The organism is Actinomyces provencensis (assembly GCF_900155435.1).
GTDB classification, from domain to species: Bacteria; Actinomycetota; Actinomycetes; order Actinomycetales; family Actinomycetaceae; genus Pauljensenia; species Pauljensenia provencensis.
The window spans coordinates 2,545,697-2,603,367 of record NZ_LT700212.1 but is presented as its reverse complement, the minus strand read 5'-3'; the positions used below and the strand labels follow the sequence as shown (position 1 = coordinate 2,603,367).

At 70.2% G+C, this 57,671-nt stretch carries 44 protein-coding genes, 3 pseudogenes and 2 riboswitches (1 of these 49 cut by a window edge); of the genes and pseudogenes, 34 read left to right on the top strand and 13 right to left on the bottom strand.

What is annotated here, in order from left to right:
- On the bottom strand, positions 1-559 hold the 5' portion of the coding sequence (gene rarD / locus BQ9890_RS11410; RefSeq protein WP_078062410.1) for an EamA family transporter RarD. The gene continues 488 nt to the left of window position 1, outside the view; the window shows 559 of its 1,047 coding nt (coding positions 1-559); the start codon lies at positions 557-559; its stop codon lies beyond the left edge, outside the window.
- A gap of 269 nt (positions 560-828) precedes the next feature.
- On the opposite strand from rarD, the gene BQ9890_RS11405 reads away from it, so the two are divergent.
- Complete coding sequence (locus BQ9890_RS11405; RefSeq protein ID WP_075891612.1) at positions 829-2,436, top strand: MFS transporter; 1,608 nt, start codon at positions 829-831, stop codon at positions 2,434-2,436.
- Positions 2,437-2,613: 177 nt separating this feature from the next.
- Here BQ9890_RS11405 and BQ9890_RS11400 read toward each other — a convergent pair whose 3' ends face one another.
- Together BQ9890_RS11400 and BQ9890_RS11395 are read right to left on the bottom strand one after the other, a co-directional pair.
- The gene (locus tag BQ9890_RS11400; protein ID WP_043534772.1) at positions 2,614-2,817 is read right to left on the bottom strand and encodes a cold-shock protein; all 204 of its coding nucleotides are present in this window, start codon (positions 2,815-2,817) and stop codon (positions 2,614-2,616) included.
- 212 nt (positions 2,818-3,029) lie between these two features.
- Positions 3,030-3,758 carry a VIT1/CCC1 transporter family protein gene (locus BQ9890_RS11395; RefSeq protein ID WP_078062409.1) on the bottom strand — a complete coding sequence of 243 codons (729 nt, stop codon included), beginning with the start codon at positions 3,756-3,758 and terminating at the stop codon, positions 3,030-3,032.
- 184 nt (positions 3,759-3,942) lie between these two features.
- Between BQ9890_RS11395 and BQ9890_RS16385 the strand changes: the two genes are divergently transcribed.
- From BQ9890_RS16385 to BQ9890_RS11360, 7 genes are all read left to right on the top strand, one after another.
- Positions 3,943-4,155, top strand: coding sequence for a hypothetical protein (locus BQ9890_RS16385; RefSeq protein WP_075891610.1), 213 nt, complete (start codon positions 3,943-3,945; stop codon positions 4,153-4,155).
- Complete coding sequence (locus BQ9890_RS17055; protein WP_075891608.1) at positions 4,156-6,363, top strand: SLC13 family permease; 2,208 nt, start codon at positions 4,156-4,158, stop codon at positions 6,361-6,363.
- Positions 6,360-8,495: a sensor histidine kinase gene (locus BQ9890_RS11380; RefSeq protein WP_078062408.1), complete on the top strand. Its 2,136-nt coding sequence runs from the start codon at positions 6,360-6,362 to the stop codon at positions 8,493-8,495. Before BQ9890_RS17055 ends, BQ9890_RS11380 begins: the two co-directional genes overlap by 4 nt.
- Positions 8,492-8,968, top strand: coding sequence for a response regulator (locus BQ9890_RS11375; protein ID WP_075891606.1), 477 nt, complete (start codon positions 8,492-8,494; stop codon positions 8,966-8,968). Before BQ9890_RS11380 ends, BQ9890_RS11375 begins: the two co-directional genes overlap by 4 nt.
- 161 nt (positions 8,969-9,129) lie before the next feature.
- The gene (locus BQ9890_RS11370) at positions 9,130-9,858 is read left to right on the top strand and encodes a DUF4956 domain-containing protein (protein ID WP_075891604.1); all 729 of its coding nucleotides are present in this window, start codon (positions 9,130-9,132) and stop codon (positions 9,856-9,858) included.
- Entirely contained in the window at positions 9,855-10,691 is an 837-nt protein-coding gene (locus tag BQ9890_RS11365; RefSeq protein ID WP_230297915.1) for a polyphosphate polymerase domain-containing protein, read from the top strand. Before BQ9890_RS11370 ends, BQ9890_RS11365 begins: the two co-directional genes overlap by 4 nt.
- Before the next feature lie 50 nt (positions 10,692-10,741).
- On the top strand, positions 10,742-12,586 hold the full coding sequence (locus BQ9890_RS11360) for a carbohydrate-binding domain-containing protein (RefSeq protein WP_075891602.1): 1,845 nt from the start codon (positions 10,742-10,744) through the stop codon (positions 12,584-12,586).
- A gap of 12 nt (positions 12,587-12,598) precedes the next feature.
- On the opposite strand, the gene BQ9890_RS11355 is transcribed toward BQ9890_RS11360, so the two are convergent.
- Positions 12,599-13,846, bottom strand: coding sequence for an ROK family transcriptional regulator (locus BQ9890_RS11355; protein WP_075891600.1), 1,248 nt, complete (start codon positions 13,844-13,846; stop codon positions 12,599-12,601).
- 116 nt (positions 13,847-13,962) lie between these two features.
- On the opposite strand from BQ9890_RS11355, the gene xylA reads away from it, so the two are divergent.
- The 5 genes from xylA to mmsB all read left to right on the top strand — a co-directional run bounded on the left by xylA (position 13,963) and on the right by mmsB (position 20,719).
- Positions 13,963-15,309 (top strand): xylose isomerase, encoded by a 1,347-nt coding sequence (gene xylA / locus BQ9890_RS11350; protein WP_075893116.1) that lies wholly within the window; start codon positions 13,963-13,965, stop codon positions 15,307-15,309.
- A gap of 46 nt (positions 15,310-15,355) precedes the next feature.
- Positions 15,356-16,735 (top strand): xylulokinase, encoded by a 1,380-nt coding sequence (locus BQ9890_RS11345; protein ID WP_075891598.1) that lies wholly within the window; start codon positions 15,356-15,358, stop codon positions 16,733-16,735.
- Between the two features lie 95 nt (positions 16,736-16,830).
- Positions 16,831-17,970 carry a multiple monosaccharide ABC transporter substrate-binding protein gene (chvE, locus tag BQ9890_RS11340; protein WP_075891596.1) on the top strand — a complete coding sequence of 380 codons (1,140 nt, stop codon included), beginning with the start codon at positions 16,831-16,833 and terminating at the stop codon, positions 17,968-17,970.
- A 32-nt stretch (positions 17,971-18,002) separates the two neighbouring features.
- Positions 18,003-19,553 (top strand): sugar ABC transporter ATP-binding protein, encoded by a 1,551-nt coding sequence (locus BQ9890_RS11335; protein WP_075891594.1) that lies wholly within the window; start codon positions 18,003-18,005, stop codon positions 19,551-19,553.
- Positions 19,550-20,719: a multiple monosaccharide ABC transporter permease gene (gene mmsB, locus BQ9890_RS11330; RefSeq protein WP_075891592.1), complete on the top strand. Its 1,170-nt coding sequence runs from the start codon at positions 19,550-19,552 to the stop codon at positions 20,717-20,719. The genes BQ9890_RS11335 and mmsB overlap by 4 nt, the downstream gene beginning before the upstream one ends.
- A 165-nt stretch (positions 20,720-20,884) precedes the next feature.
- Here mmsB and BQ9890_RS11325 read toward each other — a convergent pair whose 3' ends face one another.
- A complete protein-coding gene (locus tag BQ9890_RS11325) occupies positions 20,885-21,931 on the bottom strand; it encodes a LacI family DNA-binding transcriptional regulator (RefSeq protein ID WP_075891590.1) in 1,047 nt (348 codons plus the stop codon).
- A gap of 223 nt (positions 21,932-22,154) precedes the next feature.
- Between BQ9890_RS11325 and BQ9890_RS11320 the strand changes: the two genes are divergently transcribed.
- The 7 genes from BQ9890_RS11320 to BQ9890_RS11290 all read left to right on the top strand — a co-directional run bounded on the left by BQ9890_RS11320 (position 22,155) and on the right by BQ9890_RS11290 (position 29,584).
- Positions 22,155-23,450: an extracellular solute-binding protein gene (locus BQ9890_RS11320; protein ID WP_230297914.1), complete on the top strand. Its 1,296-nt coding sequence runs from the start codon at positions 22,155-22,157 to the stop codon at positions 23,448-23,450.
- A 7-nt stretch (positions 23,451-23,457) separates the two neighbouring features.
- A complete protein-coding gene (locus tag BQ9890_RS11315; RefSeq protein WP_052450496.1) occupies positions 23,458-24,492 on the top strand; it encodes a carbohydrate ABC transporter permease in 1,035 nt (344 codons plus the stop codon).
- Positions 24,489-25,373, top strand: a complete 885-nt coding sequence (locus tag BQ9890_RS11310) for a carbohydrate ABC transporter permease (RefSeq protein ID WP_078062407.1) — start codon at positions 24,489-24,491, stop codon at positions 25,371-25,373. Before BQ9890_RS11315 ends, BQ9890_RS11310 begins: the two co-directional genes overlap by 4 nt.
- Complete coding sequence (locus BQ9890_RS11305; RefSeq protein WP_075893114.1) at positions 25,373-27,715, top strand: glycoside hydrolase family 3 N-terminal domain-containing protein; 2,343 nt, start codon at positions 25,373-25,375, stop codon at positions 27,713-27,715. Before BQ9890_RS11310 ends, BQ9890_RS11305 begins: the two co-directional genes overlap by 1 nt.
- A gap of 329 nt (positions 27,716-28,044) precedes the next feature.
- Positions 28,045-28,533, top strand: a complete 489-nt coding sequence (locus BQ9890_RS11300) for a RidA family protein (RefSeq protein WP_075893112.1) — start codon at positions 28,045-28,047, stop codon at positions 28,531-28,533.
- A 5-nt stretch (positions 28,534-28,538) separates the two neighbouring features.
- Positions 28,539-28,880: a cupin domain-containing protein gene (locus BQ9890_RS11295; protein WP_075893110.1), complete on the top strand. Its 342-nt coding sequence runs from the start codon at positions 28,539-28,541 to the stop codon at positions 28,878-28,880.
- Between the two features lie 146 nt (positions 28,881-29,026).
- Positions 29,027-29,584, top strand: a complete 558-nt coding sequence (locus tag BQ9890_RS11290) for a DUF2249 domain-containing protein (RefSeq protein ID WP_075891586.1) — start codon at positions 29,027-29,029, stop codon at positions 29,582-29,584.
- Positions 29,585-29,988: 404 nt separating this feature from the next.
- Here BQ9890_RS11290 and pntB read toward each other — a convergent pair whose 3' ends face one another.
- Together pntB and BQ9890_RS11280 are read right to left on the bottom strand one after the other, a co-directional pair.
- On the bottom strand, positions 29,989-31,518 hold the full coding sequence (gene pntB / locus BQ9890_RS11285) for a Re/Si-specific NAD(P)(+) transhydrogenase subunit beta (RefSeq protein WP_078062406.1): 1,530 nt from the start codon (positions 31,516-31,518) through the stop codon (positions 29,989-29,991).
- Positions 31,519-31,521: 3 nt separating this feature from the next.
- A pseudogene (locus tag BQ9890_RS11280) lies at positions 31,522-31,725 on the bottom strand (proton-translocating transhydrogenase family protein); the annotation flags it as partial.
- Positions 31,726-31,769: 44 nt separating this feature from the next.
- Between BQ9890_RS11280 and BQ9890_RS11275 the strand changes: the two are divergent.
- From BQ9890_RS11275 to BQ9890_RS17050, 3 genes are all read left to right on the top strand, one after another.
- A complete protein-coding gene (locus tag BQ9890_RS11275; RefSeq protein WP_143226322.1) occupies positions 31,770-33,215 on the top strand; it encodes an ATP-binding protein in 1,446 nt (481 codons plus the stop codon).
- A 127-nt stretch (positions 33,216-33,342) separates the two neighbouring features.
- A riboswitch (TPP riboswitch) is annotated at positions 33,343-33,452 on the top strand.
- A gap of 45 nt (positions 33,453-33,497) precedes the next feature.
- Complete coding sequence (locus BQ9890_RS11270; protein ID WP_075891577.1) at positions 33,498-34,094, top strand: ECF transporter S component; 597 nt, start codon at positions 33,498-33,500, stop codon at positions 34,092-34,094.
- Positions 34,045-35,247, top strand: coding sequence for an energy-coupling factor ABC transporter ATP-binding protein (locus BQ9890_RS17050; RefSeq protein ID WP_326844926.1), 1,203 nt, complete (start codon positions 34,045-34,047; stop codon positions 35,245-35,247). Before BQ9890_RS11270 ends, BQ9890_RS17050 begins: the two co-directional genes overlap by 50 nt.
- On the opposite strand, the pseudogene BQ9890_RS16375 reads toward BQ9890_RS17050, so the two are convergent.
- Positions 35,162-36,313: pseudogene (locus BQ9890_RS16375) on the bottom strand (Re/Si-specific NAD(P)(+) transhydrogenase subunit alpha); the annotation flags it as partial. The gene BQ9890_RS17050 and the pseudogene BQ9890_RS16375 overlap by 86 nt on opposite strands.
- 374 nt (positions 36,314-36,687) lie before the next feature.
- Here BQ9890_RS16375 and BQ9890_RS11255 point away from each other — a divergent pair.
- The 6 genes from BQ9890_RS11255 (at position 36,688) to BQ9890_RS11230 (ending at position 43,296) form a co-directional block, all read left to right on the top strand.
- The gene (locus tag BQ9890_RS11255; protein ID WP_075891584.1) at positions 36,688-37,176 is read left to right on the top strand and encodes an SRPBCC family protein; all 489 of its coding nucleotides are present in this window, start codon (positions 36,688-36,690) and stop codon (positions 37,174-37,176) included.
- 142 nt (positions 37,177-37,318) lie between these two features.
- Entirely contained in the window at positions 37,319-38,731 is a 1,413-nt protein-coding gene (locus BQ9890_RS11250) for an amino acid permease (protein ID WP_075891582.1), read from the top strand.
- Positions 38,732-38,813: 82 nt separating this feature from the next.
- Positions 38,814-40,544: an ATP-binding protein gene (locus BQ9890_RS11245; protein WP_075891580.1), complete on the top strand. Its 1,731-nt coding sequence runs from the start codon at positions 38,814-38,816 to the stop codon at positions 40,542-40,544.
- Between the two features lie 127 nt (positions 40,545-40,671).
- A riboswitch (TPP riboswitch) is annotated at positions 40,672-40,781 on the top strand.
- A 45-nt stretch (positions 40,782-40,826) separates the two neighbouring features.
- Positions 40,827-41,423: an ECF transporter S component gene (locus BQ9890_RS11240; protein ID WP_075891577.1), complete on the top strand. Its 597-nt coding sequence runs from the start codon at positions 40,827-40,829 to the stop codon at positions 41,421-41,423.
- The gene (locus tag BQ9890_RS16370; protein ID WP_456047832.1) at positions 41,374-42,261 is read left to right on the top strand and encodes an ATP-binding cassette domain-containing protein; all 888 of its coding nucleotides are present in this window, start codon (positions 41,374-41,376) and stop codon (positions 42,259-42,261) included. Before BQ9890_RS11240 ends, BQ9890_RS16370 begins: the two co-directional genes overlap by 50 nt.
- A 120-nt stretch (positions 42,262-42,381) precedes the next feature.
- Positions 42,382-43,296 (top strand): TIGR01777 family oxidoreductase, encoded by a 915-nt coding sequence (locus BQ9890_RS11230; protein WP_043534798.1) that lies wholly within the window; start codon positions 42,382-42,384, stop codon positions 43,294-43,296.
- A 218-nt stretch (positions 43,297-43,514) separates the two neighbouring features.
- Here BQ9890_RS11230 and BQ9890_RS11225 read toward each other — a convergent pair whose 3' ends face one another.
- Positions 43,515-44,996 (bottom strand): mannitol dehydrogenase family protein, encoded by a 1,482-nt coding sequence (locus BQ9890_RS11225; protein WP_075891573.1) that lies wholly within the window; start codon positions 44,994-44,996, stop codon positions 43,515-43,517.
- A gap of 228 nt (positions 44,997-45,224) precedes the next feature.
- Here BQ9890_RS11225 and BQ9890_RS11220 point away from each other — a divergent pair, with 228 nt between their 5' ends.
- The 3 genes and pseudogenes from BQ9890_RS11220 to BQ9890_RS16920 form a co-directional block, all read left to right on the top strand.
- Positions 45,225-46,835, top strand: a complete 1,611-nt coding sequence (locus tag BQ9890_RS11220) for an ATP-binding cassette domain-containing protein (RefSeq protein ID WP_326844914.1) — start codon at positions 45,225-45,227, stop codon at positions 46,833-46,835.
- Between the two features lies 1 nt (position 46,836).
- On the top strand, positions 46,837-47,445 hold the full coding sequence (locus tag BQ9890_RS11215; protein ID WP_230297913.1) for a nucleoside/nucleotide kinase family protein: 609 nt from the start codon (positions 46,837-46,839) through the stop codon (positions 47,443-47,445).
- A gap of 120 nt (positions 47,446-47,565) precedes the next feature.
- Positions 47,566-47,838, top strand: a pseudogene (locus tag BQ9890_RS16920) (NAD-dependent epimerase/dehydratase family protein); the annotation flags it as partial.
- Positions 47,839-47,939: 101 nt separating this feature from the next.
- Here BQ9890_RS16920 and BQ9890_RS11210 read toward each other — a convergent pair.
- Positions 47,940-49,379 (bottom strand): RbtT/DalT/CsbX family MFS transporter, encoded by a 1,440-nt coding sequence (locus tag BQ9890_RS11210; RefSeq protein ID WP_143226321.1) that lies wholly within the window; start codon positions 49,377-49,379, stop codon positions 47,940-47,942.
- Between the two features lie 277 nt (positions 49,380-49,656).
- Complete coding sequence (locus BQ9890_RS11205; protein ID WP_075891569.1) at positions 49,657-50,442, bottom strand: DeoR/GlpR family DNA-binding transcription regulator; 786 nt, start codon at positions 50,440-50,442, stop codon at positions 49,657-49,659.
- A 283-nt stretch (positions 50,443-50,725) separates the two neighbouring features.
- Here BQ9890_RS11205 and BQ9890_RS11200 point away from each other — a divergent pair, with 283 nt between their 5' ends.
- Positions 50,726-51,553, top strand: coding sequence for a class I SAM-dependent methyltransferase (locus tag BQ9890_RS11200; protein ID WP_075891567.1), 828 nt, complete (start codon positions 50,726-50,728; stop codon positions 51,551-51,553).
- Positions 51,554-51,871: 318 nt separating this feature from the next.
- On the opposite strand, the gene BQ9890_RS11195 is transcribed toward BQ9890_RS11200, so the two are convergent.
- The gene (locus BQ9890_RS11195) at positions 51,872-52,957 is read right to left on the bottom strand and encodes a Gfo/Idh/MocA family protein (protein ID WP_230297912.1); all 1,086 of its coding nucleotides are present in this window, start codon (positions 52,955-52,957) and stop codon (positions 51,872-51,874) included.
- Positions 52,958-53,127: 170 nt separating this feature from the next.
- On the opposite strand from BQ9890_RS11195, the gene BQ9890_RS11190 reads away from it, so the two are divergent.
- Positions 53,128-54,834, top strand: coding sequence for an alpha/beta hydrolase (locus BQ9890_RS11190; protein ID WP_075891565.1), 1,707 nt, complete (start codon positions 53,128-53,130; stop codon positions 54,832-54,834).
- A gap of 135 nt (positions 54,835-54,969) precedes the next feature.
- On the opposite strand, the gene BQ9890_RS11185 is transcribed toward BQ9890_RS11190, so the two are convergent.
- Positions 54,970-57,543, bottom strand: coding sequence for a lysylphosphatidylglycerol synthase transmembrane domain-containing protein (locus BQ9890_RS11185; RefSeq protein WP_075891563.1), 2,574 nt, complete (start codon positions 57,541-57,543; stop codon positions 54,970-54,972).
- Positions 57,544-57,671: the final 128 nt, after the last annotated feature.

Below are 57,671 nucleotides of genomic sequence, written 5' to 3'. Positions count from 1 at the left end.
GGGACACCCAGGGAAGACGGCCCAGGCCGATCACCAGGACCACGACCGCGAGCACGCCCAGTCCCACGGCGACCTTCTGTGGTGTGGAGATGCGCTCGCGCAGGACGACCAGGCCGAGCGCGACGGTGACCAAGGGGTTGATGAAGTAGCCCAACGCCGCGTCCACGGTGTGCCCGCTCTGCACGGCGAAGACGTAGACCGTCCAGTTCACCACGATGAGCGCACCGGCCAGGGAGAGCCTCCACAACACCTCGCGGTCCCGCACGGCCCTCCACAGGCTGGGGAGGCGGTGGAGGAGCGCCAGCAGGACCAGGCAGAAGACCAGCCCCCACACCGCGCGGTGGACGATGACCTCCAGCGGTCCGGCAGGTGTCAGTGCGTGGAAGTAGAGGGGGAAGAATCCCCAGATCAGGTAGCAGGACAGACCCAACCCCAGGGAGGTGGGGTCGATGTCCTGCGGGTCCCGTCGAGTCGTGGGGGATGCCGAGCCCACGGCCGTCCCGGTTGCGTCGGGGGGCTCGGGTGATCCCTGGTGCGGATCGACAGGGGCATGGCTCATCGCTGCAGGTTATCCTCGCCCACCCACCCCGGGGCACGGGAGGATCGCCCATCGGACGCCACGCCCGTCCCCCTGCCGTGACGCGGGGAGCTCCGGACCTCCGCCACTGCCACATGCAGGTGTCCACCGCGGACACCGCCAGCAGACCGTCCTGTGGTCGGACCGCGGATTGGTCCGGGACGTGCGGCGTGTGTGAGACTGGCGCGCAGGTGGCCACGGGCGTGACCAGTCGGGCATTGAGGACCTCCGGGTCCGATGGAGGCATCACGATGGCATCTCCCCTCAGGGGCGCGTCACAGGGTTCGGTTCCCGACGACGAGGCCCTCCCTTCCCTGGTCGGGTCGACCCCCGCATCGGGTCCTCACCGCAGGCTCATCTTCCTGGCGCTCGCAGCCACGATGGGATCCCTCCTGTTCGGGTACGACACGGGGGTCATCGCCGGGGCCCTGCCCTACATGTACCTCCCACAGGCAGCGGGCGGTCTCGCCCTCGATGCCGTGTCCGAGGGGATCGTGACCTCGGTCCTCGCACTGGGGGCAGCGCTCGGCGCCCTCATCGGAGGACACGTCACCGACCGTATCGGGCGGCGGGGCAACCTCCTCGTGCTGGCCTTGGTCTTCGTCGTGGGGACCGTCGGGTGCGCGCTCTCCCCGAACCTGGCAATCCTGTGCGTCTTCCGCCTGGTGCTCGGCTGGGCGGTGGGTGGCGCGTCCTCGACCGTGCCGCTCTACCTGTCCGAGACCGCGCCGAAGCGTGTGCGCGGACCGCTCGTGGCGCTCGACCAGTTCATGATCGTCTTCGGCCAGCTGCTGGCGGTGTCCATGAACGCGGTCGTGGCGCGCATCCACTCCGGACCCGAGGTCGTCGTCTCCCAGGATCCCAGCGGGGCCCACGCAGCGGGGGAGGTCCTGTCCTGGGACACCGCGTCCTCGATCGTGGGACTGGTGGTGTCCGGCGGCAACGGGCAGGCGTGGCGCTGGATGCTGGTGCTGGCGACCGTTCCCGCGATCGCCCTGTGGTTGGGCATGAGGCTCATGCCGGAGTCGCCGCGGTGGCTGGGGGCCAACGAGCGCTTCCTCGAGGCCATCGGCGCACTCAAGCAGGTGCGCGAGGACGATGACGAGGTCCTCACCGAGGTCCGTGAGATGGCCGATCTCCGCAGGGGGACCACCGGGGGCGCGACCGGGGACTGGACGCTCAGGCGCGTGTGGCGTGTGCGCTGGACGCGCAGGGTCCTCCTCATCGGTATCCTGCTCGCCTCCTTCGACCAGTTCACGGGCATCAACACCGCCATGTGGTACATGCCCAAGATCCTCCACGCTGCCGGGTTCGGCACGGAGGACGCGATCACGTTGAACGTCGTCACCGGGTTGGTGGCGACCATCGGTGCAGCTGTCGGGCTCTGGGTGGTCGCGCGCTTCCAGAGGCGCCACGTCGGGATGTACCAGGCTGCTGGCATCGTGTTCTCGCTGCTGGCACTGGCAGCACTGTTCACGCAGGTCGCAGGGGCCGACGGGCGGGAGTTCGAGGGCGTCCAGGTCTGGGTCCCCTGGGCGATCCTCGTGGTGATCAGCGTCTTCGTGTTCTTCAAGCAGTCGGGCACGGTGCACTGGGTGCTCCTGTCCGAGATCTTCCCCGCCGCGATCCGGGGGGCGTCCCAAGGAGTCGCGGTCTGTGCGAACTGGCTGCTCAACGGTGTCGTCGCGCTGACGTTCCCGCTGATGCTGCAGAACCTGGGGGGCACGCGCACCTATCTGGTCTTCGCCGGACTGAACGTCCTGGCCTTCCTGTTCTACTGGAAGCTGGTCCCGGAGACGAAGGGACTCTCACTGGAAGAGGTCGAGGGTCAGCTCGAAGGGGCAGTCACCGACGCCTGAGCGGATGGCTCGGGGTCCACGACGGTGAGGACGCTCCGGCGCGGTCACGGGGGCACCCGGACGCGGGGGCCGGGTGTGCGGCGGTCATCTGCCCGAGGACAGGGGAAGGGCCCGGGACCATTGGTCCCGGGCCCTTCCCACCGAACTCACCGGCTCACGCCGGTGGACGACAGGATCTCAGATCTTGGCGATGTGCTCGGCCTGCAGGCCCTTGGGGCCCTGGGTGATCTCGAACTCGACCTTCTCGCCCTCGTCGAGGGAGCGGAAGCCCTTGGCCTCGATGTTGGAGAAGTGAGCGAAGACGTCGGCGGAACCATCATCAGGGGTGATGAATCCGTAGCCCTTGTCAGCGTTGAACCATTTGACGACACCAGTGGTCATTGAAGCGCTTTCCTTACTGGAAGCCCCGCGCAGGGGATGGGACCCGACCCCGGTCGGGATCGGTATAGTCACGCACTCTCCTGCAACCACCACGGAATCGCATGTACTGCAATGAAGCTGTGAAACTACGTCTACTAGGGTAGCTCTTCGACCGCCCTCCGCAGAGGGAGTCATGTCACAGCTCGGTATCGATTTCTCCACGCGCCCCGCGCTCAGAAGACGACCAGGCCTGCCACGTAGCTGATCAGCATGCTCGCGACGCCGATGCCCACGGTGCGCACCAGGGCCCGCACGACACTGCCCCCCGTGGACAGGGCGATGAGCACGGAGGTGACGCACAGGGACAGGATGACCGCGACGAACAGCGCCCGCGTCTCCCAGGCAGCCGGGTGGAGGAGCAGCACGGTCAGGGGCAGCGTCGAGCCCAGGGCGTGGCCGAGGGCCGAGCGTGCCCCGCTGGAGTAGGGGGCCGTGCGCGACATGGGCTCGCGGATCCCGTACTCCTGGTCCAGTTGGGCTCCCAACGGGTCGTGCTCGTGCATGTCCCCCGCGACCTCGCGCGCGAGGTCGCGGGGGACGCCGCGGTCCACGAAACGGGTCGTGAGCTCCTCGATCTCAGCTGCGGGATCCGCATCGAGGGAGGCCGCCTCCTCGGCGATGAGGCGCAGCTGTGCGTCACGTTCCGCGGACTCCTGGGCGTAGGTGGTGCCGAACTGGGCCAGCGATCCCGCAATCATGGTGGCGACGGAGGCGACGAGGAGCAGGTGGCTGGTGCCCCCGGCCCCCGAGAACCCCTGGAGGACACCCGCCGTGCCGATGATCCCGTCATTGGCGTCCGCGCACAGCTGGCGCACCCATCCACTGCGCAGACGCCCGCCGCGCAGGCGGCCGCTGCGTGGGGCCATCCGCTTCCCGTGACGCGTGCCGCGCGGAGCATCCATGTCGGCGAGTCCAGGCAGTCGCGTTCGCCGTGCGGGTCCGCTTCCGCACGGTGTGTGTCGACGGGGCGGACTCCCGCAGGGGAAGCGCCCCGCCGCCCGCAACACCCGCGGCGAGGGCCCCGGACCCGGTAGAATCGCAGGTGGGAACCACCCACGTCACCCCGAGCGAGAGGTGTGCCACTCCGTGCCACCACCACCCGCCCCACCGGCCGGGCGCATCCGGCGCCGCGACAGGGTGCGCAGGCACCTGCACTCCCGCCGCCCCCGCCCGCGCGTGGTCATCGGGCTGCTGGGCGCCGCACTCGCCCTCCTCGGCGGACTGGTCATGGACGTCCCCGGTCTGGAACCCCAGGGCGAACGCATGCTCGGGATCTTCCTGGCGGCCATCGTCCTGTAGGTGACCGAGGCGATCCCGCTGGTGGCGACCTCCATGGGCGTCATCCTGGCGGAGGTCCTCCTGATCTCCTCCGACGGACTCGTGGCCGTGCCCGAGGGGTCCGCCGCGGCCTCGGAGTACTTCGGGGCGCTGGCCAGTCCGGTCATCATCCTCTTCCTCGGCGGGTTCATGATCGCCGACGGCGCCGGCAAGTTCGACGTCGGGCGTGCCATGTCCGCGCGCCTCCTGCGTCCCCTGGCGGGGCACCCCCGGCTCACGGTGCTCGGCATCATGGGCATCACCGCCGTCCTCGGCATGATCATGTCGAACACGGCCACCACCGCCACGATGTTCGCCGTGATGATCCCCGTCATCCACGCCCTGCCCGACCCCCGTGCGCGTACGGGTGGGGCCCTGGCGATCCCCGTGGCCGCCAGCGTGGGCGGGATGGCCACACCCGTGGGCACGCCCCCCAACGCCATCGCCCTGGGGGTCCTCCAGCAGGCAGGTGTGAGCCTGACCTTCTTCGACTGGGTCCTGCTCTCCCTGCCCCTGGTGCTGCTGCTCCTCCTCATCGCGTGGGTGTACATCTGCGTGCGCTACGTGCCGAGTTCCACGGTGTTCGACATCGACACCTCCGCCCGCTTCCAGACCTCACGCACGGCCATCGCCTTCTACGTCGTGGCGTTGGGGACCATCGCCCTGTGGATGAGCGAACCCCTCCACGGCATCCCCTCCTCGACCGTCGGCCTCATCGCGGTGGTGGCCCTGTTGTCGCTGAAGGTCATGGACGGCGATGACGTGAAGTCCCTGGACTGGCCCGTGCTCTGGCTCGTCGCCGGGGGCATCGCCCTGGGCGCGGGTGTGGGCCACACCGGCCTGGACCGCTGGATCATCGCCCTGGTCGACTGGGACGCCATCCCCGTCGTACTCGTCCTGCTGGTGCTGGCGGGTCTGGCCTGGGTCATCTCGAACTTCATCTCCTCCACCGCCGCGGCGAACCTCCTGGTGCCCATGGGTGTGGGGGTCGCCGCCAATGTGCCCAACTCCGCCGGTGAGGTGGCCATGGTCCTGGCGCTCGCCTGTTCCCTCGGCATGTGCCTGCCGATCTCGACGCCCCCCAACGCCATTGCCCACGCCACGGGCGTGGTCCCCACGGCCGCCATGGTGCGCATCGGGTTCCTGGTCGGGATCGTGGGCATCCTGCTGCNCCTCCTGCGTCCCCTGGCGGGGCACCCCCGGCTCACGGTGCTCGGCATCATGGGCATCACCGCCGTCCTCGGCATGATCATGTCGAACACGGCCACCACCGCCACGATGTTCGCCGTGATGATCCCCGTCATCCACGCCCTGCCCGACCCCCGTGCGCGTACGGGTGGGGCCCTGGCGATCCCCGTGGCCGCCAGCGTGGGCGGGATGGCCACACCCGTGGGCACGCCCCCCAACGCCATCGCCCTGGGGGTCCTCCAGCAGGCAGGTGTGAGCCTGACCTTCTTCGACTGGGTCCTGCTCTCCCTGCCCCTGGTGCTGCTGCTCCTCCTCATCGCGTGGGTGTACATCTGCGTGCGCTACGTGCCGAGTTCCACGGTGTTCGACATCGACACCTCCGCCCGCTTCCAGACCTCACGCACGGCCATCGCCTTCTACGTCGTGGCGTTGGGGACCATCGCCCTGTGGATGAGCGAACCCCTCCACGGCATCCCCTCCTCGACCGTCGGCCTCATCGCGGTGGTGGCCCTGTTGTCGCTGAAGGTCATGGACGGCGATGACGTGAAGTCCCTGGACTGGCCCGTGCTCTGGCTCGTCGCCGGGGGCATCGCCCTGGGCGCGGGTGTGGGCCACACCGGCCTGGACCGCTGGATCATCGCCCTGGTCGACTGGGACGCCATCCCCGTCGTACTCGTCCTGCTGGTGCTGGCGGGTCTGGCCTGGGTCATCTCGAACTTCATCTCCTCCACCGCCGCGGCGAACCTCCTGGTGCCCATGGGTGTGGGGGTCGCCGCCAATGTGCCCAACTCCGCCGGTGAGGTGGCCATGGTCCTGGCGCTCGCCTGTTCCCTCGGCATGTGCCTGCCGATCTCGACGCCCCCCAACGCCATTGCCCACGCCACGGGCGTGGTCCCCACGGCCGCCATGGTGCGCATCGGGTTCCTGGTCGGGATCGTGGGCATCCTGCTGCTCTCCTTCGTCGTCCCGCACCTGTGGGCAGTGGTGGGGGTACTGGGATGAGCACCTGGCCCGCACTGCGCTGGGTGCGCCAGACCCTGGCCCCCGAGGATGCGGCGCCACCGCCGGGCGCGGATGCGGGGGCGGGGGCGGGAACACCGCCGGCCACCCACCCGACGGGGGGACCGGGCGCACCCGGAGGGGGAGGCTCCGACCCGGTCGTCGACCCCGTGGTGCTGGTGGTGGGGGACGGGTCGCGCGGCCTCGCGCCGCGGGTGCGCGGACAGGTCGAGGGCGGCCTGCCCCGACTGCGCGTGGAGGGTTTGGACGCGCCCCCCAGCGGCCCCGAACTCGATGCGGCCCTCGGTGCCACCGGCGTGCCCGTCTTGGTCGTGCTCACCAATGAGGTCACCGACATCGGGGCCGCCGTCGCCGCGGGAGCGCTGGACCCGCGCCTGGCGGACCTGGGGTGGATCCTCGTCACCGACCCCGAGGAGCACCGCGACCTCGCCCCCGTCATCCCCTCGATCCGCTTCCGCTCCGTCCTCTCCCTGGACCACGGTCCCCGCGTCCTGCTCGAGGAGGTCGCCGACGCCGCGGGCCCACGCCTGCGGGCGCTCGGCATCGACGAGGGCGACCTCGCGACGTTCCTGGGTCCGCGGGCCGGGGTGACCGGGGGGACACCCGTCATCCAGGGCCTGGACCGGGAGGACTCCCGGTCCGTCGAGATCCTGTTGCGGGGGATCCGGGAGGTCCTGGGGCCCTGCCCCCGCATCATCCTCCCCGCCGGCACCGTGCTCACCCGCCAGGACGAGCTGGTGGGCGCCGTGCACCTGCTGCTCTCGGGTGGGGTGGCGCTGCGGCGTGACGCGGAGCGTGCCACCGTCCTGCTCCACCGTGCCACCACCGGGCCCATCATCGGCCTCGTCTCCCTGGTGCGCGGTCAGCGCGCCTACTTCACGGCCACGACCACCGTCCCCACCGTCGTGGTGCGCCTGTCCCACGACCAGCTCGCACGGGTCGTGCGCGAGGACTCGGAGAGCGCCGAGGCCCTCACGGTCCTCACCATCCACTCCCTCACGCGCCGCCTCGTGCGCGCCGAGGAGCTCCACGTCGAGAAGGGCATGCTGGCCGCGGACCTGGAGGCGGACCGGGCAGAGCTTGCCCAGGCGCTGGAGGACCTGCGCAGCACACGTGCCGAACTCGTGGAGCGCACCCGCTTCGCCATGCTCGGCGAACTCTCCGCCGGCGTCGCCCACGAGCTCAACAACCCGCTCAGCGCCATGACGCGCTCCACGGAGCACCTGCGCCGCGACGTGGTGAGGCTCCTGGGGCAGGGGGGCATGGACACCGCGGTGCGCGCCCTGCGCCGCACCCGTGAGGCACCGCCACGTTCCACGTCCGAGGAACGTGCCCTGCTCAAGGAACTGCTCGGCGCCACGGACGGCGACCGCGCAGCGGCGAGACGCATGCTGCGCCTGGGCGTCTCGGACGTCGGCACGGCGCGGGTGCTGCTCGCCAGTCCTGACGACGCCCTCAAGGAGGCGGAGCTGGGGGCACGCATCGGTTCCTCCCTGCGGTCCATCACGGCGGCCTCCCAACGGGTGACGGGACTGGCGCAGAGCCTGCGCTCCTACGCCCGCCCCGAGGGGGAGGCACTGGGTCCGGTGGACGTGCGCGCAAGTCTGGACGACGCCCTGCGCCTGACCTCGCACCGCCTGCACGGCATCCGGGTCGAGACCCGGTTCGGCGAGGTGCCCCCCGTGCTGGCGCGCTCCGGGTCCCTGGACCAGGTGTGGATGAACCTGCTGGTCAACGCCGCGGATGCCTTCGAGGACGAGCGCGAGGACCTTGCCCGGGCGGACGGGGCACCGGAGGGGGAGGGGCGGGCCCTGCCCGCACGGGGCACGGCCGCCCCGCGCATCGTCGTCGAAGTCGCCCACGAGGACGGGGCCGTGGTGGTCGAGGTGTCCGACAACGGCCCCGGCATCCCCGAGGGCCTGCGGGAGAGGATCTTCGAACCACACTTCACCACCCGCGCCGGACGGGTGAGGTACGGGTTGGGGATGGGGTTGTCCATCGTCTCCACGATCCTCACGGATGCGGGTGGGGGCATCGAGGTGGAGTCAGGGCCCGGTGCGACACGGGTGCGTGTCACGTTGGTCGCGGTCGACGAGGGGGAGGGGGAGTCATGACGTTGGTCGTACTGGTCCTTGAGGACGAGGTGGAGGTCCGCCACGCCCTGGAGCGGGACCTGGAGGTCTTCTGGCCGAAGGTCCACCTGGAGGAGGCCGAGGACGTCCCCGATGCGTGGGACGCGGTGGAGGCCGCTCTGGAGGACGGGGACGAACTGGCCGTGGTCCTCGCCGACCACCGGCTCCCGGGGCGCAGCGGGGTCGATTTCCTGGTGGAGGTCGCCGCGGACCCCCGGACCAGGAAGGCACGCACGATCCTGGTCACCGGCCAGGCCGGGCAGGCGGACACGGTGCGCGCACTCAACCAGGCGGGTCTGGACCACTACATCGCCAAGCCCTGGGACCCTGCGGACCTGGTGCAGGTCGTGCGTGACCAACTGACCACCTACGTGCTGGAGAACCACGTGGACCCCCTGCCCTACCTCAGTGTCCTCGACGAGGTCCGGGTCATGGAGCACCTGCGCCGCTCCTGACCGGCGTTGGAGTTCGAGCCCACTGCTCGCCTCCCCGGGGGGTGAACGATCGGAGAACGTGGGATGAACGACGCCCCCAGCCGCGCCTGACCGCCACCACAGGCCTGTCACAGGTCGCTCTGGCCCAATGGGACCCTCGACGAACCGCAGAGGAGCCCACCATGAGCACCATCGTGATGATCGCCGTCGACCTCGTGGCGATCAGCATCCTGGCCTTCGGCCTGTACTTCCCCCGCCACCACCGCTCCGACCTGGTCGCGGCGTTCCTCGGGGTCAATGTCGGTGTCCTGGCCGTCTCGATCGTCCTGGTGGACTCCAGTGTCGGCATGGGGTTGGGGCTGGGACTGTTCGGGGTGCTCTCGATCATCCGGCTGCGCTCCTCGGAGATCTCCCAGCACGAGGTCGCCTACTACTTCGCCTCCCTGGCCATCGGCCTGATCTCGGGCATGGCCACGGTCCTCACCCCGCTCACGGTGGGCCTGGTCGTCCTCGTGCTCGCAGCGCTCGCGGTCGGGGACAGTCCGCGGCTCCTGGGTGCGCACCGGTCGCAGCTGGTGCAGTTGGACCGTGCGATCGCCGACGAGGGCGAACTGCGTTCCGCACTGGCGCAACTGCTCGGTGGCGAGGTCACGGACATGCAGGTGGTCAAGCTGGACCTCGTCAACGACCTGACTCTGGTCGAGGCGCGCTACCGGGTGCTGCGCCCGGGTCGGGGTGGCGACACCACCCGGGACCGCCGGGGTCCCGGCGCGCGGCAGACGGATGACGTGCCCGCGGTCCGTACCCCCTCGGCCGCGAGCGCTGCGGCGCGGGTCGCTCCGGGACGGACCGGGACGGCCCCGACGGCCGGAGGCATCACTGCGCTCCCCGTGCGGGAGGGGGCCCGGTGAACGCCCGGCAGACCACACCCCGTCCGGGGACCGCCGGGGAGCTCCGGCCCGGCCGCGCGTCCGGGGAGGAACTGGTCCCCCACGACCTCGGTGCCATCGACCTCGAGGAGCTGGTGGACCGCGCTGCCCTCCTGACCCGGGTGGACCGCAAGTACCTGCTCGAACGGGTGAACGTGCCCGGGATCCTCTCCGGGCTGGATCCGAACACGCGCGTGCTCGACATCGCCGGGCTGAGGACGCAGGACTACCGCTCGACGTACCTCGACACCCCCGACCTCGACGGCTACCACTCGGCGGCGACCAGGCGACGCAGGCGCTTCAAGGTGCGCACCCGCACCTACGTCGACTCCGGGCTGTGCTTCCTGGAGGTCAAGTCCCGTGGTCCCCGCGGCCAGACCGTCAAGGACCGGATCCCCCGGGAGGGGGTGTGCGGCCCCCGTGCGGGCCTCACCGGGGCCGAGCGTGGGTGGGTCGACTCCCGGCTGGGCGCACTGGGGAGGGCACCCGGCACCGCCGCGACCCTGGAGGCGACCCTCGACGTCCGGTACCGGCGCACCACCCTCCTCATGGGTGACGGATCCGGTCGCGCGACCGTCGACTCCGACCTGGAGTGGACGACTCCACAGGGTCGGGGACTCTCCCGCCCCGACCTCGTCATCATCGAGACCAAGTCCGGTTCCCGACCCTGCGACCTCGACCACCTCCTGTGGGCCGCCGGGCACCGTCCTGCCAGGGTCTCCAAGTACGCCACCGCTCTGGCGGCCCTCGACGACTCACTGCCCGCCAACAGGTGGGCCCGCGTCCTGAGGGACCGCTTCACCACCGCATCCTGACCGACCCCGGGGCAGGCCACCGCCGCACCCCAGGAAGGAACACCACCACCATGAAGAAGACGATCGCCCTCAGGGCGGCCGCACTGTCCCTGGCCGCCGCCCTCGCCCTCGGCGCGTGCTCGGCCCCCTCCACGGACGCCGGGACGTCGGGCACCAGCACCACGGTCGCGACGAGCACGGAGACCTCCCAGTCCTCCGGGTCGGACACCACCGAGGACGTCGCCGGGGAGGCCGGTGACACGACCGACCCACCGAGTGCGGAGGAGGTCCTCGCTGCCAATGCCAACTCCTCGAAGGTCGACGACGACGAATGGGACGCGTCCAGCGCCCAGGACATCACCCTCCAGGGGTCCACGGCGAGCAGCGACGCCGCGGACGTGACCGTGGACGGCTCGACGGTGACGATCACCGGGGCCGGCGTGTACCGCCTGTCCGGCTCGCTCGAGGGATCGGTGGTGGTCGACGCGCCGGAGGACGCCCTCGTCGTCCTGGTCCTCGACGGTGCAGAGATCTCCAACAGTGCCGGACCCGCCATCGAGGTCACCGGTGCGGACGACGTCGTGCTGTCCCTCACCGGTGACAACTCGGTCTCCGACGCGGACTCCTACGAGGACTCGGCCTCCGCCAACGCCGCGATCTACGCTGACGCCGACCTCACCATCACTGGGGAGGGGACGCTCCACGTCTCGGGCAACGGGAACGACGGCATCACCTCCACCGACGACCTGTACGTCCTCTCCGGGACCCTGGAGATCGAGGCCGTGGACGACGGTCTGCGCGGGAAGGACTCACTCACCGTCGCGGGCGGGACCCTGGAGGTCACCGCCGGCGGGGACGGACTGAAGTCCGACCAGGACGAGGACCCGACCAAGGGACTCGTCCACATCGCGGGTGGCACGGTCACCGTCACCTCCGAGGGGGACGGGATCGACGCGGAGACGGACGCCGTCCTCACCGGCGGTACGGTGACCGTCACCTCCGGTGGCGGGGCGTCCGCCGGGAAGACGGACACCTCGGCGAAGGGGGTCAAGGCCGGGGTGTTCCTGGTGGCGGACGGGGCGACCCTCGACATCGACTCCGGTGACGACGCCCTCCACTCCAAGGGCGCGCTGCGCCTGAGCTCCGGAACCCTCACCCTCGCCACGGGTGACGACGGGATCCACGCCGAGGTCGCCGCCGTGCTGGACGGCGCCGATGTCACGGTCACGACCTCGGAGGAGGGGCTCGAGGCGGGGCTCATCACGATCTCCGCCGGATCGGTGGACATCACCTCGCACGACGACGGGATCAACGGATCCGGGTCGACGACCGTCGAGGCCGGGCTGGCTGCGACCTCGGACGACTCCGGGACCTCCGACTCCTCCGCGGGCGGCGGCATGGGAGGCGGGATGGGCGACAGCGGCGAGCAGGTCGACATCACCGGCGGCACCGTCGTCGTGGACGCGGAGGGCGACGGCATCGACTCCAACGGCTCCGCCACGATCTCCGGCGGCGACGTCACCGTGTGGGGACCCACGGGCAGCGGGAACGGTGCCCTCGACGTCAACGGGACCCTGACGGTGACCGGGGGCACCCTGGTGGCCGTGGGGTCCTCCGGCATGGCGACGGCGCCTTCGTCGACCGACGGCCAGGGCTGGCTCCAGGCCACGGTCTCCGGTTCCGCGGGGTCCGAGGTGACGGTGACGGACTCCTCCGGGGCGGCACTGGCGACCTTCACCGCACGCAAGCAGTTCGGCAACGTCGTGTTCTCCTCGGCGCAGGTCACCACCGGGGACTCCTACACTGTCTCGGTCGACGGAGGGTCCTCGTCGGCCGTCACGGCCGGCCAGTCCTCGGACGGTGGCATGGGTGGTGGCCCCGGTGGGGGCAACGGGGGTCCCGGCCGCAACGGGTGACGCGGGCGTCCCTCAGGCGGTCCAGGCGAGGGGATCGTCCACCAGGCGCTGGAGGACCCGGTGGGCCGCGCCCGTGGCGGCGAGCCGCGAGCTGTCGGCGGCGAGACGCACCTCGGGTCGTGACCACGCCGACTGCAGCACGCGCACCGACATCTCCCGTCGGGCCGCGGGCAGGAGCTCCTCCCCGACCTCGGCGACGTTGCCACCCAGGACGACCAACGGGATGTCCACGGTGTTGATGACGGCCGCGAGGGCGCGTCCCAGTGCGGCCCCGCCCTCGTCGAGAGCCCGACGTGCCTCCGTGGAGCCCTCGCGCGCGGCGCGGACCACGTCGGCCGGGCCCGATTCGGCGGGCAGGCCCGCCCGCCGGATGAAGGCCCGCCGACCGAGGTAGGACTCCAGGCAGCCCGTCGCCCCGCAGGAGCAGACGGGTCCGGCGGGATCCACGCAGATGTGCCCGATCTCCCCGGACCATCCGTGCGCGCCGGTGAGCATGCGGTGGTCGATGACGATCCCGGCGCCGATGCCGACCTCTCCGGAGACGAGGACGAAGGAGGAGGGGCCGGAGGGGACCCCGGGGAGCGGGTGGGCGACGGCGAAGGCAGCGAGGTCGGCCTCGTTGGCGACGAGGACGGGATCAAGGTCCGCGATGGGAGTGAGCAGCTCGTCCAGAGGGATGTCGCGCCACCCGAGGTTCGGGGCGAGTGCCAGGGAGTCGGGGGAGACGAGGCCCGGCAGGGCCAACCCCGAGCCGAGGAAGGTCGTGCGCGAACGCATGGCGGCCTCCAGGACGCGGTGGGCGAGGGCGGAGAGTGCCCCCATGGTCGCCTCGGGTCTGGTGCCCGAGAAGTCGGCGACCACGACCTCCTCGGCGAGGACGGCACCGGTCAGGTCGATCGCCCGTGCGGAGAGCGAGCCGACATTGACCTCGAGACCGAGGGCGAGGAAGCGGCCCCGTCGGGGCGTCAGGCGGACGGCGGGGCGACCACGACCGGCATCGGGCTCGGGGGAGAGTTCCGTGACCAGCCCGGCCTGGACGAGCTCGTCCACCAGCCGGGAGCTCGTGGCCCGGGTGATCCCCGTGCTGGTGGCGATGGCGGCGCGGGAGCCGCCCCCTGGATCCGCGAGCACGCGGCGGAGCACCAGGGAGAGGTTCATGGCCCGCAGGCTCTCGGCTCTCACGCCCGTCTGCCGGCGTTCGCCGGCATGGCCCCACGGGTGGGGAGTGGTCGTCGCGTGGGTGGGGCGTGCGGTTCTCATGAGTTGACCATACGCGGAGTGTTGCGGGAAGCGGGACATTACTATAATGTTTTGGTCAGCAACAAAACAGATGACGTGGCACAGGGGCCGCGTCCATGCACATGGAGGTGCCGGTCATGAGCGACCTGTGGAACATCGAACCCATCCCCTTCGTCGGGAAGACCTCACCGCAGCAGGGCCTGGGCTTCCGCTACTACCAGCCCGACCGGGTGGTCGCTGGGAAGCCGATGAAGGACTGGCTGCGCTTCGCGGTGGCATACTGGCACACCTTCGACCAGCGCCTCGTCGACCCCTTCGGGGAGGGCACGGCCCAGCGCCCCTACGACCACTTCACCGATCCCATGGACCTGGCCCTGGCGAAGGTGGACTACACCTTCGAGTTCTACCGCAAGCTCGGCGTGGGGTACTTCTGCTTCCACGACCGTGACCTGGCCCCCGAGGGGGACACCCTCCGCGAGACCAATGCGAACCTGGACCGGGTCGTGGACCGCGTGGCGGAGCTGCAGGCGGAGACCGGCATCACCCCGCTGTGGAACACGAGCAGCCTCTTCACCAACGCCCGATTCCTCTCAGGAGCCGCGACCTCCCCCTTTGCCGAGGTCTTCGCCTACGCGGGCGGCCAGCTCAAGCACAGCCTGGAGATCGCCGAACGGCTCGGTTCGGAGAACTACGTGTTCTGGGGTGGCCGCGAGGGCTACGAGAACCTCTGGAACACAGACCTGCGCCGCGAGCAGGACCACATGGCACGCTTCCTCCACATGGCCGTGGACTACGCCCAGGAGATCGGGCTCGACGCCCAGTTCCTCATCGAGCCCAAGCCGAAGGAGCCGACCAGCCACCAGTACGACTTCGACGCCGCTACCACGATCGCCTTCCTCAAGACCTACGGGCTCGACGGGGACTTCAAGCTGAACCTCGAGGGGAACCACGCGAACCTGGCCGGTCACACCTACCAGCACGAGGTCCGCGTGGCACGCGTGGCGGGCATGCTGGGATCCCTGGACGCGAACCAGGGGGACAAGCTCATCGGCTGGGACATCGACGAGTTCCCCTCGGACCTCTACGAGACGACCTCCGTCATGTGGGAGATCCTCGACGAGGGGCGCATCGGCCCGCACGGTGGGCTGAACTTCGACGCGAAGCCCAGACGCACCTCCTTCACCGCCGAGGACCTCTTCCGCGGCCACATCGTCGGCATGGACTCCTACGCCGCGGGCCTGCTGGTGGCGGCACAGATGCACGAGGACGGTTTCATCGAGGACCTCGTCGCCGAGCGCTACGGGTCCTTCGACCAGGGTGTGGGCGCGAGCGTGGAGGACGGGACGGCCACCCTCGCGGACCTCGAGGCCCATGCACTGGACGTGCCCCAGGCCGACATCCTCGCCTCGACGCGTTCCGACCACCTGGAGTCGGTGAAGGCGACCATCAACAACTACATCGTCGACACCTTGGGTCGCGACTGACGTCGCGGCCGTGCCGGTCGGGCGGTCGCCAGGAGAAGGAGTTCCCATGGACACCCAACGCCCCTTCGTCGCCGGGGTCGACACCTCGACGCAGTCCTGCAAGGTGGTCGTGGTCGACCCGGCCACGGGCGCAGTCGTGCGCGAGGGCAGGGCCACACACCCCGACGGCACCGAGGTGGATCCCCGGTTCTGGTGGGATGCGTTCCTGGAGGCCGTCGGGGGAGCCGGTGGGCTCGGGGACGTCGCGGCCCTGTCCGTGGGTGGTCAGCAGCACGGAATGGTCTGCCTGGACCAGGACGGAGAGGTCATCCGTCCCGCTCTCCTGTGGAACGACACCCGCTCCGGTGAGGCCGCACGGGACCTCGTCCTCGAGGCCGGAGCAGGTGACGCCGGGGTGGGCGCCGCGTGGTGGGCCGAGGCCACAGGCTCGGTGCCGGTCGCCTCACTCACGGTCACCAAGCTGCGGTGGCTCGCCGACCACGAACCCGACAACGCCGCGCGCATCGCGGCGGTGTGCCTGCCCCACGACTGGCTCACCTGGCGCATCAGGGGGACCGGACGGCTGGAGGACCTGGTCACCGACCGCTCCGACGCCTCGGGGACCGGGTACACGGACCTCGAGGTCGCGGTGGCGGGGAGTGCGGAGGGGGGCAATCGCGGGGGCTACCGTCGTGACATCCTCGCGCGCGCCCTGCGGCGCCCCGAGGGCGGGGCCGACGACATCGTCCTCCCTCGCATCCTGGGACCATGGGAGTCCGCCGGGTACGCGGATGCGGCGCGCGGCTGGGGTCATGTGGAACTGGGACCCGGGTGCGGTGACAACGCGGGCGCCGCGCTGGGTGTGGGCCTGCGGCCCGGCGACGCGCTGCTCTCCCTGGGGACCTCCGGGGTGGTCGCCGCGGTGTCGGACCACCCGGTCTCGGACCCGACCGGCCTCGTCACGGGGTTCTCCGACGCGAGCGGGAACTGGCTCCCCCTGGCCTGCACCCTCAATGCCTCCCGCATCATCGACGCGATGGCCCGCGTCATCGACGCCGACTACCGGGAGTACGACGACCTCGCCCTGTCCGTGCCGGATGCGGGCGGCCTCGTCCTCGTGCCCTACTTCGAGGGCGAGCGGACCCCGAACCTGCCCGACGCTACCGCGGAGCTGCGCGGCATGACCTTGGCGAACTCCGACCGTGCCCATGTCGCACGGGCCGGGGTGGAGGGGCTGCTGGACCTCATGCGTGGTGCGCTGGACGCGGTCCGGGCACTCGCTGTGCCCATCGATCGGGTCCTCATGGTGGGTGGCGGGGCGCGGTCCACGGCCGTGCAGGCGCTGGCACCCGAGCGTCTGGGGGTCGAGGTGCTCCTGCCCGAGCCGGGTGAGTACGTCGCCCTGGGCGCCGCGCACCAGGCGGCAAGAGTTTGCGGGATGAAGTAATACCGACACGGTGCCGTGGACGCAAGTCCCGGTCATCGAACACAAGGGGACGGGGACAAGCTCTCGTTCCGACGGACGGCAAAGGAGCCGACAAGATGCACGGAATCACGAGGAAGTTCGTCGTCGCAGTGGCCACGGCCGGATTGGTCGTCGGCGCTGCGGCCTGCTCGGCAGAACGTGGAGGCACGGCGAGCGGGGTGGAGTCAGGATCCGAGTCCGGGACCGCTGCTGCAGGGGGACTCATTGGTGTCGCCATGCCGACCAAGTCACTGGAACGGTGGAGCAGGGATGGATCTCACCTGGAGGAACTACTCGAGGAGTCGGGTTACACCGTCTCCTTGCAGTACGCGGACAACAAGGTCGAACAACAGATCTCCCAGATCCAGAACATGATCAATGAGAGTCCGGATGTCCTCGTCGTCGCGTCGATCGATGGATCGGCTCTTGCCCCTGTGCTCGACCAGGCGAAGTCCAAGGGCATCCCGGTCATCGCCTATGACCGCTTGATCCGCGACACCGATGCCATCAGCTACTACGCGACCTTCGACAACTATGAGGTGGGGAAGCTCCAGGGGCAGTACATCGAGGATGCCCTCGAACTCGCAGACGGAAAGGGCCCCTTCAACTTTGAGCCCTTCTCCGGCTCGCCCGACGACAACAACGCCCGCTTCTTCTTCGAGGGTGCATGGGACGTCCTTCAGCCCTACATCGAGAGCGGGCAGTTGGTGGTTCCCTCGGGCAAGGACCCGAAGAGTGTCGATGACTGGCAGTCCATCGGCATTCAGGCATGGATGGCCCCCGCAGCGCAGTCGGAGATGGAGACCAGGCTCAACTCCTTCTACCAGGACAAGACTGTTGACGCAGTCCTGGCGCCGAATGACGCACTTGCTCTCGGAATCTCCCAAGCTCTCGAGTCCGACGGCTACTCGGCGGGTGACAACTGGCCCGTACTCACCGGGCAGGACGCCGACCAGGCGAATGTCCAGAACATCTTGAATGGAAAGCAGTCGATGACGGTGTGGAAGGACACCCGGGAGCTGGGTGATCGCGTGGCGACGATGGTGGACCAGATCGTCAAGGGTGAGACGGTCGAAGTGAACGACACGGAGTCCTATGACAACGGCAAGCTCGTCGTTCCCTCCTACCTGCTGACACCGGTGGTGATCACGAAGGACAACATTGAGTCCGAGCTTGTGGAGTCCGGGTTCTACTCTGCCTCCGACCTCGGCCTCTGATCCAGTCCGGTCTGGATGAATGGTGAGTAACGATGCAGACAGATGAAGTGGTCCTGCGCATGTCGCACATCGTCAAGGAGTTCTCCGGTGTGAAGGCGTTGGATGACGTGACCCTGGAGGTACGCCGAGGAGAGGTTCATGCCATCTGCGGTGAGAACGGCGCCGGCAAGTCGACGCTCATGAAGGTGTTGTCCGGTGTCCACCCGTACGGCTCCTACAAGGGCGACATCGACTTTGTCGGTGAGCGCTGTGAGTTCCGTTCGATCAGGGACTCCGAGCGCGTCGGTATCGTCATCATCCATCAGGAGCTCGCCCTCTCCCCGTACCTCTCCATCGCGGAGAACATCTTTCTGGGCAACGAGAGAGGACGGGGAGGGTTGGTCGACTGGCGGGAGACCCGATCACAGGCTCGCAAGCTGCTCGCCAAGGTCGGACTCGACGTCGATCCCGACGTCCGTGTCGTGGACCTCGGCGTCGGACAGCAGCAACTGGTCGAGATCGCGAAGGCGCTGTCCAAGGAAGTGAAGCTGTTGATCCTCGATGAGCCGACCGCCGCTCTCAACGACGACGACTCCGAGCACCTCCTCGGTCTGATGCGTCAGCTACGGGAAGAGGGGGTGACGATGATCATGATCTCCCACAAGCTGGGGGAGATCCGTGAGATCGCTGACTCCACGACCATCCTTCGCGATGGCCGCACGGTCGGTGGTTTCGACATGCACCGCGTGGGAGGGGTCTCCGAGGACGGGATCATCTCCCTGATGGTCGGTCGAGAGTTGTCCAGCCGGTTCCCGGAGCACGAGTCGGCCATCGGTTCGGAGATCCTCCAGATCCGTGACTGGACCGTGCACCATCCGATCGACGTCGGGCGGGTCGTGGTCGATCACGCATCGCTGACCTTGCGTCGGGGCGAGGTCGTCGGCCTGGCAGGGCTGATGGGGGCCGGACGCACCGAGCTGGCGATGAGTGTCTTCGGGCACCAGTACGGGGTCGGGATCGAAGGGGAGGTCCTCAAAGACGGGGCGCCGGTCGACACATCCACCGTCACGAAGGCCATCAGGGCTGGGCTCGCGTACGTACCTGAGGATCGCAAGTCGGCAGGACTCAACTTGGTCCAAGACATTCGCATGAACGTGTCGATCGCGGCCCTCGACAAGGTGATCTCCCATCACGTGATCCAGACGCGAAAGGAGGCCTCGGTCGTGGAGAGTTTCCGAAGGCGTCTCCGGATCAAGGCGCCCGGCATCGAGGCTCCGGTCTCATCGCTCTCGGGCGGAAACCAACAGAAGGTGGTTCTCGCCAAGTGGATGTACACCGACCCGGAGATCCTCATCCTCGATGAGCCCACCCGGGGAATCGACGTCGGAGCGAAGTACGAGATCTACCAGATCATCCAGAAGCTCGCGGACGAGGGGCGGGCTGTCCTCATGATCTCGTCGGAGCTGCCCGAACTGCTGGGCATCTGCGACCGCATCTACACGATGAGCCAGGGCCACATCACGGGAGAGGTCCCGGGAGTCGGTGCAACACAGGAGTCCCTCATGAAACTCATGACCAAGGAACCAGTGAAGGAAACACGATGAGTGAGACCACCAGACGGCTGCAGGGCAGCCTCAAGCAATACGGCATCCTGGGAGCCCTCGTCGTCATCGTCGTGCTCTTCAACATCCTCACGGGCGGGAAACTGCTCGCGCCCAACAATGTGGCGAGCCTGATCCAGCAGAACGCCTACGTGATGGTGCTGACCATCGGAATGACCATGGTGATCATTGCCAGACACATCGACCTGTCCGTCGGATCGGTCGTGGCGTTCGTCGGCGGTGTCGTGGCCCTTCTCATGTATGACCTGCACGTGTCCTGGCCGCTCGCCTGCCTCGCAGGGCTCGTCCTCGGCATCCTCATCGGGTGCTGGCAGGGCTTCTGGGTGGCCTACGTCAAGGTCCCGGCCTTCATCGTCACCCTCGGCGGGATGTTGCTCTTCAGGGGGCTCGCGATCGTCCTGGTCGAGAGGACGGTGTCGGGTCTCCCTGGCGGTTTCGTCGCCATTGCCTCCGGTTCTGTCCCCAACTTCCTGGGCTACATCGGGTACATCGACGTCGTGACCCTCGTCATCGGTGCCCTGACAGTGGTGGGAGTGGTCCTCGGGAGCGTCCGCAAACGGAGTGCCGATCTCCGAGGGGGCGGTGATGTCGAGCCGGTGGCTTCGTTCATCGTGCGAACGGCTGTGGTCTGTGCGGTGATCGCCTACATCACGTACCTCCTGTCGCTCTCCTCGGGGGGAACGCCCATCGTCCTGATCATCATCGGTGTGCTGGTGATCGTGTACTCCTTCGTCATGGCGAGGACGAAGTTCGGCCGTCAGATCTACGCAGTCGGCGGGAACCTGCGGGCTGCTGAGCTCTCCGGGATCAACACCCGTCGCGTCGACTTCATGGTCTTCGTCAACATGGGGTTCCTCGCGGCACTGGCTGGAATCATCACGACTTCACGTGCGGGTGCAGCAGTCGCGACCGCGGGGAACATGTACGAACTGGATGCGATTGCCGCAGCATTCATCGGCGGGACTGCCGTCTCCGGCGGTATCGGCAAGATCTCCGGTGCCATCATCGGTGCCCTCATCATGGGCGTCCTCAACATGGGACTGTCGATCATGTCGGTGGACTCTGCCTGGCAGCAGGCGATCAAGGGGCTCGTGGTCATTGTCGCGGTCGCTGTCGATCTGCTCACCTCCAGACGGGGCAGTCACTGACGGCGCCCCTCCTTCCCCTCCCCGTCCTCCGGAGCGGCCCTGCGACTGAGGGAACCCGTGCGGCGATCGGTCGGCCGCACGGAGACCGGGGAACGAGATCCACCAGACTGACGCCCCCCACGGACAGGGTTCCCCGTGGGGGGCGTCATCTCGCGCTCCGCCTGGTCAGGAGGGCGCCGGACCCGTCGAGTCGCGGAGAACGAGTGTCGTGGCCAGGCGGACCGGCCCGCTCATCGAGGGCTCACTGCCGCGGGCGAGGTCGACGACGAGGCGCACCCCGGCGGCCCCCATGTCGTGGAGGGGTTGGTGCACCGTCGTCAGCCGTGGGGTCGCCCAGGCGGCCATGTCGGTGTCGTCGAAGCCGACCACGCTGATGTCGCCGGGGATCGACAGCCCTGCCTCTCGCGCCGCCTCGTAGAGACCGAGTGCGATGGCGTCGGCCCCCGCGAAGACCGCCGTGGGCCGCTGCGAGGGGGGCAGCGCCAACAGCTCCCGTCCGACCTCGAGCCCCGTCTCGTAGGTGAAGTCGTCGCCCCTGATGAGCTCCGGCAGGACGGGGAGGTCGTTCATCTGCAGGGCTGAGAGGTACCCCTGGAGGCGTTCACCCGAGGGGACCGACTCCGCCGGTCCGCGGACGAAGGCGATGCGACGGTGGCCGAGGTCGATGAGGTGCTGCGTGGCCTCCACGCCCCCGTTCCAGTTCGTCGCCCCGATGCTGCGGGCGCCGTGGGGGAGCGCGTTGGCGGGATCGATGGCGACCAGGGGCAGATCGAGGGAACGGGCCTTGGCCAGCTGTGAGTCCGACAGCGGCGTGGTCACGACGATGACCCCCAGGTACCGGTTGGCGTGGATCAGGTCGAACCAGGACTCCTCGAGGGGGACGGGGGTGGTCCCGGGAGGGGGGCCGGGGGTGTAGGAGACCGTGAGTGAGACCCCCTCGCGCAGGGCCGCGGAGACAGCCCCCTTGAGGATCTCCAGTGTGTAGAAGGTGGCGAGGTTGTCGGCCACCAGGGCCACGGACGGGTAGGGGAGCGGGGCAGGGACGAGGGCGGGCCGGTACCCCAGGGCCTCGGAAGCGGCGAGCACCCGCGTCCGGGTCGACGCCGCCACGTCGCTGCGGTTGTTGAGGGCCTTCGAGGCGGTCGCCCGCGACACACCCGCCCCCCGGGCGACGTCGTCGAGTGTGACGCGTCCCTGGTCGACAGTACCCATGGGCACCTCCTCGGAGTCCTCGGCACGAGCCTATCGAAATGATTTCGACATGTCGAACCGGTTGAGACACATTCGTTATCGTTGAAGACCCCGTTACTGTTGACTTGCTTAGTCATTCTACTAAACTAAAAGTGCTCTGGTTGGTTCGCGAAAAGTTTCGACTGTGTTGTCGACGCGGACCACTGACGACGGGGAGGTTTCAACGATGAGACACGGACGAAGGATGACAGCCCTCGCGGCGGTGTCGGCAGTCGCCGCACTCGCCCTTGCCGGGTGCGGCAGCGGGGACAGTATGGAGAGCGGGACCAGCGGCGCCGCAAGTGGCGACGCCAGCAGCATCACAATCACGTGGTGGCACAACTCCAACTCGGATCCCGGCAAGGCCTACTACGAGCAGGTGGCGAAGGACTTCGAGGCCGAGAACCCCGGGGTGACGATCGAGATCTCGGCCATGCAGCACGAGGACATGCTCACCAAGCTCGAGGCCGCCTTCCAGAGCGGTGATATGCCAGACGTGTACATGGAACGCGGGGGAGGCGAACTCGCCGACCACGTCGCGGCCGGTCTGACCAAGGACCTGACGGACTCCGCAGCCGACGTCATCAGCACCCTGGGGGGCAACGTCTCCGGCTTCCAGGTCGACGGGCACACCTACGCGCTGCCCTTCTCGATGGGCGTCGCCGGCTTCTGGTACAACAAGTCGCTCTTCGAGCAGGCCAGGATCACCACACCCCCGACCACGATGGCGGAGTTCGACTCCGCGATCGACTCGCTCAAGGCCGCGGACATCACCCCGATCTCGGTCGGGGCCGGCGACAAGTGGCCGGCGGCCCACTACTGGTACTACTTCGCCCTGCGCCAGTGCGCCGAACAGGTGCTCACCGACGCCGTGACCAGCCACGACTTCTCCGACCCGTGCTTCGTGCGGGCGGGTGAGGACCTGCAGGCACTCGTCGAGCAGGAGCCCTTCAACCCGGGCTTCCTCACGACGCCCGCACAGACGGGCGCCACCAGCGCCTCCGGCCTGCTGGCCACCGGCAAGGTCGCCATGGAGCTGGCCGGGCACTGGGAGCCGGGAGTCATGCAGGGCCTGACGGAGGACAACCAGGGCCTCGGTGACGACACGGGCTGGTTCGCCTTCCCGAGCGTCGAGGGTGGCCAGGGTGACCCGGCCGCAGCGCTGGGTGGTGGCGACGCCTGGGCCGTCTCCCAGAACGCGCCCGACGAGGCCGTCGAGTTCGCCAAGTACCTGCTCTCCGACAAGGTCCAGCAGGGCTTCGCGGAGAACAGCATGGGCCTGCCGACGAATCCCGCCGCGACCGGTGCGGTGGGCGACCCCGTGCTCGCCGATCTCCTGACGGTGCGTGACGACGCCCCCTACGTCCAGCTCTACTTCGACACCGCCTTCGGGACGGCGATCGGTGGGGCCATGAACGACGAGATCGCCCTGCTCTTCGCGGGCCAGGCGACCCCGCAGGACATCGTCGACGCGACCCAGGCCGCAGCAGACGCGGAGTGACCCTTCCATGACAGACGCAACCACAGTCACCAGCAGTGGTTCGTCCGCGGTGCAGGATGCCGGTGTCCCGACGGTCCCGGAGGGGACCGCCGGGACACCGGCGCCACGTCGCAGGCCGACCGACTGGCGCAAGGGTGCGGAGATCACCTTCTTCGTCACCCCGGCACTCGTGCTCATCGCGATGTTCATCGTGTGGCCGATCACGCGGGCCGTCCAGTTCTCCCTCTACAAGTGGAAGGGGTACGGTCCCCTGGTCGACTTCGTCGGCCTGGGCAACTACGTCTCGGTCCTGCGCAACGACGTCTTCATCCAGGCGCTCACCCACAACCTGGTCATCGTGGTGGCGTCCATCGCGATCCAGCTGCCCCTCGGGCTGGCGATCGCACTGCTCCTCAACCGGAAGATGCGGTTCCAGGGCACACTGCGCATGGTCATCTTCGTGCCCTACGTCCTCTCGGAGGTCATCGCCGGCGTCGTCTGGCTCCAGCTCCTCCAACCGCGCTACGGGGTCATCGACGCCCTGCTCGGCCTCGTGGGGCTGTCCGGGCCCGAACAGGGGTTCCTCGGGACCCCGAGGTACGCCCTCGCCACCGTGATCGTCGTGCTGACCTGGAAGTACGTCGGGTTGGCGATCCTGCTCCTGCTCGCCGGGCTCCAGGGGGTGCCTGAGGAACTGGAGGAGGCCGCCCAGATCGACGGCGCCTCCTGGTGGCAGATCCAGCGCCACATCACGATCCCTCTGCTCGGTCCCACCATGCGCACCTGGGCCTTCCTCTCGATGATCGGGTCCCTCCAGCTCTTCGACATGGTGTGGATCCTCACCAAGGGCGGACCGGCCAACTCGACGGTCACGATGGCGACCTTCCTCATCAACGAGGGCACCAAGCGTTCGAACTACGGGATCGCCGGGGCGGCCTCCGTGATCCTCTTCGTCGTGGCGGTCGTCATGGCCGTCGCCTACCAGTACTTCATCCTGCGGCGCGACAACACCTCCGACGAGGTCGGCCGGCGGCGCAGCAAGAGGGAGGTGAGGTCACGATGAGCACCACACACGCACCGGTGAGCATGGCGGAGCGCAGACGGGGCTCCGGTGAGGGCAACGCCGCCCGGCGTCGCGGCAACACGTGGGCCTACGTGGTGGGCCTCCTCGCGGCCGTCGTGACGCTCTCCCCGGTCGTCTACGCGATCCTCTCGGCGTTCCGCTCCAACGCACAGCTCGCCGAGAACCCCGCGGGGCTGCCCGATCCCTGGGTGTTCTCCAACTACGCGGGGGTCCTGTCCAACCCGGCCTTCTGGCGCTACGCCCTGAACTCCACGGCGATCGCCCTGATCACCACCGCCCTCGTGGTGGTCCTGGGGATCATGGCCGCCTACCCGCTCTCCCGGTACTCCTTCCGGTGGCGCGAACCGGTGTACATGGTCTTCGTCCTGGGGCTCCTGTTCCCCGCCTCGGTGGCGATCATCCCGCTGTTCATCATCATCTCGAAGGACCTCCACCTGGCGAACACGTGGTGGGGCGTCGCACTGCCCCAGGCGGCCTTCCAACTGCCCATGACGGTGGTGATCCTCCGACCGTTCCTGCAGGCGATCCCGCGCGAGCTCGAGGAGGCCTCCCTCCTGGACGGCGCCACCCGGATCGGGTTCTTCTGGCGCATCCTCCTGCCCCTGTCCGCACCGGGCATGGTGACCGTGGGGGTGCTCGCCTTCGTCGGGTCGTGGAACGCGTACCTCCTCCCACTGCTCCTGCTGCAGGGGGACATGAGGACCCTCCCGCTGGGCGTGGCGGACTTCTCCACGGAGCACTCCTCCGACATGGCCGGTGTCTTCGCGTTCACCACGCTCGCGATGATCCCCGCCCTCGTGTTCTTCCTCGCGATGCAGAAGCGGATCGTCAACGGACTCCAGGGAGCGGTGAAGGGATGATGACCACCCAGCACATGGCCGGGGAGGCGACCGACGAGCTCGTCGAGACCCTCCTGGGGTCGATGGACCTGCAGGAGAAGCTGCACCAACTGGGCTCCTACTGGCTCCGCGACACCTCACTGGCCGCACCCGCCCCGGACCCCGGAGCCGGACAGGGAGGGGGCCACTCGGGCGCCGCCCCCCTGGAGCACGACTTCGCCGAGCGGTCCCAGCAGTGGGAGGAGGCCTCACGGCTCGGCCTGGGGCACCTCACCCGCGTGTTCGGGACCGCGCCCCTCCCCGTCGACGAGGGCGTCGCACGCCTGGTCGCCCTCCAGGAGGAGGTGCGTGGACGCTCACCCCACCACATCCCCGCCATCGCCCACGAGGAGTGCCTGACCGGCTTCACGGCCCTGGGGGCGACCGTCTACCCGGCGGCGATCGCCTGGGGGGCGACGTGGAGACCCGCCCTCGTGCGCGAGATGGCCCACGCGGTCGGTGGGGACATGCGGGCGGTGGGGGTCCACCAGGGCCTCGCCCCCCTCCTGGACGTCGTGCGCGACTACCGGTGGGGGCGGGTCGAGGAGACCTGCGGGGAGGACCCCTACCTGGTCGGAACCCTCGGGACCGCCTACGTGCAGGGGCTCCAGTCCGCCGGCATCGACGCCACGCTCAAGCACTTCGTCGCCTACCCGGCCTCCCGGGCGGGACGCAACCACGCGCCGGTGTCCATGGGGCCGCGTGAGCTCGAGGACGTCATGCTCGTCCCCTTCGAGATGGCGGTGCGCGAGGGCGGGGTCGCCAGCGTGATGAACTCCTACTCGGACATCGACGGTGTCCCCGTCGCGGCCTCCCACCACCTCCTCACCGAGGTCCTGAGGGACCGGTGGGGTTTCGCGGGTCCCGTCGTCTCCGACTACTGGTCGGTGAGCTTCCTGGAGTCCATGCACCACGTCGCCCGCGACCGGGCGCAGGCCGCGGCCCTGGCCCTGCGCGCGGGCATGGACGTCGAGCTCCCGGAGACGACCTGTTTCGCGGCCCTGGACGAGGCCCTGGAACAGGGTCTGCTCGACGTCGGGGACATCGACACGGCCGTGCGCCGTGTGCTGCACCAGAAGGCACGCCTGGGACTGCTCGACCCCGAGTGGTCCCCCGGGGCCGACGTGGATCCCGGGCGCGACCTCGACTCCCCACGCAACCGTGACATCGCGCGCCGGATGGCGGAGGAGTCCGTCGTGCTCCTGGCCAATGACGGGATCCTGCCCCTGCGTCCCGGAACCCGGGTCGCCCTCGTCGGACCCTCCTGGACCGACGTGCGCACCCTGATGGGGTGCTACGCCTTCCCCAACCACGTCCTCTCCCGGACCGCGGAGGGAGGCACCGGGCTCGAGATCCAGGACCTGCCCGGCGCGCTCGCGGAGGAGCTCGGGGAGCCCCCGCTCCTGTGCGCGGGTGTGGGCTTCACCGAGGGGACCGACGAGGGGATCGCCGAGGCGGTCCGCACCGCCCGGGAGGCGGACGTGGCCGTCGTCTGCGTCGGGGACATCGCCGGGCTCTTCGGGGAGGGGACCTCCGGGGAGGGCTGCGACGTGGTCGACCTCGACCTCCCCGGACGCCAGGGCGAACTCCTCGGGGCCGTGCTCGACACCGGCACCCCCACCGTGCTCCTCCTGGTGACGGGGCGGCCCTACGCGCTGGGGGAGTACGCCGGCCGCTGCGCCGCGGTGGTGCAGGCCTTCATGCCGGGAGTCGAGGGCGCGGGGGCCATCGCCCGCGTGCTCTCCGGCGCCGTCAACCCCTCGGGTCGTCTCCCGGTCGCGGTCCCCCGTACCCGTGGGGGCCAGCCGGGCACGTACCTCGCCCCGGCACTGGGCTGGTACGCGGAGGGCATCTCGAACCTCGACCCGCGCCCCCTCTACCCCTTCGGATCCGGCACCTCCTACACGACCTTCGCCTACTCCGACCCCGAGGTCTCCGCACCGGCGGTGGACGTCGCCGGCACCGTGGAGTACGCGGTGACCGTGACGAACACCGGTGGGCGGGAGGGCTCCGAGGTCGTCCAGCTCTACCTGACCGACCCGTGCGCGGAGGTCGTGCGCCCCCTCAAGCAGCTCATCGGGTTCGCCAAGGTGGACCTGGCGGCGGGGAGGTCCGCGCGGGTCACGTTCACCGTGCACGCCGACCGGTTCTCCTTCACGGGACGGGACCTCGCGCGGATCGTCGAACCCGGCGAGGTGCTCCTCAGTGCCGGGCACTCCTCGGAGGACAGGCTCGAGCCTTTGGTGGTGGAGGTCGTGGGGGCGCGGCGGACCGTCCCCGAGGGACGTGTGCTGACGACCCCGGTGTCCGTGGAGCCACTCTGAGCAGCGCTCCGCCCTGCCACCGGGTGTGGTGGGCGCCGGACCGTTCACGGAGGAGTGACACCGGGCCGTTCCGCGGGGAGGTGAGTCGGGGAGGGGCGGTGTCGAGCTGTCACGGCGGTTCAGGGCAGTGGTGCGTGCCGGAGGCCGGTCGGCCCGGTCGGGACACCGTCTCCCGGCGGCTCCGGGGAGTGCTGCCGTTTCCCGCTGTCGGCCCCGGGCGACTACCGTGGGTGCGAGCGGTGTCACTGAGGTGGCGCCGGACCATGCACCTCCCCGGGGCGATGACCGGCCGACCGGACGGCCCCGGGCCGATCTCCGAGGAGCCCGTCATGACCACACCCTCCCAACGCCTGAGCGATCTGGGCATCGAACTCCCACCCGTCGCCACCCCCGTCGCGGCCTACGTCCCTGCCCTGGTGGATCGTGGCACCGTACGCACCTCCGGCCAGCTGCCCATGGAGGGTGGAGAGCTCACGTGCATCGGGGCGGTCGGTGTGGACGGTGCGGATCCTGAGGATGCGAAGGACGCCGCACGCACCGCCGCACTCAACGCACTCGCGGCTGCGGCGTCCGCTGCCGGTGGGATCGACCGTCTCTCCGGGGTCGTCAAGGTGACGGGCTTCGTCTCCTCCCGGCCCGACTTCTTCGGCCAGGCGGGCGTCATCAACGGAGCGTCCGAGCTCTACGGTGAGGTCTTCGGCGACCAGCACATCCGCTCCGCCGTGGGAGTCGCAGTCCTCCCGCTCAACGCCTCCGTCGAGGTCGAGGTCGAGTTCTCCATGGTCGACGGTTCCGTCGCCCGGATCCAGCAGGCGTGATCCCCATGGCAGACCTGAGATCCCTGACAGCTCTGCACCTGGCCGCCGCGCACGACTCCGAGAAGGGGCGCAGTTCCGAGTTGGTCGCCCAGGACGGGCCCCTCCGCCAGACCGTGATCGCCCTCGTGGAGGGCACGCGACTGGGGGAGCACAACTCGCCTCCGGCCGCCTCCCTGCAGGTCCTGCGCGGACGTGTCCGGGTCGACACCGACCAGCAGTGCCAGGGGGAGTTCTCCACGGGCGAGCTGTGGACGCTCACCCATGAACGCCACTCCGTCCTGGCCCTGGAGGACAGTGTGTTCCTGCTGACCACCGTGACCTCCACGGGGACGCCCTCGCACTCCTGAACTGCCGACCACCGGCCAGCGCGGCGACGTGTGTCCGGCACCGCAGCCCTGCCCGCGCCACGCCACACGGACACGATTAGGGTGTGCTGAGCAGGTGGGGGCGGGCGCGCACCCCACACAGACATTCCGGTTCGGAAGGACACACCATGAGCGACCAGACGACCCTCCCCGAGGCGGCCCCGGCCGACGGACACCAGATGTTCCGGCTCGTCGACGCCGAGAAGCTCGGCACGAGCGGTGGCGCCTGCGGGTGCGGGGGGCACGGTCACGCTGCTGCCCCCGAGCAGGCTGACGGGAGTGCTGTCGCCCCAGCCGGTGGTTGCGGCTGTGGTGGACACGGCCACGGGGCCGCACCGGCGAAGGACGCCGGCGCGCAGGAGAAGACCTCCGGTGGCTGTGGCTGTGGTGGACACGGACATGGAGGTCACCACCAGGCTGGTGCGCACGCGACGACCGGCTCGGCCGTCCCGGCGTCCGTCCCCGCGGAGGAACTGGTCATCCATTCCATCCCGCGCGCCGTCCGCAAGGTCGTCCTCTTTGCCGCCGTCGACCAGCTCCCCGTCGGTGAGGGGATCGTCCTGGTCGCCCCCCACCAGCCCGAACCGCTCTTCGAGCACCTGCGCTCCTCCCAGTCCCACTACCGTGTCGAGACCCTGGACGCAGGGCCGGAGGACTGGCGCTACCGGGTGACCCGCCTGTCCTGACCGAAGGCCTCCTCGCGACCTCCGCCCCGGGTGCCCGCATCCGGGGCGGAGCTGTCCCGGGCGGTCCGCTCGTCACCGAACGGTGGACTTCTCACCGAGAGGTGGCGTTATACCCCCACCGTTCGGTGAGAAACCCACCGTTCGACGAGGGTCGTCGCTCCGAGGCATGCCCGGCGCCGGTGGGAGCGGCTCGGCGTGCCCATCCCGGCCCGTTCCGTGATCCGCCGGCGCGCTCTTCCGGCAGGAGCCGGGACCGGCACCACGTCGCTGCGCTCCGTCCCACTCCCGGCCGGCTCGCCGTTGCCCGCAGCTGGCCGTTGCCCGCAGCTGGCCGGTGCCCAGAACTCACCGCTGCCCGCAGCTGGCCGTTGCCCGGAGCTCACCGCCGCAGAGCTCACCACCGCTCACAGCTCGCGGACGATGTCCTCCACGCTGGCCTTCGCGTCCCCGAAGAGCATCCGGGTGTTCTCCCGGAAGAACAGCGGGTTCTGCACCCCGGCGTAGCCGGTGGCCATGGAGCGCTTGAACACGACGACCTCGCGTGCCTCCCACACCCGCAGCACCGGCATCCCCGCGATGGGGGAACCCGGCTCCTCGGCGGCAGGGTTGACGGTGTCGTTCGCGCCGATGACCAGCACCACGTCCACGTCGGCCAGTTCGTCATTGACCTCGTCCATCTCCAGGACGATGTCGTAGGGCACACGGGCCTCCGCCAGGAGCACGTTCATGTGCCCGGGCAGCCGCCCGGCCACCGGGTGGATGGCGAACTCGACGCGCACCCCTCGTCCGCGCAGCTTCTCCACCATCTCCGCCACCGGGTACTGGGCGTGTGCGACGGCCATGCCGTACCCGGGGGTGATGACCACGCGGTGTGCATCGGCGAGCATGTCGGCAACCGTGGCGGCGTCGACCTCGTGGTGCTCGACCGGCCCATCTGCGCCTCCACCGGCACCGTCGCCCCCGGCCGCGCCCGGGCTCCCGGCGTCACTGCCGAATCCTCCCAGGATGACGGAGACGAAGGAGCGGTTCATGGCCCGGCACATGATCCAGCTCAGGTAGGCACCCGAGGCACCGACCAGGGCGCCGGTGAGGATCAGGAGGTCGTTGTCCAGCATGAAGCCGGCAGCTGCCGCCGCCCAGCCGGAGTAGGAGTTGAGCATCGAGACGACCACCGGCATGTCGCCACCCCCGATGGCGGCCACCAGGTGTGCACCGAGCAGCAGTGCCAGCGCCGTCATCGCCAGCAGCGCACCCCAGGACACCACCGAGTGCTCGGGGCTGCGCAGGAAGACGACCATGAGGACCACCGAGGCCACGACGACCGCGAGGTTCAACCAGTTGCGTCCCGGCAGCGTGAGGGGGGCTCCCGCGATCCGCCCGGACAGCTTGAGGAAGGCGACCACCGAGCCCGTCAGCGTCACCGCCCCGATGAACACGCCCAGGAAGACCTCGCCCAGGTGGAAGGCGCCGAGCTCCAGGGCCGTGGCGTCGGGGGCCAGGTAGGAGTTGAAGCCCACCAGCACGGCCGCCAGGCCGACGAAACTGTGCAACAGGGCGATGAGCTGCGGCATGCCCGTCATCTCCACGCGACGCGCCAGCGTGGTCCCGATGCCCGCCCCGATCAGCAGGGCGCACGCGATGAGCAGCGCCGTGGCCCACACCCCGCGTCCCGGGTCGGAGGTCAGGGCGACGACGACGGTGGCGACCAGGGCGATGCCCATGCCCAGCGCCCCGAAGGTGTTGCCGCGTTGGGCCGTCTCGTGCCGGGAGAGCCCCGACAGGGCCAGGATGAAGAGCAGGGCGGCCACGAGGTAGGCGAGGACACTGCCCCGGGCGGCCGCGGTCACCACGGCATCGGGGACCGCGCCGGACAGGATGTGCACCCCGGGGAGGGGGAGCGTGGCCGCTGCGGCGGAGAGCAGGGATGTCGTCATGGTTCAGTCCTTCCTGAACATGGCGAGCATGCGGTGGGTGACCGTGAATCCGCCGAAGATGTTGATGGAGGCCACCACGATCGCCACGAAGGCGAGCGCCGAGACCAGCGTGTCCGAGGAACCGACCTGCAGGACCGCACCGACCAGGATGATGCCCGAGACCGCGTTGGTCACCGACATGAGCGGGGTGTGCAGGGAGTGGGTGACGGCGGNCTCCGGGGAGTGTGCCGAAGGTGCTTCCTGTTCCCCCTGTGCGAATCCGGCGCCTTGAGGTCGGGGATGCTCCCGTGGTGGTGGTCGAGGTCGACTCCCTCCGGGGCGTGCCCGGGATCGGGATGCCCTGCCACGTCGTCGCCCAGGGGCTGCAGAAGGGGAGCTACAAGCGGGTCGACGACAAGGACAAGCACCTGTCCACCTATGAGGTGTACCTTCTCCAGACCGCCGTTCGACCCATCGGCGTGGATCGTGAGCCTGTCGTCAATCGAGGAGCCCGGGACCTGTCCCAGGATCTGGTGGCAGGTCTGTTGGAGCGGCAGGGCAGGCTCGGCTCGCACGTCCTGGACGGCACAGAAGGTGACTCGGAAAAGGTGTTGCGCAGACTCAACGTCCTCACCGAGCAGACGCATCCGACCATGGGAGGGTACCTGGCACTGGGAGCCTATCCGCAGGATGAGTTCCCCCAGCTCGTCATCGACGTGAGTGTTCACCCCGGGACGGACAAGTCCCTCGATCCGACTGTCCGATTCTCTGACCGGAGGATCTGTGACGGACCGCTGCCCACGGCCATCGATGATGCCGTCCGGGCCATCCTCAGGAACTTGCGAACCAGACGTGTGGTCAAAGGGGTGGAAGGGCAGGATGTTCCCGAGATCCCCGAGGAAGTCCTCAGGGAGGCGGTGACCAATGCTGTGACGCACAGGGACTACAGCGAGTGGGTCCGGGGTCAACAGGTCAGTGTTGACGTGTTCAGTGACCGCGTCGAGGTGACGAATCCCGGAGGGTTCTGGGGAGATCGCACGGCTTCCAATGTTTTCGAAGGACGTTCCTCGTCACGCAATGAGGTGCTCGCGAAGCTGCTCACCATCGTGCCGAGGGCAGTCGGGGGAGGAACTGTGTGCGAGAACCAGGGTTCCGGCGTCCCCAGGATGGTTCACGCCATGCGTGAGATGGGTCTGCCGGCACCTGACTATGCGAAGTCCGACATCGACCACGTCACGGTGACCCTGGGTCGGTTCGGTCTGATGGATCCCGAGGTGCGCTCGTGGCTCGACTCCCTGCCCGGGGCGCCGCGCCCGATCGCAGCGGACACAGCGCTGTCGTTGGCGCGCACCACTGGCCAGGTCGGTACGACTGAGCTGAAGGAGAGTCTGGGCATGGACTCTGACGACGCGAGGAAGGTCCTTGCGGAACTCACCACCGACGGGCTCCTGGTGGATGTCGGCAACGGACACTTTGGGTTGCGGAAGATCTCCGGGACGACCAACAGTCCCACGCAGGCCCAGATGCTGGTCCTGGACGTCCTCGACACCGTACGAGCAAGCTCAGTCCGGGACATTGCTGCTGCGACTGGACGGAGTGCCAACACGTTGCGTCCGATCCTGCGCACGTTGGTCGAGGAGGGGTGGATCACTGCCACGGCACCGCCGACCAGCCGACACAGGGCCTATCTCCTCGCTCCGGGTCGTCAAGCATCCTGATCTCGCCTCGACAGGCGTTGCGCCGGTGGAAGAGTTCCGCGATGCCGACGTCGAGCAGCTCGCAGGACGTCTGGGACGAGCCGATGGCGGACGCCCCCGGGCATCCCGCACGGCTGCGCTACACTGCACGCAGTGCCACGGGAACCCGGGAAGCCGGGTTGAGAGGAGGGCGTCCCGCCCTCGACCGTCGAACCTGAACCGGACCATACCGGCGTAGGAAGGCTCTCATGCTCTCTTCCATGTGCGCACGCACCGTGCACGTCCTGGAAGGGGAACACGGACATGAGCGAACCCAACGGCCACCTGCGGTGGCGCGTCGTGGACATGGTCACCGCAGCGATCCTGGGGGTGGCGACCGGAATCATCTTCCTGGTGTGGAACCAGGTGGGGGGTGCGGCCTACACGGTCGTGGACGCCCTGACACCCGGCGTCGGCGGACTGGTCGCCGGCATCTGGTACCTGGGCGGTGTGCTCGGCGGGCTCGTCATCCGCAAGCCGGGTGCCGCGATCTTCGTCGAGGTCCTCGCCGCCGTGGTCTCCATGGCGCTGGGCTCCCAGTGGGGAGTCTCCACGATCTACTCCGGACTCGCCCAGGGCCTGGGCGCCGAGATCATCTTCCTGGTCTTCGCCTACCGCAGGTTCAACCTGCCCGTCGCGATCCTCTCCGGCATCGGCGCGGGGCTGGGCGCGTGGGTCTTCGAGGGCTTCTACGGCAACTTCGCCAAGGGCCTGACCTACAACCTCATCTACCTGGGTGCCCAGGTCGTCACGGGCATCGTGCTCGCGGGGCTGGTCGGATGGCTCCTGGTGCGAGGTCTCGCCCAGACGGGTGCCCTGGACCGCTTTGCCGCGGGTCGCGAGATCCGCGGGAGGGTCTGAGAGGACACCGGCGACGCCCTCGTCGGCCCGCGACCCCCGCACACCGAGCCCCGTCCGCAGAGAGGACCCACCCGTGACCTGCCCCGCATCCCGCACCACCCCCACCCGGGCCACCCCCGGGGTGCGGGTGCGCGCGCGCGGGTGGGGCTGGAGGCATGCCGGACGCAAGGCGTGGGCACTGCGCGACGTCGACCTCGACATCGCCCCGGGCGAGCGTGTCCTCGTCCTCGGGGCGTCGGGGGCGGGCAAGTCCACGCTGATGGGCGGGCTCGCCGGGCTGCTGGGGGGGGAGGACGAGGGCGAGGCGCTCGGCTCGCTCACACTGGACGAACGGGCACCCGACGGTGCGCGTGACCGTGTCGGCCTCGTCATGCAGGACCCGGAGGCCCAGGTGGTGCTGGCGCGCCTGGGTGACGACGTCGCCTTCGGCTGTGAGAACCTCGGGGTGCCACGGGAGGAGATCTGGGCCCGGGTGGAGGACGCGCTGGACGCCGTCGGCCTGGACCTGCCCCTGGACCACCCCACCTCCAAGCTCTCCGGCGGTCAGAAGCAACGCCTGGCCCTGGCCAGCGTGCTCGCCATGCGGCCGGGGTTGCTGCTCCTGGACGAGCCCACCGCCAATCTCGACCCCGCCGGGGTCGCGGAGGTGCGCCGGGCAGCGGAGCGGGTCCTGGAGCGCACGGGTGCCACCCTGGTGGTCGTCGAGCACCGCGTCGACGTCTGGGCGGACCTGGTGGACCGGGCAGTGGTGGTCCTGGACGGCACCGTCGCCGCCGACGGACCCCTGGATGAGGTCCTGCGCGACCGCGGCGGGCAGCTGCGTGCGGCCGGGATCTGNCCGGGGGTGTGGCCAGCACGAGGGCCGCTGCGACCAGGCCCGGGAGGGCCCACCAGGCCGGTCGTCGTCGACGCCGTCGCGCCTCGCTGCGCGCCTCCTCGGCGACGGCAGCGGCGTGGGCCACCGGGTCCCCCACCCCACCCGGGAGGTCCCCCGCGCCGGCCTCCGGTCCAGCGCCCGGCAGTCCGCCACCCGTCGACGAGGGCGACCCCGCACCGGTCGCGCCTCCGGCCCCGGCGGCTCCCGCCGGGACGGCGGCCGAGACGGAGATGGGGGGAGGTGGCCACAGGACCTCCCCAGCGGTGGTCACCGTGATGGCCCGGATGACCTGGTCGTCGAGGTCCAGGACGAGGTGGCCGTCCTTCCCGGGTGTCATGAGGGAGAGGAGGTTGACGACATTGCGGCCGTAGAGCTGGGAGGCCTGGGCGGGAAGCCGGGCGGCCAGGTCGTTGTACCCGATGACGGTCACGCCCCCGGGCGTCGTCACCACCTCACCCGGAACGGTCAGCGCGGTGTTCCCGCCGTTGCAGGCCGCCATGTCGACCACCACGGATCCCGGGCGCATGCCCGCCAGCGCAGTCTCGTCCAGCAGCAGGGGCGCGCGCCGCCCGGGGATGTTGGCGGTGGTGATGACGATGTCGCTGCGGGCGGCCTGCTCGGCGTAGAGCCTGCGCGCCGCCTCCTCCTGGTCCTCGGAGAGTGCGCGCGCGTAGCCGTCGGTGGAGTTCTGCTCCGCCACCGGCAGCGGCACGAAGCGAGCGCCCATGGAGGCGACCTGCTCGGCGACCTCCGGGCGGACATCGGTCGCCGCGACCTGGGCGCCCAGCGACACCGCGGTCCCGAGGGCGGCCAGGCCGGCCACGCCCGCCCCGATGACGTACACGTCGGCAGGAGGCATCTTGCCGGCAGCCGTCACCTGCCCGGTGAAGACCCGGCCGAAGGCGCCTGCTGCCTCGATGACGGCCCGGTAGCCGGCGATGTTGGCCTGGGAGGAGAGCACGTCGAGGGACTGGGCGCGTGAGATCCGCGGCACCGCGTCCAGGGCCAGGGCGGTGACACCGGCGGCGCGGAGGTCCTCGATGAGCTCCGGGTGACGGGCCGGTGCGAGGCGGGCCACGAGGACCGCGCCGGGGTGCATGAGGGCCAGGTGGGCCGGGGTCGGTGCGTCCAGCGTGGTGACCAGATCGGCACCCCACGCCCCGCCCTCGTCCACGATCGTGGCCCCCGCGGCGGTGTACTCGCCGTCGGGGTGGTGCGCGGACTCCCCCGCACCCGCCTCGACGAGCACCTCGTGGCCGAGGCGGACCAACGCGCCAGTGGTGTCGGGGGTGGCGGCGACCAGGGGTTGGTCGTCGGCCTCGCGGGGTACTCCGATGCGCACGTGGACTCCTTCGTCACGTCTGCGGGCGCCACGGGCGGCGCACCGTGCCCCAGCGTAGGGGCAGGTGGGAGGGCATGCCGGTCCAGTCCCGCACCGGGCCGTTGGTCCCTGTCCGCAGAGGTGTCGGACGGCCGGCACGAACGGGACCAAGGTCCCAGGGAGTGCGCGGAGGGCGGGTGTCACCGTCCGGACCCCGGTCGCTCGGTGTCGGGAGCCGGGCGGGCCGTGTCCGGGCGTCGGTCGGGTCCCGTCCGGCCCGCGCACCCGTGCCCGCACGGCGTCCCGCGCGCCGACGGGGCACGGTCCGGGGATCGGCGCCAAACCTCCCCGTGGGTTCCTTCCCATGGGTGCCCCCACCCCGATAGCGTGGGGGCATGGACATCTTCGACGACGACGACGACCCGGCCACGCGGCAGGACTTCGACACGGTCGAGGTGGACACCGAGGTGGACGCCCCCATCGAGGCCGTGTGGACCCTGGTCTCCGAGCCCGGCTGGTGGATCAACGAGGGACCCCTGGGCGACCACGAGGTCGTGCAGGACGAGGACGGCCTCTTCCACGTCTCGGACCCTGAGGTGGGGACCTGGCTGGTGGAGCGTGCGGACCTGGACCCCATGGACGTCGTCTCCTTCCGCTGGTACCCCCTGGCCGGGGACGAGTTCCCCGAGGACCGGGCGACCCTGGTGGAGTTCTCCCTCTCCGAGGAGGAGGGCACCGTGGTCCTCCACGTGGAGGAGTCGGGGTTGTCCTCGGTCTCCGCGGACCCGGAGGTCGCGCGCCAGGCGTGGGAGGACGCCCAGGGCATGTGGGAGCGCGAGCTCGCGGCGGCCCGCGCGCACCTGGAGAGGATCTGGTCGCGCTGAGGGTGGACTGACCGCACTCCGGAGGGGGCCACGGGCCTCCGCGGAGGCACGGTAGCGTGGACGGGCCCCGCACCGCGTGGGGTTGTCCGCTCGTGCCGGCGACGCCGCCGCGACGAGGGCGATGCGAGTCCCGGAAGGTCCCATGACGACGCCGACCACCACGACCGAGGGGTCCGAGCGCACCCTGCAGCGCAACCTGGAGAACCGCCACATCCAGCTCATCGCCATCGGCGGGGCGATCGGGACCGGACTGTTCATGGGGTCGGGGAAGACGATCGCGACGGCCGGCCCCTCGGTGCTCCTGGTGTACGCGACCATCGGGTCGGTCCTGTTCCTCTTCATGCGTGCCATGGGCGAACTGCTGCTCTCGGATGCGCGCTACGGCTCCTTCGCCGACATCGCCCGCGACATCCTGGGTCCCTGGGCGGGTTTCGTGACCGGGTGGACGTACTGGTTGTGCTGGATCGTCACCGGGGTGGCCGACATGGTCGCGATCACCGGGTACATCCGCTTCTGGTGGGCCGAGGTGCCGATCTGGCTGCCCGTGGTGGCCACCGCACTGCTGCTCTTCTCCCTCAACGCACTCACGGTGAAGGCCTTCGGGGAGACCGAGTTCTGGTTCGCCCTCATCAAGATCGTCGCCATCATCGCCCTGATCGTGGTGGGGGTCGGGATGGTGCTGGCCCGTCACGTCGGCGACTCCGGTTCGGTGGCCGCCGTCTCCAACCTCTGGGCACACGGCGGGTTCTTCCCCAACGGGTGGGGTGGCTTCCTGGGCGGGTTCCAGATCGCCCTCTTCGCCTTCGTGGGCATCGAACTGGTGGGCACCACCGTCGCCGAGACCGCGGACCCGGAGCGGACCCTGCCCAAGGCGATCAACTCGATCCCCCTGCGCGTCATGCTCTTCTACGTCGGTGCGCTTGCGGCCATCATGATGGTCACCCCCTGGGACGAGGTCGACCCCGGGACCTCGCCCTTCGTCACCATGTTCGCCATGACCGGGCTGGGGGCGGCCGCCTCCGTGGTGAACCTCGTGGTGCTGACCTCGGCGGCCTCCTCGGCAAACTCGGGGATCTACTCGACCTCGCGCATGCTCTACGGCCTGTCGGAGCGCGGCGACGCCCCGCAGACCTTCAACCGTCTCTCCCCGCGAGCGGTGCCCCGCAACGCCCTGTTCCTGTCCTGTGTGCTGCTGCTCAGCGCCATCGTGCTCCTGGCCCAGGGGGACTCCATCATCGGGGCGTTCACCCTGGTCACGTCCATGGCGGCCACCCTCTTCATGGCGATCTGGACCATCATCACGGTCTGCTACCTCGTCTACCTCAAGCGGCGCCCCCACCTGCACGAGGCCTCCACCTTCCGCCTGCCCGGAGGCGCGGCGTCGGCCTGGGGCGTCATCGCCTTCATGGGGGCGATGGTCGTGGTGCTGTGCCTGGAGGCGGAGACGCGGATGGGCCTGCTCGCCTCCGTGGTGTGGTTGGTCGCCGTGACCGTGGCCGCCCTCGTCCACCGCCACCGCAGCCTCTCCCAGCTCTCACGGGCAGACGAGGCCTGAGTCGTCGGCGGGAGGTCCTCGGGCGGCCTTCAGTGACGCCCTCACTGTATGCAGTGAGGGCGTCAGTGTATACAGTGAGGACATGACTGACGATGAGCTGAAGGACCACCTCTCGCGCCTGGTGCGGCTCGGGAGCGACGACTCGCTCATCGAGGTCAAGGCCGCGGGACCAAGCCTGCCGAAGAACGTGTGGGAAACGGTCTCCGCGTTCGCGAACACGTCGGGCGGTGTCATCATTCTCGGGCTTGAGGAGTCGGAGGGATTCGCCCCCACGCCCGGCTTCGATGCGCAGCGAATCATCGACGCTGTGGATGCGGGAACCTCAGTGGCTCCGGGGAGTGTGCCGAAGGTGCTTCCTGTTCCCCCTGTGCGAATCCGGCGCCTTGAGGTCGGGGATGCTCCCGTGGTGGTGGTCGAGGTCGACTCCCTCCGGGGCGTGCCCGGGATCGGGATGCCCTGCCACGTCGTCGCCCAGGGGCTGCAGAAGGGGAGCTACAAGCGGGTCGACGACAAGGACAAGCACCTGTCCACCTATGAGGTGTACCTTCTCCAGACCGCCGTTCGACCCATCGGCGTGGATCGTGAGCCTGTCGTCAATCGAGGAGCCCGGGACCTGTCCCAGGATCTGGTGGCAGGTCTGTTGGAGCGGCAGGGCAGGCTCGGCTCGCACGTCCTGGACGGCACAGAAGGTGACTCGGAAAAGGTGTTGCGCAGACTCAACGTCCTCACCGAGCAGACGCATCCGACCATGGGAGGGTACCTGGCACTGGGAGCCTATCCGCAGGATGAGTTCCCCCAGCTCGTCATCGACGTGAGTGTTCACCCCGGGACGGACAAGTCCCTCGATCCGACTGTCCGATTCTCTGACCGGAGGATCTGTGACGGACCGCTGCCCACGGCCATCGATGATGCCGTCCGGGCCATCCTCAGGAACTTGCGAACCAGACGTGTGGTCAAAGGGGTGGAAGGGCAGGATGTTCCCGAGATCCCCGAGGAAGTCCTCAGGGAGGCGGTGACCAATGCTGTGACGCACAGGGACTACAGCGAGTGGGTCCGGGGTCAACAGGTCAGTGTTGACGTGTTCAGTGACCGCGTCGAGGTGACGAATCCCGGAGGGTTCTGGGGAGATCGCACGGCTTCCAATGTTTTCGAAGGACGTTCCTCGTCACGCAATGAGGTGCTCGCGAAGCTGCTCACCATCGTGCCGAGGGCAGTCGGGGGAGGAACTGTGTGCGAGAACCAGGGTTCCGGCGTCCCCAGGATGGTTCACGCCATGCGTGAGATGGGTCTGCCGGCACCTGACTATGCGAAGTCCGACATCGACCACGTCACGGTGACCCTGGGTCGGTTCGGTCTGATGGATCCCGAGGTGCGCTCGTGGCTCGACTCCCTGCCCGGGGCGCCGCGCCCGATCGCAGCGGACACAGCGCTGTCGTTGGCGCGCACCACTGGCCAGGTCGGTACGACTGAGCTGAAGGAGAGTCTGGGCATGGACTCTGACGACGCGAGGAAGGTCCTTGCGGAACTCACCACCGACGGGCTCCTGGTGGATGTCGGCAACGGACACTTTGGGTTGCGGAAGATCTCCGGGACGACCAACAGTCCCACGCAGGCCCAGATGCTGGTCCTGGACGTCCTCGACACCGTACGAGCAAGCTCAGTCCGGGACATTGCTGCTGCGACTGGACGGAGTGCCAACACGTTGCGTCCGATCCTGCGCACGTTGGTCGAGGAGGGGTGGATCACTGCCACGGCACCGCCGACCAGCCGACACAGGGCCTATCTCCTCGCTCCGGGTCGTCAAGCATCCTGATCTCGCCTCGACAGGCGTTGCGCCGGTGGAAGAGTTCCGCGATGCCGACGTCGAGCAGCTCGCAGGACGTCTGGGACGAGCCGATGGCGGACGCCCCCGGGCATCCCGCACGGCTGCGCTACACTGCACGCAGTGCCACGGGAACCCGGGAAGCCGGGTTGAGAGGAGGGCGTCCCGCCCTCGACCGTCGAACCTGAACCGGACCATACCGGCGTAGGAAGGCTCTCATGCTCTCTTCCATGTGCGCACGCACCGTGCACGTCCTGGAAGGGGAACACGGACATGAGCGAACCCAACGGCCACCTGCGGTGGCGCGTCGTGGACATGGTCACCGCAGCGATCCTGGGGGTGGCGACCGGAATCATCTTCCTGGTGTGGAACCAGGTGGGGGGTGCGGCCTACACGGTCGTGGACGCCCTGACACCCGGCGTCGGCGGACTGGTCGCCGGCATCTGGTACCTGGGCGGTGTGCTCGGCGGGCTCGTCATCCGCAAGCCGGGTGCCGCGATCTTCGTCGAGGTCCTCGCCGCCGTGGTCTCCATGGCGCTGGGCTCCCAGTGGGGAGTCTCCACGATCTACTCCGGACTCGCCCAGGGCCTGGGCGCCGAGATCATCTTCCTGGTCTTCGCCTACCGCAGGTTCAACCTGCCCGTCGCGATCCTCTCCGGCATCGGCGCGGGGCTGGGCGCGTGGGTCTTCGAGGGCTTCTACGGCAACTTCGCCAAGGGCCTGACCTACAACCTCATCTACCTGGGTGCCCAGGTCGTCACGGGCATCGTGCTCGCGGGGCTGGTCGGATGGCTCCTGGTGCGAGGTCTCGCCCAGACGGGTGCCCTGGACCGCTTTGCCGCGGGTCGCGAGATCCGCGGGAGGGTCTGAGAGGACACCGGCGACGCCCTCGTCGGCCCGCGACCCCCGCACACCGAGCCCCGTCCGCAGAGAGGACCCACCCGTGACCTGCCCCGCATCCCGCACCACCCCCACCCGGGCCACCCCCGGGGTGCGGGTGCGCGCGCGCGGGTGGGGCTGGAGGCATGCCGGACGCAAGGCGTGGGCACTGCGCGACGTCGACCTCGACATCGCCCCGGGCGAGCGTGTCCTCGTCCTCGGGGCGTCGGGGGCGGGCAAGTCCACGCTGATGGGCGGGCTCGCCGGGCTGCTGGGGGGGGAGGACGAGGGCGAGGCGCTCGGCTCGCTCACACTGGACGAACGGGCACCCGACGGTGCGCGTGACCGTGTCGGCCTCGTCATGCAGGACCCGGAGGCCCAGGTGGTGCTGNCCACACTGGCGGACCAGTTGGCCCCCGCCCTGCGCGTCGCGGGACTGGCGGGCGCGCACACCCTGCACCTCGACTCCTGGTACCCGGGGTGGGAGGGGCTCAGGGCGGGAACGCGCATCACCGAGCAACTGCTGACCGGCGCACGCCGCTCCTGGCCCCGGTGGGACTGGTCGGCGGACCGCGTGGCCCGCCTGGTGGCAGTGACTCCGGGCGTGCCCCTGGTGGTCGAGGGTGCCGGTGCCCTCACCCCCGTCACCGCCGGCGTCGCGGACCTGCGCATCTGGGTGGATGCGGAGGACGGCGAGCGTCACCGTCGCGCCATGGAACGCGACGGCGAGGCCTACCGCCCCTGGTGGGACATGTGGGCCAGGCAGGAGGAGCGGCATGTGGGCCGGAACCGGCCGCGCACCCTGGCCGACCTGGTGGTGCGGACCTGAGGTCGGCCCCCGCGCGCCGCGGTGGCGGTGGGGGTGCCGTCTCCGTCGATGCGTGCCCTGCGGCTGTGCTCCGCCCGGCGTGCCCGCGCGTGGGTGACCTGGCGCACATAGGCTGGGCCCATGAAGGTTGCCATCGCAGGAAGCAGTGGACTCCTGGGCACCGCCCTGGGGGCATCACTGGCCGCTGACGGACACGACATCGTCCGCCTGGTCCGTCGGGAGGCCTCAGGCCCTGACGAGCGCCCGTGGGACCCCGGCTCCCACGTGATCTCAGGCCCGGGGCTGGACGACGTCGACGCCGTGGTCAACCTGGCGGGTGCCGGGATCGGCAACCGACCCTGGACCAGTGGTTACAGGCGCACCCTCCTCACCAGTCGGGTGGAGGCCACCCGCACCCTGGCCGAGGCACTGGCCGATGCCCCCCGGCGCAGCGAGCCACGCACCTTCCTGGTGCCCTCTGCCGTGGGGGTCTACGGTGCCGACCGCGGCGAGGAGGTCCTCGACGAGGGCGCATCGGTGGGGGACGACTTCCTGGCCCGGGTCTGCCGACTCACCGAGGCGGCGGCGCGTCCGGCGGCAGACGCCGGGGTGCGGGTGGTGGCTCTGCGCACGGGCATCGTGCTCTCCTCCCACGGAGGTTTCCTCGCCATGCAGCGGCCCCTGTACCTGGCGGGACTGGGAGGACCCATCGACTCCGGGGAGCAGTGGCTCTCCTGGATCGCACGGGAGGACCACGTGCGCGCCCAGCGCCACCTCCTGGAGGACTCTGACCTGGAGGGGCCCGTCAACCTCACCGCCCCCGGAGCCGTGCGCCAGCGGGAGTTCGCCCGCGCCTACGCGGCGTCCCTGGGCAGGCCCTGCCGACTGCGCCTGCCCACCGCGGTGCTGGTGCCCGTGCTCGGCCCCGACATGGTCGCGGAGGTCGTACGCGCCGGTCAGCGGGTGGTCCCCGACCGCCTGCTGCGCGACGGGTTCACCTTCACCCAACCGCGCCTGGTCCCCGCCCTGGCCGAGGTGCGTGCCGGACGGGAGTAGGGGTGCGGCCCGGGTGACGGGCGGCCCTCACAGGGCACTCGTCGAACGGTGGACTTCTCACCGAACGGTGGGGGTATATGGCCACCTCTCGGTGGGAAGTCCACCGTTGGGTGGGAAGTCCACCGTTGGGTGGGACGTTCCCCAATCGGCGCACAGTGGTCTGGGCAATGCGGCTCCCGGACGCGATTGCCGGCGCGCCTCAGCGGGTCAGTGGCTGCTCACCGGGTGGCGACCAGCTCCTGCATGACGGCGCGGGCCCCGCGCTCGCGGATGCCGTGCAGGGCGGTGGTGAAGGCCTCGACGAACCGGGGTTCCCGCGCGAGGGTCCCGAACACCGCCTCGTCGGAGATGAACGCCAGGTCGTCGCCCCGGTGCTGCCGCCCCGCGGCGGCGGCCAGCTCCTCCCCGCGCTTGTCGTCCAGGACGATCGCGGACCCGTCCTCGGCGACGCCCTCGTCCCCCAGGGACCATGCGGCGACCATCGCCGCCCCCAGTGTCACGGGGCGACCCGCCGCCAGGTTGTCGCGAACGGTGGGGAGCACGAACTTCGGCATGCGGTCCGAGGCGTCCTGGGCCAGGCGCGCCAGGGTGTCGGCGATGGCCGGGTTCGTGAAGCGCTCGAAGAGCGTGTCCACGTAGTCGGGCAGGTCGATGCCGGGCACCGGGCGCAGGGTCGGCAGTGCCTCGCGTTCCAGGTAGGCGCGCGTCAGCGCCGCGATGTCGGGGTCGGAGGCGGCCACGTCGGCGAATTCCAGGGGCAGCAGTCGACCCCAGTGGGCGAGTGACTGGTGGGAGGCGTTGAGCAGGCGCAGCTTCATGAGCTCGTAGGGCACGACGTCCTCGACCATCTGGACGCCGACCTCCTCCCAGGCGGGACGCCCCAGGGTGAAGTGGTCCTCCAGGACCCACTGGACGAAGGGTTCGCAGGTCACGGGCCACGCGTCCTCGATGCCGTACTCCTCGTGGACCATCTCCACGTCGGCGGGGGTGGTGACCGGCGTGATGCGGTCGACCATGCAGTTGGGGAAGGAGACCTCGCGGTCGATCCACGCGGCGAGCTCCGGGTCGGCGATGCCCGCCTGGGAGACGACCGCGGTGTGGGCGATGTTGCCGTTGCCGGGCAGGTTGTCGCAGGACATCACCGTGAAGGGCGCGGTCCCCGCCGCGCGGCGCCGGCGCAGGGCCTCCACGATGAACCCGAAGGAGGTCCGGGGTGCTGCGGGCTCGTGCGCGTCGTGGACGGCGTCCGGGGCATCGGTGCGGAAGCGGCCGGTCCCGTCGTCGATGTTGTACCCGCCCTCGGTGACGGTCAGGGACACGATGCGCGTGGTCGGGGCCGTCATGACGTCCAGGACGGCGGACGGGTCGTCGGGGGCGAAGAGGAAGTCGTGGACGGAGCCGATGACGCGGGGCTCCAGGGTCCCGTCGGCGTGCTTGAGGACCAGGGTGTAGAGGCCGCCCTGGGCGTCCATGACGTCGCGCATGCGTGCGTCCTGGGGCATGACCCCCACCCCGCAGATGCCCCAGTCCAGGGCCTCCCCGCGGCCCATCAGGCGGTCCAGGTACATGGCCTGGTGGGCGCGGTGGAAGTTGCCCAGCCCGAAGTGGACGATGCCGGTCGTGATCCGGGTGCGGTCGTAGGTGGGGGCGAACGGGGCGTCGGTGAGGGTCTGGTTGTCGGGGGCGGCGGGGATGGTCATGGGATGTTCCTCCTGGTCTGTGCGGTCTGTGCGGTCTGTGCGGTCTGTGCGGTCTGTGCGGTCTGTGTGCATTGTGTCCCGTGTCCGGGGTGGGGGGGTCGGCATCGTGGGTCGTCGGGCGGATCGCCCGGTGTCGGGCTCGNGGTCCGGGCCGGGAACGGGACACCACCGGCGGGTCCGGCCCCGGCCCCGGTGGCGGGCCACGCGGCGGACGCCGTGCAGGACCCCGTGGTCCTCTCGGGCCGGGACCTGACCATCGGGTACGAGGAGGACCGCCCGGTGCGGGCGGGCATCGACATCGACATCCCGCGCGGGGTCTCCACCTGCATCATCGGGGACAACGGCCTGGGCAAGTCCACCCTGGCCCTCACCCTGGTCGGTCTGCTGCCCCAGGTCTCCGGGGAGGTCCGCGTGGCCGAGGACCTCGCCCCGGCCCCCGGGCGCACCGATCCCCACGCCTGGTCCTCCCACCAGCTGCTCGGGCGCGTGTCCATGGTGTTCCAGGAACCCGAGTACCAGTTCGTGTCCCGCACCGTGCGTGAGGAGCTGGAGGTCGGCCCCCGCGCCATGGGTGTCCCGGAGGGGAGGACGGCCGAGTTGGTCGGGCGCTTCCTGCGGGCCCTCGCCCTGGAGGACGTGGCACGCGCCAATCCCATGACGCTCTCCGGTGGGGAGAAGCGCCGACTGTCGGTGGCCACCGCCCTGATCTCCGCCCCCCGGGTCGTCGTCCTGGACGAGCCGACCTTCGGTCAGGACCGTGCGACCTGGCTGGAACTGGTCGGCATCCTGCGCGACGCCGTGGCACGAGGGACCACGATCGTGTCCATCACCCATGACCGCTCGTTCGTGGCCGCCATGGGCGGCAATGTCATCGACCTCTCCGACGTCGGCCGGGACCCGCGCACACCTGTCGGTGCGGACGGACCGACCGTGGACGGAACGGTTCCCGGGAGACCGGCGGAACCGGTCCCGCCCTCGTCGCTGCAGCGAGCGCGGCCCGCGTCGCCCTCGTCGGCCACACGTCCCGCGCTCCCCCCGGCGGTCCCGGAGCCCGTTCCCTCGCCGTGGCGCGCCGCCCTGCGCGGGGACCTCCTGCGCCGAGTCAACCCCGTCGTGCAGTTCCTCGGGCTGGTCGTCATGACCACGCCGCTGATGGTCACCATTGACGTGCTCTCGGCCTCCATCGCGCTGGGGGTGGAGCTCCTGCTGCTGCCCCTGGTCGGTACCAGTCCGCGCCGCCTGCTCCTGCGGATGCTGCCCCTCTTCGTGGCCGCACCGCTGGCGGCCCTGTCCATGCTGCTCTACGCCTCCCCCGGCGGGCACGTGTACTGGCAGTTCGGGCCGGCCGTCATCTCGGAGAACTCCGTGACGCTCTCGCTGGCCATCCTCGTGCGTGTCCTGGCACTCGGTCTGCCCGCCATCGCAGTGCTCTCCCGCATCGACCCCACCGACATGGCCGACGGGCTCTCCCAGGTGCTCCGCCTGCCGGCGCGCCCCGTGCTCGCCTCGCTGGCCGGGGTCCGCATGGCGGGTCTCATGGTCGGGGACTGGCACGCGTTGCGCCGCGCGCGGCGGGTGCGGGGCATCGGGGACGGCAACCGCCTGGCCGCCTTCGGTGCAGGAGCCTTCGCACTGCTGGTCCTGGCCCTGCGGCGCTCCGCCAAGCTGTCCCTGACCATGGAGGCGCGCGGGTTCGGTGCGGACGTGCCCCGCACCTGGGCCCGTCCCTCGCGGGTCGGGGTGGCGGACGCGGTGTTGATGGCGATCTGCGTGGCCATCCCGGTGGTGGCCCTGGGGGCGGCCGTGCACTGGGGTGTCTTCCAGCCCCTGGGGCGCTGAGGTGCCCGCCGTCCTGCACTGGCACGAGGGCGACGCCCTGCCCGCGTCCCTGGTCCACCGGGCTGTGCGGGCCTGCGTCGGGTGGGAGGAGGGCGACGCCCCACACACGCGCACCCCCACCCGGTGGGGCGCACCGGTGGTCGTGGTCGACGGGCGCTCGGGCTCGGGCAAGACCACACTGGCGGACCAGTTGGCCCCCGCCCTGCGCGTCGCGGGACTGGCGGGCGCGCACACCCTGCACCTCGACTCCTGGTACCCGGGGTGGGAGGGGCTCAGGGCGGGAACGCGCATCACCGAGCAACTGCTGACCGGCGCACGCCGCTCCTGGCCCCGGTGGGACTGGTCGGCGGACCGCGTGGCCCGCCTGGTGGCAGTGACTCCGGGCGTGCCCCTGGTGGTCGAGGGTGCCGGTGCCCTCACCCCCGTCACCGCCGGCGTCGCGGACCTGCGCATCTGGGTGGATGCGGAGGACGGCGAGCGTCACCGTCGCGCCATGGAACGCGACGGCGAGGCCTACCGCCCCTGGTGGGACATGTGGGCCAGGCAGGAGGAGCGGCATGTGGGCCGGAACCGGCCGCGCACCCTGGCCGACCTGGTGGTGCGGACCTGAGGTCGGCCCCCGCGCGCCGCGGTGGCGGTGGGGGTGCCGTCTCCGTCGATGCGTGCCCTGCGGCTGTGCTCCGCCCGGCGTGCCCGCGCGTGGGTGACCTGGCGCACATAGGCTGGGCCCATGAAGGTTGCCATCGCAGGAAGCAGTGGACTCCTGGGCACCGCCCTGGGGGCATCACTGGCCGCTGACGGACACGACATCGTCCGCCTGGTCCGTCGGGAGGCCTCAGGCCCTGACGAGCGCCCGTGGGACCCCGGCTCCCACGTGATCTCAGGCCCGGGGCTGGACGACGTCGACGCCGTGGTCAACCTGGCGGGTGCCGGGATCGGCAACCGACCCTGGACCAGTGGTTACAGGCGCACCCTCCTCACCAGTCGGGTGGAGGCCACCCGCACCCTGGCCNNNNCTGTGTGCATTGTGTCCCGTGTCCGGGGTGGGGGGGTCGGCATCGTGGGTCGTCGGGCGGATCGCCCGGTGTCGGGCTCGTCCGGGGCTCAGGCCACCGGTGTCCCGATGGACAGCGTGGTGTGTGCGGGGACGGGGTCCGAGTGGCCGCGGTCCCGCTCGCGGTCCTGCCCGTGGTCGCGCTCGCGGTCCCGCTCGTGGCCGCGCTCGTGGTCCTGCTCCCGGTCGCCCTCGTCGCCGTCCTCCTCGTCCCCGAGGGGGAGGGCGGCTGCGGAGTGCAGGACGCGGGCGTTGCCGGGCAGCTTGAGGGCGAAGAGCAGGACGAAGGAGATGACGTAGAGACCCGCCAGGGCGAGGGCGACGCCGCGGAACCCCGCGGGCCCGACGAGGAGGGTGACGACGGCCGGGCCGACGAAGGCACCCAGCCCCGCGCCGAGGTTGAGGATGGCCAGCGCGTTGCCCGTCTCGCCCCGGGCATGGGCCATGACCAGGGGCGTGGTGGGCACGTGGGCCGACAGGCCGATCCCGATGGCTGCCATGCCGAGGGCGATCAGCCAGAAGTCGGGACCGACGAGGTTCGGGACCGCGTAGAGGTAGACCAGCGAGAGCGCGCAGATCGGGGTCGCGGCCCACTGCAGGGTGTTCCTCCACCCGATGCGGTCACCGAGGATGCCCCACACGACGTCGCCGACCACCGCGACCACCCCGAAGATCGTGAACTCGAGGATCGCCAGTTCCAGGGGCATCCCGTGGACGGCGTGCAGGTAGACGATGTAGAAGGCCTGCAGCCCGTACTGGCCCGCCAGGTTGATGACCTTGACGATGCCGCCGATGCCCACCTTCGGGTGGCGCCACACCACCGAGGCCGCCGAGGCCAGGGAGGCCCCCACGGAGATCCCCTTGGTGGCCGAGGCCGAGGGGTGGCGGCGCAGGAAGGCCAGCGTGAGTGCGCCACCCATGGCCGCCAGGGTGAACCCGGCCCACAGGGTCGGCACCGCGCCCGCCCGGGGCAGGAGGAGCGAGGAGAGGTAGGAGCCGATGATCTGCATCCCGAGCGAGAAGGCGAACCAGAACCAGCCCGAGGCCGAGGACTGACGCTGGGGTGGGGTCACCATCATCATCCAGGTGAGGAAGCCGTAGGCGAGCATCGGGTAGCCGAAGCCGCGCAGCCCGTAGACGAGCAGGAGCAGGGGCAGTGACCCGGCGTGCAGGCCCACGGTGATGAAGAGGGCGTCGAAGATGAGGAAGGAGACCAGGCCGATCTCCATGACGCGGCGCGGTCCGATGGCGTCGCACAGGGCGCCGGAGAGGAACGCCGCGACGGCGACGACGACCCCGTAGGCGGTGACCGTGAGGGAGGCCTGACCGACGCTGTAGCCGATGTCGTGGTGCAGGTAGTCGATGATCCAGACGGCCTCGATGCCGTCGCCGATGACGAAGACGACGATGGCCAGGAACCCGAGTGTCAAGTCGGCGGGGAAGCCGATGCGGTGCAGCAGGTCCGTGGGCCCGGTGGGTGTGGTGGACATCTTCGCCCTCTCGATCACGTCGGCACGACCGCGGTGTTGTTCGCCGACATCTGCGAGTGTGCGACGGATCCGGGCGGGTTGGACCGAGGAGTGGCGTCGGGACGGTGACCGGTTCCTGTGGGAGCGCCTGCATGTCGGCAGGCATCGACGAGGGCGGACCTGCGCGCCTGTCTCCGACCCGGTTCCTGTCGACCGCCGTCACTGGATGGCCGTGACCGCAGACGTAGGGGTGTGTGACCGGTGTGTGTGTCGAGGGTCCAGCCGGGTGGTGCGGCTCTCAGACCCGCACCACCTCCGTGCCGAGGGCGGAGTAGCGGCGCGCGGCTGAGCCGGAGAGCTCGTGGTCTGTGACCACGCACTCGAAGTCGGCGAGCCTGGCGAAGCGCACGAAGGTGGAGTGGTCGAACTTGGAGTGGTCCCCGACGAAGATCCGCCGGTGGGCCACGGCGATCGCCGCCTGCTTGATGGCGGCGACCGCCGGGTCCGGTGTCGTCAGCCAGCCCTCCGCGGTGACACCGTTGGCACCGATGAAGGCCAGGTCCGGTTCCATCGAGCCCAGCACTGACAGCGCCCACTGGTCCACGACCCCCAACGTGGAGGGACGCACGCGGCCCCCCACCGAGATGATGGTGAGCCCCGGGCGTCGCGCCAGCTCCGCCGCGGCAGGCAGGGAGGTGGTGATGACGGTGAGCCCGCGGTCGGTGGGCAGTGCGCGCCCGATGACCAGGGGCAGGTGGCCCTCGTCCAGGAACACGGTCTCGGCCCGCCCCAGACGTGCACAGGCCTCCTGTGCGATGCGTGCCTTCTCGTCGGCGAACTGGGCGGCACGGAACTCCTTGGTGGTCTCGAAGGTGCCGGACTCCGCTGCCCGGACCGAGCCATAGGCACGGACCACTTCGTGCTGGTCCTCCAGGATGCGCAGATCTCGTCGGACCGTCTCGGCGGAGACGCCGAAGACCTCGGGGAGGTCCGCGGCGGCCACATTCCCACGTCTGCGCAGCAGTTCGAGCAGCTCCTGGCGGCGGCGTGCCGCAGGCTGCTGATTGCGTGCGACTCCGGCCATGTGTCCCCTCCGCCCGTGGACTCCCGGCGTTCCGTGTCCCGTTGACCGGATCATTCTCCCCCGTGCGCGAGTGGTCCGGGCCTGTTCGCGGCTCACTGGTCGTCGGCTGCGTCCTCGTGCGGTGGGGGCCGCCGGACGCAGTGTGGCCAGCGCGTCCGGCGAGGGCGTGGAGCCGTCAGGTGTGCCCGAGTGGGGCGATTGGCGTGGGTTCCTTCGGAGTGAGGTGCGCGCGACCGGCTGTCCGGGATGACCGCGGAGCCCGTCGGCGCATAGGCTGCGCGGCGTGGACAACCCCTTCGACTCCGGGACGGATGCCTACTCACGGGTGCGACCGGACTACCCGGGACGCATCGTCGAGCAGGCCCTGGCGGCACCGGTCGGCGGAACCCGGCGCGTGGTCGACCTGGGGGCCGGAACGGGCAAGATGACGCGGCTGCTGCTGCAACGGGGACTCGTGGTGGACGCGGTGGAGCCCGCCGCCGCCATGCGCGCCCAGCTGGCGTCACTGGGTGGGCGGACTGCGGGAGCCGCCCTCGTACGCGGGCCTGCGCGCCTGAGGGTCCTGGACGCCACGGCGGAGCGCACCGGGCTGGCCGAGGGGTCGGAGGACCTGGTCGTGTGCGCCCAGGCGTGGCACTGGCTGGACGAGCCCGCCGCGGCCCGGGAGGCGCACCGGGTGCTGCGTCCCGGGGGAGCGGTGGCGATCGTGTGGAACCAGATGGACGTCGCCGTGCCCTGGATCCATCGCCTGACCCGGATCATGCGTTCCGGTGACGTCCACCGGCCCGACCGGCCCCCTCACCTGGGCGCGGCATTCACCGTCCCGGAGCTGACACAGGTCGAGTGGGCGGACGCGATGACGCCTGAGCGGCTCATGGAACTGGGCACCACTCGCTCCTCCTACCTGCGCGCGGATCCCGCGCAGCGGCGCCGCATGCAGGGCAACCTGTCCTGGTACCTCTTCGACCACCGCGGGCTGGTCCCCGGCATCCCTGTGGCGATCCCGTACACGACGCTGTTGTGGACCGCGCGCCGCACCCCCGTCCCCGACCCCGTCCCCGACCCCGGCGAAGTCCGCTCAGTTCGAGGGTCGAAATCCGCTCTGTTCTGACACTGAGGTCCGCTCTGTTCTGCTACCGAAGTCCGCCCTGGCGGAGTTGAAGAGCGCCACTGCGTGTGGATGCCGTGCGCCGGGCGGGGGGCGAGGGACGAGGGGGGGCGGGACGCCGGGACCCGGACGGGGCAGAGGGATGCGGGCACGGAGGTACGCATGGGGAATGCGATCCCGGACGGGGGCGCGCCACCGCACGTCGATCCTGGAGGTGGCGGTCGCTGCCAATGAGGGCGGACTTCGACCCCAGAACAGGGCGGACTTCGACCCCAGAACAGAGCGGACTTCGGCGGAGGGGAGGGGAGGGGGAGGGGAGGGTCACTCCCAGGGGTAGGTGACTCCCACCTGTGCGCGGACCTCGTCCATGATTTCCATGACCTCGATGGTGTCCTGCCAGGTCATGGCCGGGGACTGGGTGACCCCCTCCGCCAGGCAGCGCGCGACCTCGGCCGCCTCGTACTGGAAGCCGCCGGGAAGGGTGGCGTCCCAGTCGACGACGGTGCCGTCGCCGGGCCCACCCTGGGGGAAGGTCCGCAGGCGCAGCACACCGGGACGGTAGAACTGGACGGGGAGCTCCAGGGAACCGCGCTCGAAGACGACCTCTGCGGACGTGGCGGACCGGCCGTCGAGGTTGCAGCGTGCCACGCCGATCGCCGAGTCGCTGCCGAAGGTGACGGCGTCGGCCGCATCGACTCCGGTGGAGGGCAGGAGACGTCCGGTGGCGGAGATGACGGGCGGCTTGCCGAGCACCCAGTGCAGGAACGAGATCGGGTAGACGCCCAGGTCGAGCAGGGCACCTCCCCCGAGTGCGGGATCGACCAGGCGGGGCACGTGCAGCAGGGACTGTCCGTGGTCGGCCTGGACGGAGACCACGCGGCCGAGCAGACCGTTCTCCACCACCTGGCGGATGACGCGGTAGTGGGGCAGCTGGCGGCTCCACATCGCCTCCATCGCGAACAGGCCCGAGCGTCCCGCCAGGTCGAGGACCTCTCGGGCCTCCCGGGCGGAGATCGTGAAGCACTTCTCCACGAGGACGGGCTTGCCGGCCTCCAGTGCGAGGAGCGCATTGCGGGCGTGCATGGGGTGCACGGTGGAGACGTAGACGGCGTCGACGTCCGGGTCGGTCACCAGCTCCTCGTAGGAACCGTAAGCGTGGGCGGCACCGAACTCCTCGGCGAAGGCCCGTGCCCGGTCGAGGTCGCGCGCCCCCACGGCGTGGATCGTGGAGCGGGTGTGGCGGGGCACGTCACGGGCGAAGGTCCGGGCGATCCCGCCGGCCCCGATGACGCCCCACCGCAGGGCAGGGGCATCCATGGGGTCCGGCAGGTCCACACCGGCGGCGAGGGCGGCCAGTCCGTCGGGCAGGGCGGGCAGGGCGGAGTGCATCCACGGTGATGTCGTCATGCCCGGATTCTCCCACCACACAGGGGTCCACGTCACCATCGGGACCCCTTCCCGCAGCTGTGGGGGCCTTCCCTACAATGGAGCCGCCCGCCGGTTCGCCGACGGCGTCCCACCACACCGCGACACCCCCGCCGTCCCCGCACGGCAGCGGCCCCCAGAGGAGGGACCCGATGCTCCCGACCTCACTGCTCGGCCTCATCGTCGCCCTGGTGATGTACGCGGTGTCGGTCTCCCCCTCCCTCCTCCCGCGCAGCTGGTGGTGGCACGCGGCGGTCTCCGGGGTGCTGATGTCGGTCGGGTACATCCTGGGAGTGGTGCTGGAGACCGCGGGCTCGTGGGTCATGTACTGGACGGGCCTGAGCGTGCACGCCAGCGAGGGGGCCGAGTCCTGGTTCCGGCGGGTCCTGGTCGCCCTGTTCCTCCTCTGGTTCCTCCGCGCCGTGGTGATGTCCTTCCTCGCCTCCCGGCGTGCCGCGGGACTGGTGGAGATGCGTGCGGAGACCCTGCGCGGCTACGTGCTGGGGGTCGTGGGGTCCCTGGTCCTGGCCTATGTGCTCCTCGGCCTGGTGGGTGCCCTCGCCTGGGTCGGGCAGGGAGTGGTGAACCTGCTCGTGCGGTGGGTGCCGGGACCGGTGGCCTGGCTGATCGCGGTCGCGTCGGTGGGTCTGCTGGTCTTCGTGCTCACCTCCCGGGTCCTGCTCCACGGCGCGATCAGGTTCTTCTCCCGCCACGCCTGGACCATGAACACCCGCACCGCGCGTGGCATCTACCAGCCCCACGAGCCGGAGCGCTCGGGTTCTCCCGACTCCCTGAGCTCCTGGGAGTCCGTGGGCGGACAGGGACGGGTCTTCCTGGGGCGGGGACCCCGTCGCAGCGACATCGAGGCGGTCACCGGGCGTCCCGCGCTCGAACCGATCCGCGTGTACGCGGGCATGCCCCAGGACCCCCACGACCTGGCCTCCCGGGCCGCGGTGGTCGTCGAGGAGCTGCGCCGCACCGGCGCCTTCGAGCGGGCGGTGATCGTGGTGAGCACTGCCACGGGTTCGGGGTGGGTGGACGAGTGGCAGGTCCAGCCCGTGGAGTACCTGACGGGTGGCGACTGCGCGACCGCGTCCATGCAGTACTCCTACGTGCCGTCCTCGATCAACTTCCTCACCGGTCTGGACGTGTCGGTGGAGGCCTCGCGCCAGCTCTTCCACGCGGTCCGACGTGCCCTGGACGCCCTGCCCGAGGACCACCGTCCGGCGCTGTACGTGTCGGGGGAGTCCCTGGGGGCCTTCGCCTCCCAGGAGGTCTTCGAGGACCTCGACGACGTCCTGGCCGAGGTGTCGGGTGCGCTGTGGGTGGGGACGCCCTCGTTCACCCCCCTGCACCGCGAGCTCACCCGCGCCCGCCACCGCGGCAGCCCCGAGGTCGCCCCCGTCTACGACAACGCCCGTCACGTGCGTTTCGTCAACGTCCCCGACGACCTGCGCGCCGACGTCTACGGCCGCGAGCTGGGACCGTGGGGGCACCCGAGGGTCGTCTACGCACAGCACCCCTCCGACCCGGTGGTCTGGTGCTGGTGGGACATGTTCTGGAACCGGCCGGACTGGCTGCGGGAGAAGGCCGGGCGCGACGTCTCCCCCGACATGGAGTTCACCCGCGTGGCGACCTTCATCCAGGTGCTCGCCGACCTGCCCGTCGCCGGGACCGCGCCGGGCGGGCACGGGCACACCTACCACGAGGAGCTCGTCCCCCTGTGGGAGGGGATCCTGGGGCTGCACGAGGGCGGGCGCACCGCCGGGCTCCCCGAGGGTTCCTGGGTCGACGAGGACGTCCGCACGCGCATCGGACAGGCGATCTCGGCGAACATCGCGATGTCGGACCGTCAGTGAGGGGGTCCGGCGTCCCGGGGGTGCCGGCACCCACCGGCGTGCCTGACGTCGCCGGGGCGGCGGGTGGCCCTCCCCCGTCGTCGGCGGACACCGGCGTGCGGGGACACCTCGGCTGCCCCGGTCACGGGGTGGGCCTCAGAGCAGGTCGCGCTTCTGCATGACCTTCATGGCGACCCAGCCGAAGGGGATGCGCCCGTAGAAGGTCACCAGGCGGTAGACCACCGCGGTGGACAGCGCGATCGAGAGGGGTACTCCCGCGAGTTGGAGACCGCCCGTCAACGCGGCCTCGACCGGGCCGATGCCGCCGGGGGAGGGGACCACCGAGCCCAGTGAGTTCGACGCCAGGTAGGTCACGGACAGCGCCATGAGGTCCAGACGCCCACCGAATGCGGCCAGCGAGGCGGCGAAGGAGCCGATGAAACCGACGTTCATCAGAAGGTTCCCACCGAGCACCGCCAGGATCCGACGTGGCTGGCCCACCAGCCACAGCACGCGCGGGTAGACCTGCTGCCAGGTGGGCTCGACCTTCTCCCAGATCCAGGTCCGGATGCGGGGGATGGCCACCACGACCGCGATGACGACCATCAGGACGGCTGCCACCGCGAGGATGGCGGTGTAGGGCAGGGAGACCCCCAGGGTCGAGCCCGACGTGAGGATGACGACCAGCAGGAGCAGGACCGTGGTGAGGAACTGCGAGATCTGCATGAGGGTGACGGTGGTGGCCGCCATCGCCGTGGGGACCTTCTGCTTGTTGAGGAAGCGGAGGTTGAGTGCTGCGGGACCGATGCCGGCGGGGGCGACGACGGTGACGATGGAGGCGGCGACCTGGGCCAGCACCGCGTCGCGCAGGTGCACCTTCTCCGTGGAGAAGGCCACCAGCGGGATCGCCCCGCCCACCCAGGTGAGGGAGGCGAGGAGGAAGGCCACCAGGATCCAGACGGGGTTGGCCTCGGTCACGGCGGTGACGATGTCCTGGAAGTTCATCGTGCCCAGGACCACGACGAGGGCGACCATGCCGATGCCGACCATGATCACGGTCCGCGGGGCGAAGCGCTGGAGATTGAGCATCTGGACGGACTCGGTGGGGGAGTCGCCCACGATGGCGTCGCGCAGTTCGGTGACGAGGTCGGTGCGGCGCACCGCCGCGTTGACGTCATTGGGCAGGACGGCCCTCTGGATGGCAGGGGCGCTGGCTCGCAGGACGGTCTCCCCGACCACCCTCCGTGCGGAGGCCAGGGCGCGCTCCGTGCCGACGCAGACGGCCAGGTGGACCAGCATCTGGGCGATGTCGATGCGTCGGTTGAGCTCCGTGGTGGCGACCTCGCCGCGCTCCCAGTCCATCAGCCACACGGTGCCCGCCGGGTCCAGGACGACGGAGTCGAACCCGAGGTCACGGTGGGAGATCGCGCGGGAGTGGGCGCGAGCCAACTGTCGCCACGCCTGGTCGAGCACGGCGTCGGTGAGGAGCTCCTCGGGTGCGTCGTGGAGGGTCGTGGTGGGGGGCAGCGCGCGGTGGACGACCAGCAGGGAGTCGCCGGCCTGTGCCAGACCGAGGGGCTCGGGGACGTGGACCCCGGCCCGCATGGCTGACAGGGAGGTGAGCATGGCGCGTTCCGCATTCGCCTTGATCGAGGGGGAGATCCAGCGCGAGATCCCGCGCAGGCGCAGGTTGTTCCACACGTCGACCATGGTCCCGGTGATCTCACGGCCGGGGTCCACCACGATGATCTCCAGCGCCACCCCGGCCTCGTCCCAGGCCTGGTAGTGGCGCGAGGAGTCGACCTCGGGGCGTCGGGTGACGGTGTACTCCACCAGGTCGACGTCGGTGTCGGACTGGTGCAGGTGACGGGCGGTGGAGATGTCGGGCGCGCCCTCGTCACCGTCGTCCACCTCCTCGATGGCCCAGGTGGAGAGGGGCTCCACCGCGGTCTCCAGGTCGGTGCGGATGACGCGGGAGGGGACGATCCCGATGGAGAGCAGGCCCTCCACGATGTCGATGCCGGTGGCGCGGCGGTCCTCGAAGCCGAGGACCCACCGGGCCATGGAACCGAAGGTCCGCCCGATGAGCACCGAGATCAGGGCGCCCGGCAGGGTCATGACGCCGCGGATCACCCCGAGCAGGGTGATGGTCCACAGACCCCACCAGGAGTAGCGCACGGACCGCATGTTCGAGGACTCGTCGGCCGTGGAGAAGGCCGCCGCCAGGGACATGATCGCGAGGTTGAGGACGATGGTGGACTGCCCGTCGGCCGTGATGCGCAGGGGGGCGGTGACGGTCTCGGGCACGTACTCCAGCACCGTGAGGAGCCCCCAGCCCGCCAGCGCGGTGACCGTGCCGGAGAGGAGGAACTCCACGATGGAGCCCAGCCGTCTGCGTTGCGCCAGGGAGATGATGATCGCGATCGGGGCGACCAGGACCACGAGACCCTCGATGAGGGTGACGGGCAGCAGGAGGACCTGGCGGATGACATTGGCGAGGACGCTGCGCACGTCGTCGACGACGCCGGCGGTGGTGGAGTGGGCGTAGAGGCCGAAGAGCCACACCACGGCGATGCCGATGGCTGCGAGTGCCGCGTCGATGAGGTCCTCCGTGCGGCGCTGGCGCAGGGGGAGGCGATCGGCGAAGTAGGCGGGGCGTGGGAGGCGCGGCGGGGGTGGTGCAGCCCCGGCAGCGGCGCCCGTGGCCGTGCCCGAGGTCGTGTCCGTCATGCGAGCAGTCTAGGCGAGGCACGGGAAGGTTCCCGCGCGGTGGCGCCCATTCCCCGTGGGGGCCCGTCCGCCGTGGCGGTGCCCCCACGCCACCCCTCGCCTGCGCGCACCAGCCCGCGTCGGACCTG

Coding starts and splice junctions, on each gene's coding strand:
- BQ9890_RS11405 (WP_075891612.1), top strand. CDS start 829: ATGGCATCTCCCCTCAGGGGCGCGTCACAGGGTTCGGTTCCCGACGAC.
- BQ9890_RS11400 (WP_043534772.1), bottom strand. CDS start 2,817: ATGACCACTGGTGTCGTCAAATGGTTCAACGCTGACAAGGGCTACGGA.
- BQ9890_RS11395 (WP_078062409.1), bottom strand. CDS start 3,758: ATGGATGCTCCGCGCGGCACGCGTCACGGGAAGCGGATGGCCCCACGC.
- BQ9890_RS11380 (WP_078062408.1), top strand. CDS start 6,360: ATGAGCACCTGGCCCGCACTGCGCTGGGTGCGCCAGACCCTGGCCCCC.
- BQ9890_RS11375 (WP_075891606.1), top strand. CDS start 8,492: ATGACGTTGGTCGTACTGGTCCTTGAGGACGAGGTGGAGGTCCGCCAC.
- BQ9890_RS11370 (WP_075891604.1), top strand. CDS start 9,130: ATGAGCACCATCGTGATGATCGCCGTCGACCTCGTGGCGATCAGCATC.
- BQ9890_RS11360 (WP_075891602.1), top strand. CDS start 10,742: ATGAAGAAGACGATCGCCCTCAGGGCGGCCGCACTGTCCCTGGCCGCC.
- BQ9890_RS11355 (WP_075891600.1), bottom strand. CDS start 13,846: ATGAGAACCGCACGCCCCACCCACGCGACGACCACTCCCCACCCGTGG.
- xylA (WP_075893116.1), top strand. CDS start 13,963: ATGAGCGACCTGTGGAACATCGAACCCATCCCCTTCGTCGGGAAGACC.
- BQ9890_RS11345 (WP_075891598.1), top strand. CDS start 15,356: ATGGACACCCAACGCCCCTTCGTCGCCGGGGTCGACACCTCGACGCAG.
- chvE (WP_075891596.1), top strand. CDS start 16,831: ATGCACGGAATCACGAGGAAGTTCGTCGTCGCAGTGGCCACGGCCGGA.
- BQ9890_RS11335 (WP_075891594.1), top strand. CDS start 18,003: ATGCAGACAGATGAAGTGGTCCTGCGCATGTCGCACATCGTCAAGGAG.
- mmsB (WP_075891592.1), top strand. CDS start 19,550: ATGAGTGAGACCACCAGACGGCTGCAGGGCAGCCTCAAGCAATACGGC.
- BQ9890_RS11325 (WP_075891590.1), bottom strand. CDS start 21,931: ATGGGTACTGTCGACCAGGGACGCGTCACACTCGACGACGTCGCCCGG.
- BQ9890_RS11320 (WP_230297914.1), top strand. CDS start 22,155: ATGACAGCCCTCGCGGCGGTGTCGGCAGTCGCCGCACTCGCCCTTGCC.
- BQ9890_RS11315 (WP_052450496.1), top strand. CDS start 23,458: ATGACAGACGCAACCACAGTCACCAGCAGTGGTTCGTCCGCGGTGCAG.
- BQ9890_RS11310 (WP_078062407.1), top strand. CDS start 24,489: ATGAGCACCACACACGCACCGGTGAGCATGGCGGAGCGCAGACGGGGC.
- BQ9890_RS11305 (WP_075893114.1), top strand. CDS start 25,373: ATGACCACCCAGCACATGGCCGGGGAGGCGACCGACGAGCTCGTCGAG.
- BQ9890_RS11300 (WP_075893112.1), top strand. CDS start 28,045: ATGACCACACCCTCCCAACGCCTGAGCGATCTGGGCATCGAACTCCCA.
- BQ9890_RS11295 (WP_075893110.1), top strand. CDS start 28,539: ATGGCAGACCTGAGATCCCTGACAGCTCTGCACCTGGCCGCCGCGCAC.
- BQ9890_RS11290 (WP_075891586.1), top strand. CDS start 29,027: ATGAGCGACCAGACGACCCTCCCCGAGGCGGCCCCGGCCGACGGACAC.
- pntB (WP_078062406.1), bottom strand. CDS start 31,518: ATGACGACATCCCTGCTCTCCGCCGCAGCGGCCACGCTCCCCCTCCCC.
- BQ9890_RS11270 (WP_075891577.1), top strand. CDS start 33,498: ATGAGCGAACCCAACGGCCACCTGCGGTGGCGCGTCGTGGACATGGTC.
- BQ9890_RS11255 (WP_075891584.1), top strand. CDS start 36,688: ATGGACATCTTCGACGACGACGACGACCCGGCCACGCGGCAGGACTTC.
- BQ9890_RS11250 (WP_075891582.1), top strand. CDS start 37,319: ATGACGACGCCGACCACCACGACCGAGGGGTCCGAGCGCACCCTGCAG.
- BQ9890_RS11245 (WP_075891580.1), top strand. CDS start 38,814: ATGACTGACGATGAGCTGAAGGACCACCTCTCGCGCCTGGTGCGGCTC.
- BQ9890_RS11240 (WP_075891577.1), top strand. CDS start 40,827: ATGAGCGAACCCAACGGCCACCTGCGGTGGCGCGTCGTGGACATGGTC.
- BQ9890_RS11230 (WP_043534798.1), top strand. CDS start 42,382: ATGAAGGTTGCCATCGCAGGAAGCAGTGGACTCCTGGGCACCGCCCTG.
- BQ9890_RS11225 (WP_075891573.1), bottom strand. CDS start 44,996: ATGACCATCCCCGCCGCCCCCGACAACCAGACCCTCACCGACGCCCCG.
- BQ9890_RS11210 (WP_143226321.1), bottom strand. CDS start 49,379: ATGTCCACCACACCCACCGGGCCCACGGACCTGCTGCACCGCATCGGC.
- BQ9890_RS11205 (WP_075891569.1), bottom strand. CDS start 50,442: ATGGCCGGAGTCGCACGCAATCAGCAGCCTGCGGCACGCCGCCGCCAG.
- BQ9890_RS11195 (WP_230297912.1), bottom strand. CDS start 52,957: ATGACGACATCACCGTGGATGCACTCCGCCCTGCCCGCCCTGCCCGAC.
- BQ9890_RS11190 (WP_075891565.1), top strand. CDS start 53,128: ATGCTCCCGACCTCACTGCTCGGCCTCATCGTCGCCCTGGTGATGTAC.
- BQ9890_RS11185 (WP_075891563.1), bottom strand. CDS start 57,543: ATGACGGACACGACCTCGGGCACGGCCACGGGCGCCGCTGCCGGGGCT.